The organism is Paenibacillus sp. Y916 (assembly GCF_056786435.1).
Genome location: NZ_JBXCJA010000001.1, coordinates 1 through 57671 on the forward strand (window position 1 = coordinate 1; position 57671 = coordinate 57671).

Consider the following 57671-nt stretch of genomic DNA (forward strand, 5'->3'; position numbering starts at 1 on the left):
TTCCCAATTAGTAAGACCCCTTGAAGACTACGAGGTAGATAGGTTGGAGGTGGAAGCGCAGCAATGTGCGGAGCTGACCAATACTAATCGGTCGAGGGCTTATCCTAATAATTCTAACACAAATTCGTTCGTATCTAGTTTTCAGGTGATCAAACATCTGGATAAGCTGCATGTCTTTTTTGAAGACTGATATTTTCTCGCAGCGATTAGTAACGTTATGAAATTCATTCACACTAACGTGATGAACCGAATTTCTCACGGCAGCATTTGTTACACAAATGCATGTTTGGTGGCGATAGCGGAGGGGTTCCACACGTACCCATCCCGAACACGACCGTTAAGCCCTCCAGCGCCGATGGTACTTGGACCGCAGGGTCCTGGGAGAGTAGGACGTCGCCAAGCAGCCATTTTGTAAGACATGATTACATACATAAGTGATGTAAAGAATGTATTATGAAATACTATATTCCCTGATAGCTCAGTTGGTAGAGCACTCGACTGTTAATCGAGTTGTCACAGGTTCGAGTCCTGTTCGGGGAGCCATAACGGCCCGTTGGTCAAGTGGTTAAGACACCTCCCTTTCACGGAGGTAACAGGGGTTCGAGTCCCCTACGGGTCACCAATTTTAATTTGTACACGTTTAGACATGGAGGCTTAGCTCAGCTGGGAGAGCATCTGCCTTACAAGCAGAGGGTCGGGGGTTCGATCCCCTCAGCCTCCACCATAGTAATTTTTTAGATGACGCGGGGTGGAGCAGCCCGGTAGCTCGTCGGGCTCATAACCCGAAGGCCGCAGGTTCAAATCCTGCCCCCGCAACCAATTATATTTATGTGGAACCGTGGTGTAGTTGGTCTAACATGCCTGCCTGTCACGCAGGAGATCGCGGGTTCGAATCCCGTCGGTTCCGCCATTATAATTATTAAAGATTCACAGTTTATGAGCCATTAGCTCAGTTGGTAGAGCACCTGACTTTTAATCAGGGTGTCGAAGGTTCGAATCCTTCATGGCTCACCATTTCTTATCAAAGTGTGCGCGTGTGGCGGAATTGGCAGACGCACTAGACTTAGGATCTAGCGTTTCACGACGTGGGGGTTCAAGTCCCTCTACGCGCACCATCTTTATGCGGACGTGGCTCAGCGGTAGAGCATCGCCTTGCCAAGGCGAGGGTCGCGGGTTCGATTCCCGTCGTCCGCTCCATTTTATTTGCGCCCTTAGCTCAGCTGGATAGAGCGTTTGACTACGAATCAAAAGGCCAGGAGTTCGAATCTCTTAGGGCGCACCATCTTTATTAGTTAGAGTAAGCCGATGTGGTGGAATTGGCAGACACGCCGCACTCAAAATGCGGTGCCGCAGGGCTTGCCGGTTCGAGTCCGGCCATCGGTATTGTTTCGGGACGTAGCTCAGCTTGGTAGAGCACCTGGTTTGGGTCCAGGGGGTCGCATGTTCGAATCGTGTCGTCCCGATAAAGTTGAGAACCATCGAATTATTTCGATGGTTCTTTTCGTATTTTCAACTATTTATAAACTAAGACTCCCTTTAACTGCTTGTTTGTATAAATATTGTGACTGAGGTGCACAATATAGAAAAGTAAGCAGATAGAAGGGGATCAGCGTGAATGCTTCGAAACTCAAAAAAAAGTTGATGAGAAATTGGAAAAGGTGGAAGCGTCGAATTGGAGCAACAGCCTTGAGTGTCATTATCGCTATGCTCGCTTGGTGGGGAATTCATCTCTCGGGACAAATCGAATCTTTATTATACTCTGAACCACAAATTGCTATGGAGACTTTGCAGTATTTGCAAAATACAGCTTCTACTGAGTTATCTGTAGAAAGGCAACAATTTTTGAAAAGCTTGAAAGATTCGAATAAAGCCCATAGGGTTGTAATTCAGAAAAACTATATATGTGGTCAAGAAGAAAGAGCTATGGGACAGATGAGTTCTGACAAAATTATAGAATTGCTTCATGAAAATCCAACATGGAATGGACAATTTAGTGAGCATGAGGAAGTATGGCTGGTGGAATGGGTCGAAGACCTATCTCCTGTGTGCAAACAAAGTGCATATATGAGTATGGATGCGGATGGTAATCTTACGTTATTTGAAGGTCCACCGAAACAGGAAAAGGTATTGAAGACTTTTTTTCAACTTGATATTAATTCTATGGAATCAGCATTGCCTGAGGGTGTGTTGGAACAACTATATACTGGTATTCGAATTCAGGATTTAGATGAATACAATAGTGTGATATCCACATTTAGTGACTTCGCACAAGAGTATACTGAGAACGTTATGAAGAGGACGGAGTAAGTAGGAATTGATCAAAGAACAGGGGTGTCCTTAGTCATTAATAATGACTAGGGACACCCCTGTTTAGCTGTATTAGGTCTATACTTGTACAGTCCATTGTAGAGTGTCTGGAATCAAACCCGTTTGGATACCAGTAATGGTGTCATAAAGTTGTTGTGACAGCTTACCGATTTGTCCCTCATTGATGATCACTTGTTTCTCATTCCAGAATAATTCACCAACGGGAGAGATAACAGCTGCTGTACCGGTTCCGAAGACTTCTTCCAAAGTGTGATTATGATAAGCTTCGTAGACTTCCTCCATCGAAATCCGGCGTTCCTCTACCGATATACCCCAGTTCTGTAATAGCTCGATAATAGAATCACGGGTTACCCCTGCTAAAATACTACCGTTCAACTCCGGAGTGATGACTTTTCCATCAATTTTAAAGAAAATATTCATACTCCCAACTTCCTCAATATATTTCCTTTCCAGCGCGTCTAACCATAGAACTTGAGAATATCCGGCTTCTTTAGCTTCGGTTTGAGCTTTAATGCTAGCTGCATAATTACCTGCTGCCTTGGCAGTCCCTAGTCCACCTCGAACGGCGCGCGCGTAGGAAGACTCCACATTGATCTTAACGGGTTCTAATCCTTCACTGTAGTATGCGCCAACCGGAGATAAGATGACGAGAAGCTGATAAGTATGGGAGGCCCGTACACCAAGACAAGGCTCAGTCGCTATAATGAATGGACGAATATATAGAGAGGTTCCTTTACCTGAAGGAATCCATTCTTTATCTATATTAACTAAGGTTTGAATAGCATGTAGAATAAAGTCTTCATCGATTTCTGGAATTTCAAGACGATTATTGGATTGGTTGAAGCGCTCCATATTTTTATTCGGTCTGAACAAAAGGATTTGGTCATCTTGTGCTAAGAATGCCTTCATTCCCTCGAAAACAGCTTGACCATAATGCAATACCATGGCAGCAGGATCTAACACTATGGGACCATAAGGAACGATACGAGCATCATGCCAACCTTGTTCTAAATTGTAATCTAATAAAAACATATGATCTGTAAAAATCTGTCCAAATTCTAGATGGTCTTGAAGTGGTTTCTGTTTAAGGTCGTTTCTTTTGAAAATTTGAATGTCCTTCATACTTTAACTCCTCCTGAGTCTCAATGAAATATACTTACTCCATTATAATGAATAAAAAAACAATTGGTCAATCCAATAATATCTATTAGAATGATAGTTATGGCCTATATATGAAATGAGGTAATAAATTTGGAATTTAGAGTTCTAGAATATTTCCTTGCCGTCTGTGAAGAATTACATTTTACTAAAGCAGCAGAACGACTAGGAATCAGTCAACCTACGTTGAGTCAGCAGATCCGCGTGCTTGAGAATAGATTGGGAACTCCCTTGTTCAGGAGAATTGGCAAAAAGAACTATTTAACAGAAGCTGGTCATATTTTGCGGAATCATGCGATTAGAGTATTCTATGAGCTAGAACAAGCACAAATAAAAATAACGGAAATCAAGGGATTACAACGCGGGAAGCTAAGGATTGGATGCTCGGGTAACCATCTACTGACAACGACCATCGTTTCTTTTCATGAGAAGTACCCTAATATTTCGTTATCTGTGATTGAGTTAGCAACGGAAGAAACAAGGCATGGCTTGTTGAATAATGAATTGGATATGGGTGTTGTCTTTCTACCTTTGGAAGATGCGAACTTGATTAGTCATCCACTTTATACAGAAGAGCTTAGTTTAGCTGTTTCATCAGCACATCCCTTGGCTAGAGAAAATAGCGTTCCATTCAATTATTTGCAAAACTTATCACTAATATTGTTTCCTGAGAAGTTCTTGGTTAGACAAATGGTTGATATGTACGGAAAAGAAGAAGGAATTGTCTTGACGCCAATAGTGGAACTGTCGACGATGGAATCTATGATGCAGATGGTTCGGCTGAATATTGGTGCAACTATTTTACCTAAATCCTATCTACATGTAAATTATACTGAAGATAAGCAGATTCGTATTATTCCCATCGTTGAGCCCATACCACAAAAAACAGTTGGAATCGTTTATCGCAATGAATCGATGATAAGCTTATCTATGAAGGCATTTATTCATGAGTTAAAAGGTAACTTTCAATCCTAAAAAGGAGTAGTTTCCTTAGAGTAATAGACTTAATAGAGAGTTTTTCATATAATGAGATAACGAATACATATGTTCGCTTTATGACAGAGGAGAGATTGATTTTGCGAATTTTAGGAATTGACCCGGGTATTGCTATTGTCGGCTTTGGTTTCGTAGACAAGGTAGGAAGTAAGGTTATTCCAGTGCAATATGGATGCATTCAGACCGAAGCTCATACGCCAGAGGAAGATCGGTTGCTACATGTGTATGAAGGTATGGTACAGTTGATAGATAAATATAAACCAGATACTGTCGCTTTTGAGAAGCTATTCTTTAATCGGAATGTGACGACAGCTATGACTGTCAGTCAAGCGCGTGGTGTGATGATTCTAGCTGCGGTGCAAAAGGGACTACCCGTTGCAGAATATACACCATTACAAGTGAAACAAGCTATTGTAGGTTATGGTAAGGCTGAGAAAAGGCAGGTTCAGGAGATGGTAAAAATTTATCTTAACCTCAAGGAAATTCCTAAGCCTGATGATGTTGCGGATGCTCTAGCTGTTGCTATATGTCACGCTCACTCATCAACATTAAATACGATGATCAAAGAGGTGCTGAAGAAATGATTGATTACCTAACAGGTTCGGTTGTCCATTTGGAGAATGACTATGTTGTCGTTGATGTCCGTGGTATAGGATATCGCGTATTTTGTCCGAATCCCTATGCCTTTGCTAAGGTGGAAGGTGAAGTGACGATCTATACACACTATAACGTGCGCGAGGATGCGATATTAATATTTGGATTCCCGACACGAGATGAACAGAAGTTGTTTCGTAAGCTAATTGAAGTATCGGGCATTGGTCCAAGGGTAGCCCTAGGCATATTAAGTGGGGGAGATCCAGAACTTGTTGTGTCTGCGATTCATCAAGAGAATATCCCTTTCTTAATTAAACTTCCGGGTATCGGAAAGAAAACTGCGCAACGGATGATTCTCGATTTGAAGGACAAGCTGGATGGTTTCGCTACGACTGTTATTTCAGGTGGATTATTCACTGTCCCTGAACCTCAAGAAGGAGATGGATCCTCTTGGTCTGAGGCTAGGGAAGGATTGAAGGCCCTTGGGTATACGGAGACAGAACTTGACAGTGTATGGTTAAAAATTAAAGATGAGATCACATATGAGGACACGATAGACGTCTTAATGAAGAAGGCGCTCAAACTGCTCTATGCGGGCTGAGGAAGAGGAGCGATAGTTAATGGATGACCGTATTATATCAGCGAACTTGATGATGGAAGATCAGGCAGTGGAGTTAAGTCTTCGCCCTCGCTATTTGGCAGAATATATCGGACAGAATCAAGTGAAGGAAAACTTAAAAATTTATATTGAAGCAGCCAAAATGCGTAATGAGGCGCTAGATCATGTACTTCTATATGGCCCTCCAGGGCTCGGGAAAACGACACTGGCTAATATTATAGCTAATGAATTAGGAGTTAATCTGCGGACAACATCAGGTCCTGCTATAGAACGCCCAGGTGATTTGGCTGCGTTACTAACCAATCTGCAAGAAGGCGATGTACTGTTTATTGACGAAATTCACCGTCTGCATCGGACAGTAGAGGAAGTCATGTATCCTGCAATGGAAGATTTTGCTCTAGATATTATGATTGGTAAAGGGCCAAGTGCTCGTTCTGTAAGGTTGGATTTACCTCCGTTTACATTAATAGGTGCTACTACCCGTGCAGGTTTGTTATCGGCGCCGCTTCGAGATCGTTTCGGTGTAGTTAGTCGGTTAGAATTTTATAGTGTGGATGAATTAAGTTTTATCGTATCGAGGGGAGCGGACATTTTTGGGATTGAGATTGTAGGAGATGCAGCCGATGAGATTGCGCTTAGAGCGAGGGGGACCCCTCGTATCGCTAACCGTCTGTTAAAACGAGTACGCGACTATGCTCAAGTACGTGGAGACGGAATAATTACGAGAGAAATTGCGGATCAAGCCCTCCAAATGTTGCAAGTAGACCCAAGAGGATTAGATGTGATCGATTATAAAATACTTCATACGATGATTACGAGTTTTCGTGGAGGACCAGTGGGACTAGATACGATTGCCGCAACGATTGGAGAAGAGAGTCAGACGATTGAGGATGTATACGAACCTTACCTCATGCAGATTGGTTTTTTACAACGGACTCCACGGGGGAGAATGGTTTCGTCTGCAGCGTATCAACACTTAGGATTACCACAACCACCTCAGCAGAAATAAATATTCGATCCTAGAGAGGAGATATTCAATGATTCTTAATTTGAAAAAAGGGTTTCTGAAGAAGATTACTACATGTATGCTAGTTGCTGTTATTGGCTTATCTTGTCTGAATACTTCACAAAAGGTTATGGCGGCAGGACTCGTTCAAGATACGATAAGGGTCGCAATGTTTGTTGACTTGGGAAGTGCCTACAGATCCATCACTCCAGCAGTAACACTTGAGTCTGGATCTTCTTGGAGTGCAGGGATGAATGGCTCAGCTGGATACCGTGAGATGGCTTCTTTCATGGGGAGTACACAAGTACGATTCAGTGTGGATTCATTTCGGGTAAAAGTATTGGAGACGTCAGATTGGAATAAGATTGCAGCAGCATTCCAGAATTTGTCCACAACAGCGAATGATAAGCCCATTCTATTCAGTTCTTCATTGGGAGGACAGACGGTGTATCAACTGTATACCGGAATGTATGCTACTGAACAAGCTGGTAGAGAAGCTGTGATCCGTGTTAGCCAGACGGCAGCAGCTCAATTGAACGGTCAAACACCTTCGCTAAAGGGGAGCAAACACGGGTCTGCAGGTGTTCATGCTACGTTAGATCAAGCGATGACACAACAAAGCATGATTCAAGCTTCAGGTTTTGATGCTATGACTGTTATCCAATATATGCCGACAGGTGAAATTCAATATGCGGTATGGGTAGGAGAAGCGACAAATGATAGTGAACTGAGTATTATTCAACAAGAGATGAGTCAGATTATGCCTGCGATTACTTTAGCGGCTATAGATTCTACTCTTCCAGCACTTATACTACGTCAGGATGTTGGACTTCATTTATCTCCTAATCAAACGGTAGCACATTATCAAATAAGCGGTGAATCTGCGAAAGTATGGATTCCGGATCCGTTCAATGGAATGAAAGTAACAGAGAGAGCAGCGCGGAGTTATCGTGGAAATTGGGAAATTAGTTCATATAATGGTCAGTTAGCGTTGGTGAATGAACTGCCTCTAGAACAATACCTATATTCTGTTGTTGGGGGAGAAGTACCTTCCTCATGGTCGTCAGAGGCACTGAAGACTCAAGCGGTAGCTGCAAGAAGCTATGCTATATTTCAAAGAAATAAATATCAAGTGGCAGATGTGGTCGATACGACGCTAAGTCAAGTTTATAATGGCTTAGGCTCAGAAGCTGCAAGTATTACACAAGCTGTTGACGATACGAAGGGTGAAGTTCTCGTAAAGGATGGTAAGGTAGTTGAAGCTATCTTCTCATCTAATAGTGGTGGGGTAACAGCTGATTCTAGTGAAGTATGGAATAGTGGTAACAATACCTTTATCAATGTAACAAGTGAAGGTGATATATCTGCTCAAAATAACTTGAAGATGTGGTATTATGTTTTATTGAATAATGGACTGACAGGTTATATACGTGAAGATAATGTGAAGGAATTGAGTAATACAACCGTAGCAGGGCTTGCTCAATTAACGGTAACATCATTAGATACGAATGTCCGTCCAACACCACAAATTCAATCGACTGTAACACCTGTAGCTAAGCTTAATCCGGGAGAGACTGCCGTTATTCTTGAAAAGGTCTCAGAATCCAACTCCTATTCTTGGGTTAGAGGTCCTTATACTTCTGCTGAGCTACTCAAGGCTATGCAAGGAAAGGCATCACTGCAGTTACCATCGACGATTAGTTCGCTTGAAGTAACGAAACGTGGGCCTTCGAGTCGTGTTACTGAACTGAAGGTAAATGGTCAAATACTGGATGTGAAGTATCCAGACTTGTTTAGATCAGCATTGAATGGCTTACCGAGTACTTTATTTGATATTGTATCCACCGGAAGTTATACTGTATTAGGTTCCGACGGTGCAACGGTACAAGCATCTACGTCATCAACGACTTCTGTCATTTCAGCAGCGGGGGTTAGTAACCTTAATGGGACTACGACAGTCATCATGAATGGTGACTCAAAGGCGACAGCAGTGGATGCGAGTGAGAAGTTTAAATTTATCGGTCAAGGAAACGGTCATGGACTAGGACTTTCTCAATGGGGAGCCAAAGGGATGGCTGATGCAGGGTATGATTATCAGGATATTTTGAAACACTATTATCAAAATGTCACTATTGTTAAGGAATGACGACAACATGGATGTAGAATTATATAATTTTGATCTGCCAGAGGAATTGATTGCCCAGACACCACTTTTGGAACGAAGCTCATCGCGTTTGCTTACGTTGAGCAGAGAAGATGGTTCGATGGAACATCATACCTTTAAAGATATAACGGATTATCTTCAACCGGGTGATACACTTGTATTAAATGATACTCGAGTTATTCCTGCGAGATTGTTCGGAGTGAAAGAGGATACTGGTGCGAAAGCAGAGGTTCTGTTACTTAAAAATTTGGGTCAGGACCGGTGGGAAGCATTAGTAAAGCCAGGTAAGAAGCTGAGACAAGGCAATGTCATTATATTCAGTGATGAACTTCAAGCAGTAATTGAATCTGAAGGTGATATGGGTGCCCGGGTACTCGTATTCACTTATCAGGGTGTATTTCAGGAAATTCTCGATCGTCTGGGACAAATGCCTCTTCCACCTTATATTAAGGATAAGTTAGATGATCGTGAACGTTACCAAACGGTGTATGCCCGTCATGAGGGTTCGGCAGCGGCACCTACAGCAGGACTTCATTTCACAGAGGAATTACTTCATGATATTCGTGCAAAGGGAGTATCAGTGGCATTCATAACGTTGCATGTAGGGTTAGGAACATTTAGACCCATGTCAGTTGAGCGAGTGGAAGATCATGTCATGCATGAGGAGTATTACTCCTTGTCTCAGGAAACCGCAGACTTGTTGAATAGAACGCATCTGAACGGTGGGAGAATTATTGCCGTTGGAACAACGTCTGCTCGGACACTAGAAACGGTCGGTCAGCAATGTGAAGGCGGTCCATTGAAAGAGTGTAGTGGTTGGACTAGCATTTTTATGTTTCCAGGATACCAATTCACCGTCGTAGATGCCTTGATTACCAACTTTCATTTACCAAAGTCTACGTTGGTCATGCTTGTAAGTGCTTTGGCAGGACGAGAACATATTCTCGAAGCATATCAAGAAGCTGTGAAGGAGCAATATCGATTCTTCAGTTTCGGTGATGCGATGTTTATTTATTAAACTATATAAGTGCGTGTTCAAAAAGTCAGCTTTTCAGCACCGAGAAGATTGGATGAAGATAGGGAGTGAGGAGCGGAGCGTAGGCAGTACCTACGTGAGCACCGGAAGGACCGGCTGAATTCAATATTCGATGTCGAGTAAGATTCATGATATACTTCGTGATCAAAAGATGAAACTTTGAACAACCTCTATAAGGAAGGGATACAAAAACATTATGGTAGCAGCAGTAACTTATGAACATATCAAAACATGTAAACAATCAGGAGCCCGTCTAGGACGAGTTCATACGCCCCATGGCATTATTGAGACACCTACATTTATGCCTGTAGGGACACTGGCTACAGTTAAAACAATGAGCCCAGAAGAACTTAAGCAAATGGATGCACAGATTATTCTTAGTAATACGTATCATTTATACCTTCGCCCAGGCCACGATATTATCCGCGAAGCAGGTGGGCTTCATAAATTTATGAATTGGGATCGTCCAATTCTGACCGACAGCGGTGGATTTCAAGTCTTTAGTCTAAGTGAAATGCGTAAAATTACAGAAGAGGGTGTTCATTTCCGCTCTCATCTAAATGGAGATAAATTATTTCTCTCTCCAGAGGTTGTAATGGAAGTTCAGAATGCACTTGGCTCGGACATTATGATGGCTTTCGATGAATGTCCACCATACCCAGCTGAACATGAGTATGCTAGAAAATCTCTTGAACGGACAACTCGTTGGGCTGAGCGTTGCCTAGAAAGTCATGCACGGAGTAAAGATCAAGCTTTATTCGGTATCGTTCAAGGTGGGATGTATGAGGATTTACGTAAGCAAAGTGCACGGGATTTGACTTCCATGGATTTCCCGGGTTATGCTATTGGTGGACTCAGTGTGGGAGAGCCAAAACAGCTAATGTATGATGTGCTGGATTATACAGTTCCACTCCTTCCTAACAATAAACCTCGTTATTTAATGGGCGTGGGATCTCCTGATGCTCTGATCGAAGGATCTATTCGTGGAATAGATATGTTTGACTGCGTTCTACCAACACGGATCGCTCGTAATGGGACAACGATGACAAGCGAAGGAAGAGTTGTAATTCGTAACGCGAAGTATGCTCGTGACTACGGTCCTTTAGATCCAGCATGCGATTGTTATACATGTAGGAATTACTCGAGAGCTTATTTGCGGCATTTGATCAAAGCTGATGAGACCTTTGGACTGAGACTGACTACATACCATAATCTGTACTTCTTGCAAGAATTAATGCGCAAGGTTCGTCAGAGTATTATGGAAGACAGACTGCTTGATTTTCGCGATGAGTTTTTTGATCAGTATGGTCTTCATGAGAATCTTAAAGGATTCTAGCATGATGACATTAATTAAAGGGGGAAAAGAAATGTTTGAACTTGCAGCAGAAGCTTCCGGAACTGGGGGGGCAGGCTCCATATTTCAACTGATATGGCCATTTGTTTTAATGTTTGCTATTTTTTACTTTTTGTTAATTCGTCCACAACAGAAGAAACAAAAGGCCCGTACTAGCATGCTAAGCACTCTCCAAAAGGGTGATAAAGTAGTAACGATTGGTGGTCTTCATGGAAAAATCGTAGAGATTACAGATGATATTATTGTTCTTCTCGTAAACGATGCGACTAGGTTGACTTTTGATCGTAGTTCAATAAGTCAAGGTACCCGTACAGATGTGAAATAGTAAAAGATTGCACATTAATCTTATATTCTAAATGAAATAGAGGTTGTCCATTAGTTATTCTGACTAATGGACAACCTCTATTTATATATGTGATCCGTGTTCAAAAGGTCGAATTTCAGTAATTAAAGATGACTTTTTGAACTCCTTTTACATGGAAGTGTTGTGTAACTTAGAACGCACTCTGATTGAACCGTGTTCCTTAGCAACCGCTAACTTAGCCCAATAGATACCCAAAGTAGAAGCAGTAATACCTAGTATTGATCCTGCAAGCATATCGATGAGCCAGTGAATACCAAGATAGAATATACTGAACACGATAATGGTTGAACTAATAGCGGTTATGATTCTCCAACGTATATTTCCTGAACGAGCTGCTAGCAGCATGATCGTTACGGAGATGGACGTATGAAGGCTTGGGAAGCAGTTATTTATACCGGACAGCGATCTGTAGTCCTGCTCGAATGATGGGAAGACATCCAACATGTGAAAGACTACTCCTGAAGGTGCGTAGGACCAAGTCTCATTTACAGGAACAAGAATGTAGAAGGGGATAGCTACTGCATAGTTAATCATAATAGCAAAGAAGGTTGCATATACGAACACCTTGTTACGATCCAACATGTAGACTCCAATGGAAGCGATCAATAAAGATTGAAATATAATGACATAGAAAAACACTAATACTTGAGTGAGCATTGGATTGTAAAAGAATTGCTGCAAAGTTTGCACGAAATGGCCTTCTATGCCAAAAATAAATGGTGTGAAATCAGCTTGATAGTTCAAACTCTCTTCGAATTGCAACTCGTATTTGTTAATTAATAAAATACACGCAACGCCTAGGAATAATACTAGAAATGTACGTGAAGATAGAAGTGATTGGGTGAACTCTTTGACGATTAAGAAAGGGTTTCGAAGAGACCCTATCCAAATAAGTAATACAACGGTTACTGCTGAAGTTAGAGCAATAGTTCCCATGGAATCATAAATCACAAAAACAATCCTTTCTTTTTAGCATGACTGGAATTAGTGTACCACATATAAAAGAAAGAGGATATATTTGGGAACTACATATTACTTTTTAAATTAATTCCAAACGCTCCTCCAATAGCAGCGATTATAAAGCTAGCTCCGACCCAAGAGATATCCTTTAGTGTAAAAGAACCATCTAATGCAAGAAACCCAATCAGAAGTATAACTAGTCCATAAAACACTCCTGTCAGTCCTCCGTGAACCCATCCTTTGTGCTTTGAACGCTTACCTGTGACTATACCACCAGCAAGGGCAGAGAATGCATGAATAATGTATGTGTACATTGTAAGGTCATGTTCCTGAAGTCCACTTAACCACAAGAAAAGTGAGAGAATGAATGCGCCTAGCATCATCCATGCGAATGAATAGCATAGTCCGGCTAGAATCGGATTACTAATTCTAAATGAGAATAATTGACGGATAGATTGCATGTTGTTACCCCCTTTATAGTCCATATATTACTGTCATTCTATGATAAGGCTTGCCCCAGTATTACAACAATTAGGATAGAGAATTCACTTGCCGAAGGAAATCCCATTAATTGAATGCGTTATTGAATGCATGGGTTGTACACTAAAAGGCGACAATAACTATACAATATGTCAATTGTAACAAGATTAAGGAGCGGATTTAAGTGAATATGGACTTTACGGCATATATATTTAGAACTCTGCTGATGTATTTTTTTATATATGCTACGATTCGTATTATGGGGAAAAGGGAAATTGGGAAACTATCCATATTTGATTTAGTTATTTCTATTATGATTGCGGAAATTGCCGTATTTGTGCTTGAAGATATCAAGAGACCTTTGTGGGAAGGTATCATCCCGATGGTTACGCTTGTAGTGTTACAAATCGTCATCGCGCAGATTAGCTTAAAAAGTCGAAAACTACGTTTGCTATTTGATGGTAAACCGGTTGTTCTTATATCCAAAGGTAAGTTACACCGAGATGCGATGAAGAAGCAGAGATATAATCTAGATGATCTCATGTTTCAGATCCGTCAAAAAGATATCGATAATATAGCTGATGTGGAATTTGCGATTTTGGAGACTACGGGCCAGCTCACGGTATTCCCAAAAGATTCGAATACGCAGTCTAGTTCTTCCAGCGATTTAACGGTGGCAAAGAAATGGAAAAGCAGAAGGAAGGTGCTTATGCCTGTTGGAAGGATAACCCATCAGGGATTACCTATTCCGTTGATTATGGATGGTCGAGTCATGGATGAAAATTTATTATTGATGAATAAGACACGATTCTGGTTAAAGAACATGATTCAGTCGAATGGTGCTAACGAGTTCAAGGATGTTTTTCTGTGTAGTATTGATCATAAGAATCAAATCTATATTGACTTAAAAGACACTAACTAGATGGAAACCATTGTCCGATGATGGGTAATTTCTCTAAATCACGGATAGATACAAGTTTAATTCTAAATATGATGATCATATAAATAACGATCCCGATAATACATGAGATGATGAACTGCAGCCAGATATGTTGTTGGAAGGGTAGTTGGGTATAAGCTAAATGTGTTCCTGCGGCCATTAGAATCATGGCTACACACACTTTTATAATATTGAGAACATTGAATCTAAATGAGAGTAATCTAGTTACACTGAATCCATGCATTAAAGTGACGATGATACTGTTAACAATAATTGCGATCACGGCACCATATATACCATATTGAGGTTGAGATGATAAGTACCAAATAAGAAATAGCTTAATTGCCGCCCCAATAAATGTGTTTCGGAGAGCCTTGCCAGGACGATCTAATACTTGAAGTGCTACTTGTAAGGGCCCTTGTATGTATACAAATAAGGCAAAAGGTGCCATAAGTTGTAACATACCCGAAATATTCTGATTGTTGTATAGTAATAAGCATAGTGGGACGGATAGGACGAACATAATGACTGAAAAAGGTGCACCCGTTACAAGGGCTAGGTTTATCGTCTGATTGAGTCTTTTGTGAATAGTAGCTTGCTCGTTACGTGCTGCAGCTTCCGATAAAGAGGGTACAAGAGAAACAGCTAATGATGTTGTTAATGCTCCTGGTAACAGTAATAGGGGAATAACCATACCCTGTAGCGCACCATACTGGGCCGTAGCAACAGAAGTGGCTAAACCCGCTATGGCAAGGCTCTGTGCTGTAATGATAGATTCAAACAAATAGGAGAAGGATCCTACAAGTTTGCCTGCAGTAACAGGAATTGTAATCTTAAGTAAGCGACGTAGTACACCGACTTTAAGATGGACAGGTAACTCTTCAGTAACGTTGTTAGAATGAGTAACATCTTTATCTTCGGCATGATAATGGAAGAGCAGTATAAGCAGACCAATAAATTCACCAGCCATGACTCCGAGCATTGCGCCAGCAGCACCAAATTCAATTCCTTTTGGTAGTAGCAAGAAAGAGAAGCTTAGAACACATACCATTCGAACCAGCGTCTCTACTATGGAGGAAACAGCTGATGGGATCATGTTTTGTTTGCCTTGGAAGTATCCACGGAATACGGAAGAGACAGCAACGATAACGAGCATGGGACTCATACTTACAAATGTATGATAAACTCTGGGATCAGTCAGAATATTCTGCGTTACCCAAGGTGCGAACCATATGGACAGCAGCATAAAGATAATGCCTAGCGTGAAGGTTAAGCCAAGACTAATACGTAGTATACGTTTTGAAGCCAGCGGATTATTTGCTATTTCGGCCTCAGAGACAAGTTTGGATACAGCAAGTGGGATACCACCAGTAATCAGAGTCATAATGACAAGGAAAAAAGGATATCCTAATTGGTAAATACCTACACCTTCCGCTCCAATAATACGGGGTAAAGCAATTCGTGGGATAAAGCCCAAGATGCGATTGATGATCCCTGCTGTCAATAGAATCATGGTTCCTTGTATAAAAGTTTGTTTATGACGTGTATTCAATATTCACTCCCTCTTTCCAAGTCAAGGCTAGCCGGATGTCCAGCATGACGATTACTATATGGATATGCTCAACCTGTCCATTCTCATGCTAGATAATATATCGTGAAACTTATACTTTCTTATATTTCGAAAAAAAGGAATTAGAGATTTAAAGTCGAATTACTCGATGAAGTGGTACAGACACCATAGAGAGGATGGGTTACGCGTGGAAATTGAAGGGATAAGCACTGTCCAGCTCGATGAGAATATTAAAATGATGTGCCAGAGTAAAGCTGAGGAATTTAGACTTATCGGATATGAGCATGTGACGGAGAAAGATATTTGGGATTGTGTCAGTTCGAAATATGAGAAAGATGGAACACCTTCACTCCATAAGTTAGTTAATGATATTCTATCTTTAAAGGTAACTGGGTTTATGAATTTTATGACAATGGCGGCGTACAAAGGATCTACTTTTGAATAAGGGGGGATTCTTTTTGTCGTTAAATGCCAAAAAGACACGAATTGTACAAAATCATAAATTGACTGCATTTTAAGGCATAGCTATAATAGGAATATTGAGGACGAAAGGGGAAATAAGAACGGAATGAAGAGAATTGTCAGTTTTTTTGTTACAATAATTGTGTTATCTGGCGTAATGGCAGTATCAACTCCAGGGTTACTTGATAAGATCCGTTTGGGTCTTGACCTTAAGGGTGGGTTTGAAATTCTGTATGAGGCTCAACCTCTAGAAGAAGGGCAAAAGGTCACCAAAGAATCGTTGACCCATACAGCTCAAAGTTTAGAGAAACGTGCGAATTCTCAAGGGACAAGCGAACCTGAGGTAACTACAGAAGGAACTAACCGAATTCGTCTGAAAATAGCCGGAGTTACCGACGAGGCTGAGGTTAGAAAGAAAATGAAAGAGCCTGCGAATCTAACGTTTCGTAGTTCGCCTGATGGAGGAATAGAAGAGGCTGATTTCACTAAAATTGAACTCTTAGGAAATGACTTTAAAGAGAATGGTGCAGAAGTCGAATATAACAATCTAAATAAACCTTTAATAAGTATCCAAGTAAAAGATAAGGCGAAGTTTGCTGAAATTACAAAACGTCTTATTAACAAAGAATTAGCTATTTTCTTGGATGAAACGATGCTTTCTGCTCCGACTGTTCAAGCTGAATTAACGGATGGTAAAGCTCAAATCACTGGTAACTACACTAATGAGGAAGCTAAGAGCTTACGCGATACGATTAATCTAGGCGCGTTACCATTGAAGCTTACAGAGAAATACTCCCAAAGTGTAGGGGCAACGCTCGGTAAGCAGTCACTTGATGAGACTGTTGTAGCAGGGCTAATTGCATCTGCTGCTATTCTATTATTCATGATCGGAATGTATCGTACACCTGGATTAATAGCTAGCTTTGGATTGATTCTGCATACTTGGTTGCTTATACTAGTGTTCGTAATGGCTGATTTCACCTTAACACTGCCGGGTATAGCAGCAGTTATATTAGGGATCGGGATGGCTGTAGATGCTAATATTATTACCAACGAGCGGATCAGGGAAGAAATGCGTAACGGTAGAAGTGTGATGTCCTCTGTTAAAGCAGGGAATAAGTCTTCTTTCCGTACGATACTAGATTCTAATCTGACGACGATCATTGTTGCTGGTGTTATGTATGCTTACGGAACAGGTGCTGTAAAAGGTTTCGCATTAGTATTAATGGTAGAGATTGTATTAAGTATTGCCACGAACGTATATTTCACTCACTGGCTAATTACCTTGTTGGTTAAGTCAGGCTTACTTAAAAAACCGAAGCAATTTGGTGTAAAGGAGAGTGAAATTCGTGAACTTTAAGAAACAATTTGATTTTGTTCATGTTAGTAAGTATTTCTATACCCTTTCCATTATTCTTACGATCCTAGGTCTTATTAGCCTCGCGGTTTTTGGATTGAATTACGGTGTTGATTTCAAAGCGGGTTCGAATGTGGATGTATCACTTTCAAAGACGTTAACAAAAAATGAAATTGAACCTGTTCTGAAAAATATCGGAATTGATGAGGGAACGGATATTACAGAGGGAGAGCAACGGATTAACATCCGATTTAACGAAGTACTGACAGAGGAAAACCATAATAAACTTATATTAGAGTTTCAAAAGTTAGATAGCAGTGCTTCATTTGAGATCAATACAGTTGATACAGAAATGGCTAAAGAGCTTGGACGAAATGCTATCTACGCTGTGCTTCTATCTTGTATTGGTATTATTATTTATGTGAGTGTCCGCTTTGAATGGCGATTTGGAGTTGCAGCGATCGTAGCGCTCATCCATGATGCATTCCTGGTCATCACCGTATTTTCCCTATTCCAGTTGGAAGTGGATTTGATATTCATTACAGCGGTATTAACTATTGTTGGTTATTCAATCAATGATACCATTGTTATATTCGACAGAATACGTGAGAACTTGCGTTTTGCTAAGCTGAAAACCAATGAAGATCTTGTTGTCTTGGTGAATAAGAGTGTCAACCAAATGATTAAGCGTTCACTATATACCGCACTCACGGTATTTATTGCCGCGTTATTTCTATTCCTATTTGGTGGTGAATCGATAAGAATGTTCTCTTTGGCGATGGTCATTGGACTAATATTCGGTGCCTATTCCTCGATCTTTATTGCAAGCCCACTCTGGCTTCTACTTAAGAGTAAACAAAAGAATAAACCAGTCGGCAAAGCATCATAAGCATATAATAATTAGGAATAACATTTTGAAAGCCGCGGTCAATGATGACGCGGCTTTCAAATGTTATGGGCATTGAAGTTGCTAGAGGGGGGCTTATGTGGCTATACAACATTCAATACCAAATAAAACCGCAACTTGGACAAGAATTATCGGTGAATTGACACTAGCTATATTTAAAGGATTTGTTGGTTATTTCTCAGACAGTAAGGCTTTACTTGGTGATGCATTGTATTCAGCAACGGATGCCTTTTCTTGTCTTGCTGATAAAGTTCCTTGGAAGAAGGCTAAAGTTAATGGAAGTCGTAGATCCGAGAAAACTCAGCTAGTTATAACGATTCTCTTCTCTGTATTGGTTATAATGGGAGGAGTACAAATTGCCACTGACGCTATTCATAATCTCTCAAAGGGTAATTTAAAGGCGCCTGGACAGTTTTCAGTTGTTGCTATTTTTGTTTCTTTTGCTGTAAGAGAAGGCATATTTCAATTTCAATATCGCGTATCTAAGAAAAGAAATAATGGTGAACATACGGTGTATACTTCGAACCACCGACTAGCATTATATACCTCGTTCATAGTACTCCTCGGGGTATCTCTGTCTGTCTTGGGAGATGTGTATGGTTGGCCTGGATTGTTATACATGGATTCCATTTCTGCCATCATTGTGTCGGGTCTAATTCTTAGGGGTGGATATCTACTTATGGTGGATTCGATTTATGGTAGGCATCCTCATGAGGAACTGGTGGAAGAAAATAGATCCGAATTTATGGATACGATTCAGCGCGTTCATGGCATTATCACAGTGGATGAATTGAAATCGCAAGAGGTAGGACATTATATTGTTGTTCATGTAAAAGTGAGTGTTAATCCAAGTATTACCGTGCTTGAAGGTCATGCTATATCTGGACATGTAAAAAAGTTACTAATGAATCGATTTCTTCATGTTAGTGATGTCAGTATTCAAGTCATTCCTTATGATCCAGGTTATCCTTATAAATCGAATCATGGATCATTGGATCAGGATATACCAACATTACTCCAATAAACTTTAAGGGGTTGTTCAAAAAGTCATCTTTTGATCACGAAGTATAGCAGGGGGGCGTATTCGACATCGAATATTGAATTCAGCCGGTCCTTCCGGTGCTCACGTAGGTACTGCCTACGCTCCGCTCCTCACTCCCTATCTTCATCCAATCTTCTCGGTGCTGAAAAACTGACTTTTTGAACACGCATTTTATGAATTTGAATATGAACAAGGTAAGAGAAAGAAAGGTGAATTGACGTGCTCCATTCGAAATATAAGTGGCAGTCACAACTATTCAATGCTAATACGGCAGAGGAGTTTGCCAAGGCATTGTCTATATCTCCGTTGATAGCCTCTCTTTTAATAACTAGAGGGGTATGTACTGTCGAAGATGCTAACATGTTTATACAAGGAAGCATGGATGATTTACATGATCCTTTTTTATTACGAGGAATGACGGAAGCGGTACCGAGAATTGTTCATGCTGTTGAAAGTGAAGAACATATTTTAGTGTATGGTGATTACGATGCAGATGGCGTATCAAGCACATCTTTGATGATTTATCTTATGCGTCATATGAATGCATCGTTTGATATTTATATTCCCCATCGTTCTAACGAAGGATATGGACTTCATAATCATGCTATCGACTGGGCTCATCAACAAGGTGTCTCTCTAATCATCACTGTAGATACAGGAATAAGTGCTGTGGATCAGATATCCTATGCGAATTCTCTTGGGATCGATGTTATTGTTACGGATCACCATGAACCACCGGATATATTGCCAGATGCCTATGCCCTAATTAATCCGAAGCTGTCCAACTGCCTATATCCTTATAAAGGATTAGCGGGCGTTGGAGTTGCCTACAAGCTATGTCAGGCTTTATTAGGCAACCCACCTATTGAGTGGACTGAACTCGTTGCGATAGGTACTGTAGCCGATTTAATGCCGCTGACAGGTGAGAATCGCATTCTTGTTCGAACAGGGATCACCTCAATGCGAAGATCTTCTTTTCCAGGACTTCAAGCCTTGCTTGAAGTAAGTGGAATAGACAAAGAGACATTGACCTCGACGAATATTGCGTTTGGAATGGCTCCGAGAATTAATGCGAGTGGTAGACTTGATCATGCTGGAAGAGCGGTTTCTTTATTGACAACGGAGGATTCCACTGTAGCTATAGGCTTAGCTCATGAATTAGACGGCTTAAATAAACAAAGACAAACCGTTGTTGAAGATATCCTTCAAGAAGCTTTAGCTCAACTTGAAGGGAAAATAGAGTCTCGCGGACTACCATCTGTGATTGTATTAGCAGGTAATGGTTGGAATGTTGGTGTGGTTGGCATTGTAGCCTCCAAAATATTAGAACGTTACTATCGCCCCGTCATCATTCTCGGAATTGATGCAGATAGTGGAACTTGTAAAGGTTCAGCCCGATCTATTCCAGCTATCGACATTCATGCGGCTCTAACCTCTTGTAAACATTTAATGGATCATTATGGGGGGCATCCTGCAGCTGCTGGAATGAGCTTGCATGTAGATCAGTTAGAACAATTTGAATATGCTCTTAATGAATATGCCAAGGTGATCTTAATGCCAGAAGATCTAATTCCTGTTACTGTTGCCGATGGAGAATGGAAACTGGCGGATTTACCGATTTCAGTGATCGAAGAACTGGAGTTGTTACAACCTTTTGGAATGGCTAATCCGGTACCACGCTTCATTATAAGAGACGTGACACTGCAGGAAACTCGTAAAATGGGTCGTGATCAGAAGCATCTTAGACTAACTATGCAGCAAGGAAATAGCAGGTTGGAAGCTGTTTCCTTCGGGCAAGGTGATCTGGCTGACCTATTGACAATAGGTGCTTCAATCGATGTCATCGGAGAGTTGTCTATTAATGAGTGGAATGGTTCCCGTAAACTTCAACTTATGCTTCACGATATCATGATATCTGAGCCACAAGTTTTTGATTTACGTGGATTGAAAGGATCACAAGGGGTAATAAATACTTATTTGCAACTCTTGAATTCGCGTCTAAGGGGTCAAACTACTCAAATAGCAGCTATATTTGCAGAAGAGACGACCAAGGATGTAACAAATGATTTGAATGAACTATCCCTTTGGGTATATGATGAGGTCGATGGAATTGTCGCGACTAATTTAGTTGCATCTCAAGAGGGGAAGGATGATATAACAACTTTATTTGTTTTGGATGCACCCCGATCTCCGCGGCAGCTTCATATGATATTGGCCGATTTCAAGTCATTGCATAATGTCTTTTTTGGATATGATGTTAAGAGCGATGTCAAAGAGAAGCTCCAAGTTCCAGATAGGGAATTATTTAAAAAGTTATATATCATGTTGTCTCGAATAGGGTCTGAACCCTTACCGGAGAAGGATGTATTAGGTCAAATTAGTCGTCAATCTTCGACGTCGGTAAGGATGCTCTCCTTGATGATGGACGTATTCGAAGAGTTATCATTTATCGAGCGGAACGATGGAATGATTAATCTTGTCTCTACCCCTTCGAAGAAGGGCCTTGATCAATCTGCACATTTTCGTGAATTAGTTATTCTTGCAGAGATGGAGCAGAATCTTTTCGATACGAATACCGCACAATTGACGCAATGGATGCTATCCCTCTTAAGAGAGGGTTCATAATATCAAGTAGTAACGCTCAAAAACTGTGATTATGCTTCCGAAGTGAGTTTTCTCGAAGTATATCAAGTAGTAACGCTCAAAAACTTTTAGGAGGATACCAATTTGAATTTGAATTTGAAGGATTATATTCGCGTCATTCCAGATTTTCCAGAACAAGGGATTAGCTTTAAAGATATTACGACACTACTTCAGAATGGACCGATGTACAAGAAGGCAATCGATGAACTGAAGGAGCTTGTTGCCCATCTTCAGATCGACGTTATTGCTGGTCCAGAGGCACGCGGGTTCGTCGTTGGAGCACCACTTGCTTACGCATTGGGTGTTGGTTTTATACCCATTCGTAAAAGTGGTAAACTACCGTACGAGACCATTGAGGCTGGCTATAATTTGGAGTACGGTAAAGATTCTCTAGCGATGCATACAGATGCTATTCAAAAGGGACAGAAGGTACTGATTGCTGATGACTTATTGGCTACTGGAGGAACCATCTCTGCTTCTGTGAACTTAGTTCGTCAACTGGGTGGAGATGTCGTGGGTGCTGCTTTCTTAATTGAGTTGGAGCATTTACATGGACGAGACAAGTTAACGGATGTTGAAGTACTCTCACTTCTATCCTATGAATCATAAGTAACAAGTTTCCCGGGAAATAGTGTGAAATGAATACGATAAAAAGCCCTCTTCCAGTATATAAGGAAGAGGGCTTTTATTCATGCTTAGGATGTTATGGATATTTGTTAAGCACTATCTTCTTTTTCATTCGATAAGCCAAGCACATCAATTAATTTGATGAACAGACTAAGAACAATACCTACAATCGTTGCAAGAGCCATACCTTTGAGCTCTATACCACTGAAGCTGAGTGTTGCACCGCTCAAACCAATAACGAGTACTAGAGTAGCTAATATCATATTGGATGCTTTAGAGAAGTCAACCTTTCGTTCTACAAATATTCGAAGTCCTGAAGCTGCAATGACACCGAATAAGAGTAGAGATACGCCACCCATAACTGCAGGCGGAATATTAGAAATAACAGAAGAGAAAGATCCAGAAAAGGATAGCACAATAGCGATAATAGCAGCTCCACCAATAACGAAGACGGAGTATACTTTCGTAAGAGCCATGACGCCTATATTCTCTCCATAAGTTGTATTAGGAGTTGAACCTACAAATCCAGAGAAAATCGTTGAAATCCCATTGCCCAATAATGAACGGTGTAGACCAGGGTCATTATTTAGATCTTTACCAACAATACTGCTAGTTACAAGTAAATGACCAATATGTTCAACAATGACAACAAGGGATACTGGAATAATCGTTAGAATGACGGTTAAGTTCCAGCTCGGTGTTGTAATGTGTGGAGCAGAGAAGAAGCTAGCTCCAGCAATCGCTGCTGTGTCAACTTCACCCATGAAGTATGCCAGTGTATAACCCGTTACAATTCCGACTAGAATATGTATAATCTTCGGAAATCCACGGAACATAAGCGCACCGATAACCGTCACCCCTAATGTTGTCATGGATATAATGATGGTAGCGGGATCTGGACTCCAGGTAGCAGCTGCTTCCTCAGGAGCGATAAGTCCAGCCATTCGTGCTGCAACGGGAACGAGTTCAAGTCCGATGGTTGCAACGATCGCTCCCATAACCGCTGGAGGGAATACAACATCAATCCAGCTTGTACCCGCAATCTTTACGATCAGTGCAACGAGACAGAAAATAACTCCTGTAACAATGAATGCACCTAGCGCTAGAGAATATCCGTTATCGGGATTTGCTAATATCACGGAAGAAACAGGTGCTATAAATGCGAAGCTTGAGCCAAGATAAGCAGGGATCTTGCCCTTGCAGATCAAAATATAGAATAGCGTGCCAATCCCATTCATAAGTAGAATCATCCCAGGATCGACACCGAATAGATTGGGGACTAATACGGTACTACCGAACATCGCGAACAAGTGTTGTAGGCTAAGTAGAAAGCCTGGGCCGAAAGGTAATTTCTCATTGACTTGAATTTCTCTTTGCAAAGAATCTCACTCCTATTTTATTTATTAATGTGACGGTGTACAAATGGATCTTACTAAGAGTAAATAGATTTGCTGAATATTACAATAACATTTTCGTAAAAAACACTGAATAGACTACTTTTATGTCGATAATGCCCTTTCATTGTCAGGGTTTACCAGTGATTGGATGAAGTGTTGACGTATTGCGTCGTAAGCGTCATAATTAATAAAAAATCACACGGAGGGAACCTGCCAAGTATATATAAGATGCGGGTTCCATTTTATATAGAAGGGAAACGGAATTGACTAGAATGGGCATAGATAGATTACTTGAAAAGGCTGAAGCCTATATAAAAGAAAATGATCTGATTCGCATTCGTGAAGCATACGATTTCGCGGACCAGGCTCACTACGGTCAGGTACGTAAATCGGGCGAGCCTTATATTCTGCATCCGTTAGCGGTTGCAGAAATTGTCGTGAGTATGCAGATGGATACACTATCCATTATTGCGGCACTACTACATGATGTCGTTGAGGATACAACGGTATCCTTGGCGGAGATTCGCAACCAATTTGGCGATACCTGTGCAATGCTTGTAGATGGTCTTACTAAGCTTGAACGAATTAAGTTCGGTTCTAAGGAAGAGCAGCAGAATGAGAATTATCGCAAAATGTTTATTGCCATGGCACAGGATATACGTGTCATCGTTATTAAATTAGCTGACCGTCTTCATAATATGAGAACGTTGAAGTTTCAATCGGAAGAGAGTCAACGTCGAATTGCCTATGAAACATTAGAGATCTTTTGTCCAATCGCTGATCGGCTTGGTATTTCTGCCATTAAAGGAGAGATGGAGGATCTTTCTCTAAGATACTTAAATCCACAGCAGTATTATCGTATTGCGAATCTAATTCACAAGAAGCGTGCCGAACGGGAAGAGTTTATTGAGAATGTTATTTTAAAGATTAAAGAGAAATTAGAAGAAATGGGTATTGATGGTGATCTTTCGGGTCGGCCTAAGCATATTTATAGTGTTTATAATAAAATGACTACAAGAAACAAACAATTTAATGAGATCTATGATTTGTTAGCTATTCGTATTATTGTGGACAATATTAAAGATTGCTATGCTACATTAGGCATCATTCACACCTTATGGAAGCCTATGCCTGGACGATTTAAAGATTATATCGCTATGCCTAAGGCTAATATGTATCAATCGTTGCATACAACCGTAGTCGGTCCTAATGGTGAGCCTACGGAAGTGCAAATTCGGACTTTAGAAATGCATCGGACTGCTGAATTTGGTATTGCGGCTCACTGGGCGTATAAGGAAGGTGTAGCTGCGGCAGGTAATTTCGATAACAAGATAACATTCTTCCGTGAAATTCTTGAACTTCAGCACGAGGCTAAAGATGCCTCCGAGTTCGTTGAATCACTTAAGATGGATTTCTTCTCGGATCTAGTGTTTGTATTTACGCCTAAAGGAGAAGTTGTAGAGCTACCTTCAGGATCAGTTCCGTTAGATTACGCGTATCGAATTCATACAGAAGTTGGAAATCGGACGATTGGTTCTAAGGTGAACGGTAGAATAGTGCCTCTAGATCATAAACTGAAGACCGGAGATATTGTTGAGATCATGACTTCTAAACATTCTTACGGTCCTAGTCAGGATTGGCTTAAGATTGCGCAATCTTCTCATGCTCGGAGTAAGATTAAGCAGTGGTTCAAAAAGGAGAGACGAGAAGAGAATGTTATAAAGGGACGCGAATCTGTTGAGCGTGAATTGAAGCGTCTTGCTTTGGAGCCTTCAGAATGGATGACTGAAGATAAATTAATGGAAGTGGCTAAGAAGTTCGCCTTCAATGACTTGGAGGATATGCTCTCAGCTATAGGATATAGTGGTATAACTGCATCTCAAATATGTTCGCGGTTGACGGAGAAGTTACGCAAGGAACAGGAAGAAGCAAATCTGATCGAATTGACGTTGGAAATCAAGGAGATTAAAGCCCCTACGGTAGAAAAAAGAAATCGCCCTACGAATGGAGTTCGTGTAAAAGGGATTGATAACTTATTGGTGCGGTTCGCACGATGCTGTAACCCTGTTCCAGGTGATGATATTAGCGGTTATGTGACACGCGGAAGAGGAGTATCTATTCATCGCATCGATTGCCCGAATATTCCCACAGACATGGATGGGGAGGAAGCAGCAAGGGTTATCGAAGTTGAGTGGGAAGAACAGGCCGAAGCTAATTATAGCGTCGACATCGAGATCACTGGTCATGATCGCAACGGTCTATTGAATGAGGTGCTACAAGCAGTATCTGAGACAAAGACTAATATTTCAGCTGTTACTGGTCGTTCTGATAAGAATAAAATGGCTCAGATGCACATGACTATTCTGATCCGTAACACGGATCATCTTCATTCGGTAGTTGAACGAATTAAACGGGTGAAGGATGTATATACAGTTAACCGAATTATCCAATAATCGCGAGATGGTTGATAAGGGAGCGAGTAAGAGCTTATGAAAGTAGTTATCCAGCGCTGCAAAGACGCGTCTGTTGCAGTTGATGGCCATATCGTAGGACAGATTAGTCACGGGCTGATGGTTCTCGTAGGTGTAACTCATGGAGACACAGAGAAGGATGCTAAATATTTGGCAGAAAAGGTATCCGGTTTACGTATATTTGAAGATGAGCAAGGGAAAATGAATTTTAGTGTTAAAGATACGGGTGGTGCGATATTATCAGTATCTCAGTTTACACTTTATGGGGATAGTCGTAATGGGAAGCGACCGAACTTTATGGCTGCAGCAAAGCCAGATGTAGCTGAAGAAATTTATGAATTGTTTAATCGAGAATTGAGTGCTAAGGGACTTCAAGTTGAAACAGGTAAATTTGGCGAAATGATGGATGTTTCTTTAACGAATTGGGGACCTGTAACTTTAATTATTGAAAGCAGGTCAGACGCATAGAATAGGACTTCCCAGGGGAAGATGAGAGTAGAAGTTGAGGATCACTCTTATTTACCAAAGGAGTACTATACAGCATGCGTCACTCACCGAAACAATCATCTTGCCAAGCACTATCGTTGCTCCCAATGGGTCATATTGCTGAAATCATTCACAATGATCGTGCTGCGAATACGACGTCATTTCCATTAGGTCTCGTAAGCCCTAAAGGGCAGTGGAGAAATCAGATTCCTAGACATTAGATAATTCTGAAATGGACAACTTTGAAGAGTTGTCTTTTTTACATTTTGGCGAATAGCGAAAAGTTATTGATTGTTTCTTGCTGATGTTATGAAAGTATGACTTTTGGGTAATAACAGACTAGACACTAGAATGTAATGTAAGATTGTGATCTGAAAAAAGGAGGACTTCCCATGACGAAACAAATTCAAGCCTATTTTCAAACGGAAGATCAAGCGGAAGGTGCAAGAACATCTCTTCTAGCCTATAAAACTGAGAACCTGGAAGTTAGCAAGCTTGAGAATACCATTGGCCGAAGTACTAATCTTCTAACACCTTTAGTGGCTATTAGTCCTTCAGATAATACGACTTCAGTGGGAGCTCTCGGCATGTCTGGAGCAGGCGGTGTAGCGGGAAATAATATTGTTCCTATTGTAATGGAGAATGATCCCCAATCAGATATGTCAACAGAGTCAGATGTCAACCCAAGAGAGGGATTGACGAATCTTACCGATGTGGATAATTATGAAGGCTTAAATTATGTTCTTGTTACGAAGGTTGAAGATGAACACTATGATGAAATTGTTCAAAAACTCCGTCGAAATAACGCACATATTAAAGCGCTTCCAAAAATGTAATATAACCGTAATGTAGTATTCATGTTCTCTTAACATAGCTTGACTATAATAGACCTATGACCCCCTTTTTTAATATAATTTTGGACCTACGATATCGATTGTAGGTCTTTTTTCTGTCGTAAAATGACGTCAGCTATTGACTTTAGCGCGCTAGTTCATTACAATCTACAAATAGTTGAAAATTGATTCAATGACAGGATTAAGTAATCTGAGCTTCACAAGATCAGAGAAGAGTCCCTTGGCTGTAAGGATTCTCTTGTTGACCAGATGAATGACTTCCTCGAGAACAGTTGGCGAAATAAGCGGAATACTCGATCTGGAGGATTCGTATATTTATAGTAGCTACACTGCGCTGAACGGGCGTTAATCGTATGAGCGGATAGCGATGGAATGATCTTTTGGATCATGACATGGCGATGTTATCCGATAATGTGGGTGGTACCACGGGTGATTATGTTAATGATAATCTCTCGTCCCTAGTTCTTTTTGAACAGGGCGGGAGATTTTTTTGTATTTTAAAATGGTTAATTATGTAATAGGGGGTAGTTGTAATGGCCTTTCAAAAACCAACAGGAACACAAGATTTATTACCAGGTGTTGTAGAGAAGTGGCAATATGTCGAACAGAAGGCGAGAGATCTATGTCGACGGTTTAATTACCGCGAGATTCGCACACCGCTTTTTGAACAGACTGATTTGTTTGTACGTGGTGTTGGAGATACAACAGACATTGTTGAGAAGGAAATGTATACGTTCAATGATAAGGGCGACCGTAGCATGACTTTGCGTCCAGAAGGGACAGCAGGCGTAGTGAGAGCCTATGTGGAGAATAAGTTATATGGTGAACCTGATGTATGCAAGTTATATTATATCGGGCCTATGTTCCGGTATGAACGTCCTCAAGCAGGACGGTATCGTCAGTTTCATCAATTTGGTGTAGAAGCTTTTGGGGCCACTGATCCGGCTATTGATGCAGAAGTTATCTCGCTTGGTTATCAATTTTGCAAAGAATTAGGGCTTCAAGGTGTGAAGGTGGAGATCAACTCTGTAGGAACAGCAGAGACGCGTACCGCTTACCGAGAGCTATTGCTTGCCTATCTCAACCCGATGAAGGACAGTTTATGCAAAGACTGCCAATCACGGATAGATCGTAATCCAATGCGTGTATTGGATTGTAAGGTTGATCAAGATAAATTTCAGGATGCACCCTCCATACTAGAAAGTCTAGATGAAGAATGCAGTACACATTTTGAGAAAGTAAAGCAACATTTGGATGTTATGGACGTAGACTATGTGATTAACCCTCGACTCGTTCGTGGCTTGGATTATTATACGCATACTGCCTTTGAATTCAAAGCAGAGGGCATTGGCGCTATCGATACGATTGGTGGCGGAGGGCGCTATAACGGACTTGTCAGTGGAATAGGCGGTCCAGATCAACCAGGGATTGGTATTGGGATAGGTCTAGAACGCATCATACTGATTCTTGAGAAGCAACAGGTTGAACTTCAGGTTCAGAAATCGTTGGATGTATACTTCGTTGCTTTAGGTGAAGAAGCTGATAAAGAGATTACGAAACAAGTATTCAAGCTTCGTCAACACGGATTTTCAGTAGAACGTGACTATTTGGGACGTAAAATGAAAGCACAAATGAAATCCTCCGATCGGTTTAAGGCTCGTTATACGGCTATACTTGGAGATGATGAGCTGGGTCGTGGTGAAATAGCGTTGAAGTCTATGGTGACAGGTGAACAGCAGACTGTGAAATTGGACGAGCTCCATCTGAAATTAGTGTAAACCGCCAACAAGGCTAATTATATAAAAGGGGAATGATGAATCATGAGTAGAACACATCAATGTGGAAAAATAACGACAGCACAGATCGGAGAAACGGTTACCCTAAATGGTTGGGTGCAGACTCGTCGTGATCTTGGCGGCGTTATGTTTATTGATTTCCGTGATCGTAGCGGTATTGTACAGATTGTATTTAGTCCAGCTTTCTCCGGTGACGCATTAGCGATTGCTGATAAGGTACGTAGTGAATATGTCCTATCCGTCACAGGTACAGTTGTGATGCGGGATGCGGAGACAGTTAATGCTAATCTCCCTACAGGACAAATTGAAGTTCAAATTACAGAAATTGATGTGTTGAATGCAGCGAAGACACCTCCATTCTTCATTGAAGATGGTGTTGAAGTAGATGAATCACTTCGTCTGAAGTATCGCTATTTGGATCTGCGTAGACCAGAGATGCAACAGACACTTATGCTACGTTCAAAGGCAACCAAAGTATTCCGTGACTTCTTGGATGAAGAAGGATTTATGGATGTAGAAACTCCGATCTTGACCAAGAGTTCACCAGAAGGTGCACGTGACTATCTGGTACCGAGTCGGGTACATGCTGGAGAATTCTTTGCACTTCCTCAATCTCCACAAATCTACAAACAATTATTGATGGTAGGTGGAATAGAACGTTATTATCAAATCGCTCGCTGCTTCCGCGATGAAGATCTTCGTTCAGACCGTCAACCAGAATTCACTCAAGTCGACATTGAGACATCTTTCCTAGATCGAGATACGCTTTTGGAAATGATGGAGAAATTGATGGTTCGTCTCTTTAAAGAAACGGTTGGTGTACAATTACCGACACCATTCCAACGTATTAGTCATGCCGAAGCTATGAGTAAGTATGGTTCCGATAAACCAGACTTGCGCTTTGGTTTGGAACTCGTTGAGTTGAACGATATTGTCGCAACCAGCGGGGTGAAGGTATTCGCTTCTGTCATAGAGAAAGGCGGAGAAGTGAAATGTCTTAACGCTAAAGGATGCGGTACTTGGAGTCGAAAAGATATCGATGAACTAGGAGTATACGCTAGTCGTTATGGAGCGAAGGGCTTAGCTTGGGTTCAAGTCAAAGAAGGCGAATTTAAAGGGCCTATCGTGAAATTCTTTACGGAACAAGAAATTGAAGCGATTAAAGAACGTACTGGGGCTGAAGAGGGAGACCTATTGTTATTCTCAGCGGATAATAGCAAGGTCGTTGCAGATGTTCTAGGTGCATTGCGTCTAAAAATTGGTCGTCAACTGGGATTAATTAATGACAAAGAATTCAAATTTGTCTGGGTATTGGACTTCCCATTGCTTAGCTATGATGATGATCAAAAACGCTATATAGCAGAACACCATCCGTTCACTCGTCCAAAGGATGAAGATGTGGAGTTGTTCGATACAGATCCTCTGAAGATGCGTGCGGAAGCTTACGATATTGTACTGAATGGCTATGAAGTTGGTGGCGGTTCGATGCGGATATTCAAACGTGAAATTCAGGAGAAAATGTTCAACGCACTCGGTCTATCTCCTGAAGAATCTTATGATAAATTTGGTTATCTTCTTGATGCATTTGAGTACGGAACACCTCCGCATGGTGGGATTGCTTTTGGTCTAGATAGACTTGTCATGCTATTAGCTGGACGTACTAACCTTCGTGAGACGATTGCATTTCCAAAAACAGCTAGTGCAACAGATTTGTTAATGGATGCTCCTTCTCCAGTTGAAAATGTACAGCTTGAACAGCTTCATATTAAATTGGCGAAAAAGCCTGGCGAAGACAAGAAATAGTAGAGGGGGATTCTACACCATGCTGAATCAATTCTCACGTACGGAACTTGCGATTGGTACTGAAGGTCTTGAAGTTATGAAGAATAGTACAGTAGCGGTTCTCGGCATTGGTGGGGTAGGGGCGATTGCAGTGGAGGCCCTTGCCCGTACGGGTGTTGGAAGAATCATATTGATTGATAAAGATGTCGTGGACATTACGAATGTAAACCGCCAAATCCATGCGCTAATAACGACTGTTGGTCGGGAAAAAACGGAATTGATGGTTGAACGTGTTAAATTGATTAACCCTGATTGTGAGACTATCGCACTCAATATGTTTTATACGGATGAAACGTATGAGGAATTGTTCAAGTACGAAATGGATTATGTACTGGATGCATCAGACACCATCTCATATAAAATCCACATTATTAAAGAATGCCTGAAGAGGAAAATTCCGATCATTTCTAGTATGGGTGCAGCGAATAAGATGGATCCAACAAGGTTCCAAGTAGCTGATATATCCAAAACAACAGTAGATCCACTCGCCCGAGTGATCAGGACTAAACTTCGTAAGGATGGCATTAAGAAGGGTGTGACGGTCGTATTCTCGACAGAGAACCCGATTAAGCCCCGAGAAGATATTACGCAGAAAATAGTGTCGGATAATGCTCCTAATATTCGGAAGGCTAAACAGCCACCGGCAAGTAATGCCTTCGTACCTCCCGTCGTAGGATTGATTATGTCCAGCGTTGCGGTTCGTGATCTTCTTGCGAATAATGGGATTACGACATAAGCGAGAGTAACTAATTTCATAAGAGCTCTGGCGTGGATACCGAGTTTCGGTGTTCACGCCTTTTTTTACATAGTAGAAAGTATAAGCTTTTTGGAGAAATGTCCGCCCTACCCTTTATGATTTTTAAAAGACTATCCATTTTTGCAGAGAGTGGAGATGTTAGAGTGATGAACAATGCTTCGTGATGAAGGTAGTGAAGGTGAGACTAGAATAGATGCATAAACTGCATTTAATTAGCGGAAAAAGAAGAGAAAGGGAGAAATAGTTGTCGAAACTACAGTTAAAAATGGCGATAACGCTGAAAAGTGAGGATTCCAGTATTCTAGATGTACTCCATGCAACTAAAGTTAGCTTCAGAGGGATTGGGTTGAATTTAGATGTATTTAATGTACCTAATAGTCAATGGTGAAGGCGTTGATCGGCGTTTTTCTTAAGGAAGGATAAGAAATGGGATTGAGGGAATCAACTGTGGTTTCTGAACTATCGGTATGCTATAATTAGCTTCTTTTGTTGCGAAGTAACTCAGGAAGCAAAGCTCCATAAAACTAAGTAAATGCTTCCGAAGCGAGTTTTGTTGCGAAGTAACACAGGAAGCAAAGCTCCACAAAACTAAGTAAATGCTTTCGAAGCGAGTTTTATTGCGAAGTAACACAGGAAGCAAAGCTCCATAAAACTTTTAGGAGGTAACTGAAATGGAAGAAGATTTTCAAAGTGCCTATCAAGAGGAAGAGAAAAGGCTAAATGATTCAATCTCGGAAATTGATCGGCAGCTGAAGCGATTACAAGGTATTGATGTCTATACTGGACATGATTTCACTGAACAAGTCCTTGAGGCTGCACGGGAAGAGAAACGCATTGCACTAGGCAAAAGCGTTAATGAACCCTATTTTGGACGATTGGATTTCCAAGCTACGCAGGATGAAGAAAGAAAACCACTGTATATTGGTAAGATAGGTGTGGATAGAGAAATTATTACTGAACAGCCACTTGTGATCGATTGGCGAGCGCCTGTTGCGAGTCTTTTTTACTCATTCACGGGTGGTGAGGACTCTACGTCATATGAAGCACCTGAGGGTTGGATTGAGGGGCTTGTCTATCTAAAACGAAACGTTGTTATCCGAAAGCAGGTATTGGAGAGAGTTGCGGATACATATAATCGGGAGAATGAGCAACCAGCTGTCTCTGATGAGTTTCTAGTCTATCGTCTTGGCGAGAACAAAGATAATCGTCTGCGCGATATCGTATCAACTATTCAGGCGGAACAGGATCAAATCATTCGTGCAGCTAAGAACACAGCGCTTATCATTCAAGGGGTAGCGGGTAGCGGTAAGACGACTGTGGCTTTACACAGGTTGGCATTTTTGCTGTATCAGTATAAGGAGCAGGTTACGGCAGAAAAAATGATTATTTTTGCCCCGAACCATATGTTCTTGGATTATATATCTGATGTGTTACCAGAATTAGGTGTGGGAGATATACAACAGAGTACATTTGCTGATTGGGCCATGAATGTCCTTGAATTGAATTTACCTCTTGCAGATGCTGCGGAGACGCTCCACTATTGGTTCGAATATTCGGGTGAAACTCGTGAATTAAATGATGAGGTATCTGGTCGATTTAAAGGCTCATTGACACTTATGAAGATGATCTCAAGCTTGATAGAGTCTTTGGAGACTTCGTCCGTCCCTGAAGGGGACTTCTCCCCATGGGAAGGTGCCGTGTGTTCACGCGACAAGATTCTGTATTGGTATAATGAAGAATATAAGCCTTATCCCCTTGCCAAACGCAAAGAACGCGTCATGGCGAGAATTCATCGTTGGGTGGAGATGGAACTCAAGAAATCACCATCTGAAAAGGTGCTTAAAGAACGTAAGAAAAAGGCAACACTACGTGAGAAAAGTTATGCAGCCAAATGGCCTAAGTATGAGCCTTTGATTTTATATAAACAACTATTCCGTACCTTGAAGACACCATCCAGTTGGTCAGAGGAATTTTTACAAGGTATTCCTGCCAGTGTACTGAAATCAACGCAACAAGATCTTAAGAAAGATATTATTCGTGAAGAGGATCTATCACCACTTCTGTACATTCACTATTTACTTCACAGCAATACGAGTGAGCAGCGATTTGACCATATCGTTATTGACGAGGCGCAAGATTTCTCCCCATTTCAAGTAGCTGTATTAGATTTGTTTGTGCGGGGTCATTCCTTTACGATTCTAGGTGATCTATCACAAGGTATTCATGCTTACCGGGGTATTCATCATTGGGAAGAGATGAGTTCGTTGTTCCAACCAGATGAGACAGCCTACTTCGCCTTAACTCGAAGCTATCGCTCAACGATGGAGATTATCGAATTCGCAAATGGTATTCTTGAGAAGGGTGTTCAAAGTGATCTGATGGCTGTTCCAGTATTCCGTAGTGGAGATCCTGTTCGGTTGATTCCTTATGGCAACGGTGACGAAGCAAGGTTGAGTAGTTTGCAAGAAGCATTACAACGGCTCTCATCCAAAGAATACCGAACGGTAGCCATTCTGACGAGAACCCTTCGTGAGGCTAGAGAATTACATGAACAATTAGCTGGCAATGGATCGGATATCCATCTGATCGATGGAAGTAAGCAAGCTTACCAAGGAGGGCTTTCTGTACTTCCAGTATATCTCTCCAAGGGTTTGGAATTTGATGCTGTTATTGTTGCCGATGCGGATGTAGACCATTATGGTCCACAGGCATGGGATGCTAAGCTGATGTATGTAGGATGTACGCGTGCGCTGCATGAGCTATGGATTCTGCATGGTGAAGCTATTCCTGATTATTTAGAGAGTTTGGAAGAGGATATTGCGGTTCATGGTTGGCCTGAATAAAGAATAGTTATACTTATTCTTTCACTTGTTGTGCCCCCTGATTATATGAGTTAATAAGGGTGTCGGACCGACCATTACGCCGTGAAAGGAGGCTGATTGAAATGATCAAAGCATACGAGGTGGTTTCCGCGTAAGCGGAAACCCGTAGTAGGGGGAGGCCGCTGCAAGCGGTCTCCCTTATTACTTTTAATGCCATAATAGTGTTCTATGGAGTATAATAGAGGAAGTTCAAAATACATAAACGAAAAGGAGGCGAAATCAATGAATTTTTGTAAAACAGACTTAAATGGAGCAAGACAAAAGCAATCGTTTAAGGAGGCAATTGATTATCGCGAATTACAAAAATGGCAGGGATGTACTTCCACCTGATTTGTTGAAAGAACTTCAAAAGTATATTCAGGGGGAAATAATATATGTCCCGAAGAAGAACAATCAGCGTGTAGGCTGGGGAGAACTTAGTGGAACACGGAAGCTGATTACTAGTCGGAATGAAGAAATATATCAATTATATTCAGAAGGTCGCTCTGTGGAGGATCTTCAGCAAGCTTATTATTTATCTGAAGATAGTATACGTAAAGTGATTGTCAAAATGAGGGTTGAGCTTAGTAAATCTACTGTGAAGAGTTAGTTCAAGCCATCTCGAATTTACGTATAATGGAACTATATAACTCATTCTTACTACCACTATAAACTGTGTTGGCTTCGTTATTATTCGCAGTTTTCATTAAGGAAACGGTTTAATGTCTTAACCCGCTGTTTGCAAGGCCTACACGGTGCGCAAAGCAATATACGTGTATTGTTTGAAAGATAATCAGCATGAAAAGATAAACCACCCTAGCTGAACTGCACCCCGATTGTTAGTTGTGTCTAACAATCGGGGTGCAGTTCAGCTCAGAGGTGGTTTATCTTTTCTATTATTCATTTTTTCACCAAGGACGTTGTTATGAACTTGGCAGTTGGGTGGAAGTTTGAAATATATGAGTTAAAGTGAAGAGGAAAAGGCTAAGACCTACTACAATATAGGAATTAGCTTTTTCAGTATGTGTTGACGCATTTCCTTTTTATATACTCTTCTTATGAATTTCACCCCACTCGCTCATGCTTTCCAGTATAGGTATAAAACTTTTCCCTGTAGATGTTAATGAGTACTCTACTTTAGGAGGGACTTCTTTATATACTTCTCTATGAACCATTTGATCTTCTTCCAATTCTCTCAAATGACGTGTTAGTATTCCCTTTGAAACCCCAGGTAATGACCTTTGAAGATCACTAAATCTTCTTGTCTGTTTACTTAACTGCCATAGAATAGGGAGTTTCCATTTACCCGAAATTATGAGTTGAGTATGTGTAACTGGACAAATTTTCATTTTTTCTATGGGAGATTCACCTTGAAACTTACTTTGTGTCATACAAAGCCCTCTCTTCCTTGATGGTACTATTTTTGTGACTACGTATTTAAAAAGTTACTACTTATAATTATGAACATAGTACTATACTATAGGATTATGATTAATAATCAAGCTTTATTTAATCATCAAAATTAATTAGAAGGAGCTAACATATTATGAAACATCACTTCTGACATTGGAATATGGAATTTTACTGGAATTGAACCTGTGAACCATTTACTATTCGGAAATATTGGATACCTGGATGAAGAAGCATATAAAGGTATGTTGAAGCAAGTTGAAGATGCAATTAATAAACATTTCGGAAAATAAAAAAGAAAGCATGGGGTGTATTAGAAATGAAAAAAGGATTAGTAATATTAGGCGTAACAGTAGCTATTATGGCAGGTTGTTCAAGTACAAATGAAGGGGCAGCAACTGAGACAAACACAAATACAAAAGCTGCAGAAACTAATAAAGAAAAAGTAGAAATGGTGATTCCAGATATTGCAGATAAAACGCATGCTTCTAATGAAGTAGTCGCTACATTAAATTCATTCTTTAATATTAAGTCCACACAAGATGTTGAAGGTGCTATGTCATTCTTCGATAAAAGTGTGGAATACTACGATGTGACATTGGGTTGGCCATTCACATATGACGTATTAAAATCAACGTTTGAAGGGTATATGCCAAACTGGGGTGAAGGAAAATCTTACGCAACAAAAATTATAGGTGACGAAAATAGCGCCATGGTGTTATTTACAGATACACCTGAATTATTCGGCGAAGAAATTCGTTTGATAGGATCCGTTACATTCAACGATGAAGGTAAAATTACACGTTGGGCTGACTATTGGGATGGTAACACTTGGTCACAAGATTACTTGAGACAGACTCAAACACCTGCAGAACAATACCAAGCTGATTTAGGTGAAGATATCAAACAAAATGCATCTGAAAAAATCCGAAATCTCTCAAAACAATTAAATGACGCATTATCAGCAAATGACTATGAAGCAGCAGCTGCATTATTCGCATATGATGGCGTATTTGAAGATATGACGTTACGCACAGAAATCGAAGGACCAGCAGCGATTGCACGTTTCTTTAAAAAAGCAACACAGAATTTACCATATGGTGCTGATACAACCATTCGCTATGTAGTAGGAGGCGACCAAGGTGGCGGTTATGAATGGGCAAATGCTAATTCATCATTACCTCGTGGTACCACAGCTTTAGAATTAAATGATGAAGGTAAAATTACAGGCATGACTGTTGTTTGGGATGGTTCATTAATGGACGATGCTGAACTTACTGAGCTTGTTACGAAGACAATCGATAATTATTAAGCATTTGATAGTAATCTTTAGAAATAAATTATTCGAGCCTCTAGTTTATCTATTCCTTGTAAAGATTATGGGGATAGATGAACGGGCCGGATGTATAATAAACAAGTAATGAATAACAATTGAAAAGTGATACGATACGTATCGTTTTGTTAAAAGCGCATGAGGATGTAATTTATTGTGACAGAAAAAAAGAATGGACCAAGAAGTAAAAGTAACATTCTAGACACATTTTTAATAGCCACCGATCTAAAATTTGAGTTAGCATCGAATATATTGCCTTTTTTGCTAATTAATCTTTTTACCGCAATCGTACTCTTTAGTCCCTTCAATAATCCCATGGCTATAGAGCGGGCATTTACCCAATACTTCTTTCTGTACTTCTATTTGTTGGACTTCATTAAATGATCACTTTTTGTCCACTATTTATACTAGCACCAAACTGGATTTAGTTGTATTGTATACACTTGCTGTGGAGGAGAAATGTATCCCGAGTATTATGAATGAGTACATAGATACACCTATCGGATCGAAGAGCGGTTAGCAACAAATCTAGAAGTAGTAATGCTCTCGAAAGTGGAATAAAAGAAGGAGATGGATATGGAGCGAAAAGTTTACGGTCCGCCTTTAAAGTCGTGTTTCATCCCTTGAGAACAATTCAAGGAACCTTAGTGGAACACGGAAGCTGATTACTACTCGGAATGAAGTGTCCGGCAAATGATGTCGGACAGTCCTTCTTATGTTAATTGAAAGTATAAGTTTTTTGAATAGTGTTCTGAAATAGTTGTATCTAAATATCTCGAATTTACTTATAATGGAACTATATAACTCATTCTTACTACTTCTATAAATTGTGTTGATTTCGAGTCTTTTATAATTAATAGTTGGTGTTATTTTATCTTGTAAATAATAATAGATTTTGGGAGGTATAAGACGAATGTAAAAACTACCCTGTACTAATCAGAATTAAATTTTGATTGCAAAGGGGTAGTAAGAATGAAGAGTGAATCTTTCCGTTTTCTTTGGATTGGTCAATCAATGGCCAATTTGGGTGATATTTTTTATATCGTGGGGCTTATTTCGATCTTGTATGCTTTGACAGAGTCGCCATTTATATTAGCATTGGTACCTTTTCTCAGTATGTTTGGTCGTTTTATTAGCGGGATGATTTCTCCGCTATTGTTAAATCGATATAGACTAAAGACCCTGCTTGTTTGTTCGCAAGTGTGTAAAACACTATTATTATGTTTTCTATCGCTTATCTTAGTATTTCACATATGGTCAAGCATACTCGTTATAATAAGTTTCGTATTTGTAATTGCATTTTTAGACGGGTGGGCAGCGCCAGCAAGCCAAGCCATGTTACCACGTTTGGTTCCGAAAAGTGAACTTGTGAAAGCCAATAGCTTCTTTTCCATTATTTACGAAACAGTTAATTTAGCTGGATGGGCACTTGGTGGTTTACTTGTTGCAGTTTTAAGCGGCCAAAATGTTATTTTAATCACGTTGGCATTGTATCTGATAGCTACCTTACTAATGATTAAGATTGTTGATCCAACCGAATTTCATAAAAAAAATTCCGAAGATCGTCAGAGTGGTGAGTTAAAAGAAGGTTGGCAAATCGTATGGAGAAATCCTCTGTATAAGAGTCTCCATGTAATCATCGTATTTGAATCCGTTGCAGATGTTGTATGGATTGCTTCTATACTCTATGTCTTCGTGACGGAAACTCTTGGCGAGACTGAAGCTTGGTGGGGGTATATAAATACATCGTTTTTTATCGGAATGGTCGTTGGCGGGATTATATGCTCACGTTTTTCCTCAGTATTCGAGAAAAAATTAAAGTATGTTTTGATTATTTTTTCTTTTGGAATCAGTATCTTGACACTCATTTTCGGTTTAACGACGATTGCTTGGCTGTCCCTAGTATTTGTAGGATTCATTGGGATTTTTCAACAACTAAAAGGAATTGCTGTGAACACATTTCTTCAAAAATCAGCCAGCACTGAAGAACTTCCTAAAATTTATGCTGTACAAAGCGCGTTGATTTCGTTATTATTCGCAGTTTCATCTTTAGCTTTTGGTGCTCTTGCTGAAATATGGAATGTACGAATCATATTTATAATTTCAGCAGTGTTGTTAGCTATAGCAGCAATCTATACTGCAATTCGCCATCGTCGTTTTTCTATAAAGGAAACGATTTAATGTCTTAACCTCCTGTTTGAAAAGCCTACACGGTGCACGAACTAATATACGTGTATTGCTTGAAAGATAATCAGCATGAAAGGTAAACCACTCTAGCCGCGTAGGCCCAGAGCTGGTTTGCCTTTTCTATTATTTCTTTTAACTAAGGACGTCAAATGGCACTTTTCTTATGTTTATGCTTGATGTGATATGATGGATGAATAATCTAATAACCTACTAATCTATGAATGTGAACAAGGACGTGAAAATATAATGGATTTATTCTCGTTTCAGCAGGAATCGGATATGGATTCGCGGCTACTCGCCGATCGGATGCGACCGGTGAATCTGAGTGAATATATTGGACAAGAACATATTGTTGGACCTGGAAAGTTATTGCGACGCGCGATTGAAGCAGATCAAGTGTCATCGATTCTTTTATATGGTCCTCCTGGATCAGGTAAAACAACGTTAGCTCATATTATATCTCATCATACGAAGGCTACATTCGTACGTCTCAATGCGGTGGAAGCTACGGTTAAAGATGTACGTGAAGTTATAGAACAAGCCCATACTAGCAAGACTTTATATGGAACTAAGACGATTCTATTCTTAGATGAAGTGCATCGGTTTAATAGCTCTCGTCAAGATGCCTTGTTACCTGCGGTGGAGAAGGGAACCATTGTATTTATTGGGGCTACAACGGAGAATCCATTTCATTACGTCAATGGAGCACTGATGAGCAGGTCGACTCTCTTTCAATTGAATTCGTTAACCAAGGAACATTCTCTAATCGCTATGAAAAGAGCACTGGTTGATTCAGATAAAGGGATTGGCTTCATGAAGCTTGATGTAGATCAGGAAGCGTTAGAACATATAGCAACAATGGCAAACGGAGATATTCGTCGAGCGATTAATGCACTGGAACTTGCAGTTCTGACTACAACGCCAGAAGATGATGGTACGATACATGTTACGATCGAAGTAGCAGAAGAATCGATCCGGCGCCCTATTGTGAAGGCGGATGAGTCGACACAATATGATATCATATCAGCCTTTCATAAGAGTGTTCGTGGTTCCAGTGATGCAGCAATATTCTGGTTTCTATATGGTGTTGAGAAGCTTGGGATGGATCCGATGGTATTCATACGAAGGTTGATAGCAGCATGCAGTGAAGATATAGGGCTTGCCAATCCGCAAGCGATGGTACAGGCAATAAGTGCGCTAGATGCCTACCGGAATAATGGTTGGGCGGAAGGAAAACTGAACATATCACAAGCGATATTATTCGCGGTGGAAAGTCCTAAATCGGATGCTGTAACCTTAGCAATTTCACGTGCAATGAGCGCTATGGAAGATATAAGATCAGCAGAAGTACCATTGCATTTGAGAGACACTCACTATAAAGGTGCTGTGAAGCTAGGACACGCAGGCTATAAATACCCACATGATTTCCCTAATCATTATGTTAAGCAAGATTATTTACCTAAAGAGATCTCGCGACGGGTGTTCTATCAAGCGACTGAGCAGGGGAATGAATCTAAGATTAAGCTGAATCAAGAGCGCAGGCGTGAATAACACTTGCTAGTGATTGTGGAAAAGGTTATATTATCATCAAAATACCCCTCTCGTTTTATAACGAGAAGGGTATTTTAAATTGTTATACTTGTGGGTTTATTTTACTTTCAAAGAAGGAATAATATAAGGGACTTTGTCGACTTTGTCGATAGTACCACCGCCGAGGCATTCTTCACCTTGGTAGAACACGACGGCTTGTCCTGGAGTAATAGCTTTTTGTTGCTTATCAAAGCTAACATGAACCGTTCCATCTGGGAGCCAGTTCAGCGTCACAGCTTGGTCGGGCTGACGGTAGCGGAATTTAGCTATACAAGTATAGGGTTCAGTGGGCAATGAGTCGTCTCCGGCGATCCAATTGACTCCCGTTGCGATAAGACCAGTGGAGTATAGGCTAGGGTGATTATCTCCTTGCACCACGTAGAGGATGTTATGATCTAGATCCTTATCAGCTACAAACCAGGGTTCTCCTGTGCCTGATCCACCAATACCAAGACCTTGGCGTTGACCTAAGGTGTAGTACATAAGCCCGTCATGTTGTCCTTTAACTTCGCCCGTAGCGATATCAACCATTTGTCCAGATTGAGCTGGCAGGTATTGGCTGAGAAATTCCTTGAAATTACGTTCACCGATGAAGCAAACACCGGTACTGTCTTTTTTCTTAGCAGTGGACAAACCTGCTTCTTCAGCAATGCGTCGTACTTCAGGTTTAGGTAGATGGCCTATCGGAAACATTGCTTTGGAGAATTGAGCCTGATTCAAGGCGTTAAGGAAGTATGTCTGATCTTTATTGTTATCTATACCGCGTAATAATTTATATGAGCCATCCTCTTCCACTACTCTGGCATAATGTCCTGTGGCGACATAGTCTGCTCCAAGATTGAGTGCTTTATTCAGAAATTCCCCGAATTTGATCTCACGATTACACATGACATCAGGATTCGGTGTTCTTCCGGCCTTATATTCATCTAGGAAATAGGAAAATACTTTCTCGAAGTACTCCTTCTCAAAATTGACTGTATAGTAGGGAATATCGATCTGTTCACAAACACGGCGCACGTCTTCAGCGTCATCTTCTGCCGTACAATTGCCTAGTTCATCTGTGTCATCCCAGTTCTTCATAAAAATACCGATCACATCATAGCCCTGCTGCTTTAGAAGTAAGGCTGTAACGGATGAATCGACACCGCCAGACATGCCGACAACGACGCGGGTGTTATTATTTTCTTTTGACATATATATCACCATCTTTTTACTGAAATTATTTACTTACTGTAGTTTAACATATTAATGGTTGTGTCACACAATCATTAATATGTCCACGCAGCGCGGGCAATTCAAACATTTGTAATAGTTTGTTTTCCATATAGGAACTCAATATGTTAGTATATGCATAGGGTAATGATCGGAATAGATAGGAATGCATCGAAATAAACAATAAATAATCATACAATAATTTAAGAATAATAGAAAGAGGTGCCATACATGAAAATTTCAACAAAAGGACGTTATGGTTTAACCATTATGATGGAGCTTGCATTAAAGTTTGGAGAAGGGCCTACTTCACTGAAGAGTATTGCTGAGAAGAATCAATTATCGGAGCATTATTTGGAACAATTGATTGCACCGCTTCGTAATGCTGGATTAGTTAAAAGTATTCGCGGGGCGTACGGAGGATATATTTTATTCGGCGAACCAGCAACAATAACTGCAGGTGATGTTATTCGTGTACTTGAAGGTCCAATCTCACCCGTTGATTTCACAGAAGAGGATGATCCAGCGAAGAGAGATTTATGGCTTCGAATTCGAGATGGTATTGCTCAAGCGTTAGATTCTACAACGTTGGCAGATCTTATTTCCTTTGAAGAGAAGAGTACTGCTGACAATTATATGTTCTATATTTAATTAGGGTGGCCACATTATGAAATCAATTTACTTAGATCATGCGGCATCTACACCTATTCATCCAGATGTAGCACAGGTCATGATGAATATGATGACCGGACATTATGGTAATGCATCAAGTGTTCATTCATTCGGTAGAGATGCGAAGCGGACGTTGAACGGAGCAAGAGATCAGGTGAGCCGTCTGTTGGGATGCTCACCTGATGAACTCGTATTTACAAGTGGCGGTACAGAGAGTGATAATTTAGCCTTGTTTGGGGTATCTTCATTATTAAGCCATAAAGGCAGACATATCATTACTTCTTCCATCGAGCACCATGCGATTTTGCATTCATGCACTGAATTGGAGCGTCAGGGATTCAAGATTACATATCTTCCAGTTGATTCAACCGGACGGATTCAGATTCAGGATGTAGTGGACGCGATAACTGACGAGACGATACTCATTAGTATAATGTATGGGAACAATGAAGTAGGCACAATCCAGCCTATTGAAGAGATAGGCAAGCTTGCGCAAAGTCGGGGTATCCTCTTTCACGTAGATGCTGTGCAGGCGTTGGGGGTCCTTCCCATCTCATGTGCAGATTTACCTGTTGATCTTATGAGTTTTTCTGCGCACAAGATCAATGGGCCACAGGGTGTGGGGGCTCTTTATATTCGGCGAGGCATCCAGTTGAATGCTCAGCTACATGGGGGTCTCCAAGAGAAGAAACGACGTGCAGGTACAGAGAATATTGCGGGTGTTGTGGGATTCGCGAAAGCTATCGAGCTTGTGTCAGGTCACTTTGAAGAAGGAAAAGATGACTATTTACTTCTTAGAAGAACATTGCTCTTAGCGTTAGAACGGGTGGTAGGTAGTGATTCATTTATTGTGAATGGTCATTCTACGGAATCTCTGCCTCACATACTCAATATTAGTTTTCCTGAACTGGATTCAGAGACGTTACTTCTGGGTATGGATATGGAAGGAATTGCAGTAGCCAGTGGCTCGGCATGTACTTCAGGTTCAATAGAATTATCACATGTTCTCGAAGCCATGAATCTTTCTGAGCCTATTATGCGTTCAGCGATTCGTTTTAGCTTTGGTTTGGGTAACACTACTGAAGAGATGGAACAAACCGCTCAAATTATTGGAACCATTCTACGTCGTGTACGTAACAGAACATAGGCGATTTTCTGACGACGGACATGAAGGTATGATGGCCGGTGAGGAGGTTCTTGCCTTGAAGCTTCAAGAGATGATAGGACTTCCTGTGTTTGATATTCAGGAAGGTAAGAAGATAGGGAAGATTCATGACTTCATGATCGGTCATAATTGGACCATTCTTGGATTAGAACTTGAACGTAAAGCATTGTTCTCTAACATGTTAAAGACGATTGTTTGGGACGATATCATTGCATATGGTGAGGATGCCGTGATGATTCGTAATCAACAGGCGATTCGTAAGATGAAAGTTGACAATATACAGTTCACCTATTCTCTGGGCAAGAAAAGACTATACGATTTACCTGTCCTAACAGTAGATGGTTTCATGCTTGGACATATCTCGGATGTTTACTTTGATCAGAAAATGGGCAATACAATAATAGGTCTGGAAATAAGTGATGGTTTTGTCACGGATATCATTGAAGGCCGAAAGTGGCTACCTTGTACTTCCGATATGGTCATTGGGGAAAACTCTGTGCTAGTACCTCCAATGAATGAGGAGTGTTTGGATAACGCTATTCATTCTGTAAACGGATAGGTGATTAAATAAATGAAATGTCCAAATTGCAATTCGAAAGATATTGGAAAGATTGGATCTCACCAGTTCTATTGCTGGGGCTGTTTCATCGAATTGACGGTTAACGGAGAGAAGATGTCCGTTTATCAAGTAGAGGAAGATGGAACATTGAGTTCATTAGACGATTTGTTCTTCGGTGAGGAAATCGCTCAGGACTTTCCACATGTTCATGCTTCTTCTTAAAGTGAGAGTTCAAAAGGTGACTTATTGAACAACCTCTTAAGATTGAATGAAGGACGAGCTATCAACACCCCTGATTCATTGCCTATACATAGGCAATGAATCAGAGGTGTTTTTTTTGAAATATAAGCAAGTTGTTACTTTGAGGTAGATTATTCTTCTAGTTCTCGACATATACTATGATTAAAGCTAGTCCAGCCCGAAAGGAGGAGAATTACTTGGAATCGATGTCTCACAATAAGTGGTTTCGATTGTTGATTTGGGTGTTACTCGGTTTGATTATCGTGTATTTCATGTGGCTACTACGCCCGCTATTTATCTATGCATATCAATTTATCAAAGTAATTCTTGCTCCATTCGTGGTAGCGATGATCATCTCGTATGTTCTCAATCCGGTCGTATGTATGCTTCAGAATCGTAAAGTACCCCGATTAATCGCAGTTCTGTTAATCTATGCGGTATTCATATCTTGCCTAGTGGTCATTCTGATGAATATGATTCCGATGTTTATGGAGCAATTGGATGAATTGAATGAGCATTTACCAGAGATGACGATGCATGCCCAAAGCTTTGTGACCAATTTAGATTCTAATCTTCTACCTTCTGGTGTTAGAGCGGGTGTCATGGATTGGTTCTTTCAGTTGGAAGATCGATTGGCACATGGGATTTCCGATTTTATGAACAATATTGGAAGTACGATTAATGTGGTACTTAACATATTCATAATACCTTTTCTTATATTTTACATATTAAAGGATTTCGATGTGTTTGAAAGAATGGTCGTATCCTACTTACCACGATCAGGTAGAAAGACAATTGTCGTTGTGTTAAAAGAAATAGATACCGCCCTAGGTAGTTATGTCCGCGGGCAATTCATGGTCTGTCTTATTATTGGGGTCCTTGCTTACATCGGTTATATGATTATCGGTATGCCTTATGCCCTACTGCTTGCAAGTGTGGTCGCGGTATTCAATGTAGTTCCTTATCTTGGACCTTTTCTAGGAGCGGCACCGGCGGTTGTAATGGCATCTACGGTATCTATGAAAATGGTGTTATTAGTAATTGTCGTCAATACGTTGTGTCAAATGATGGAGAGTAATGTGATCTCCCCGCAGATTGTCGGAAGGAAGCTACATTTACATCCTGTACTTATTATATTTGCACTATTGGTAGGAGGGGAAATGGCTGGAATCTTCGGACTCATTATTGCAGTCCCTCTTTTAGCTGTTCTTAAAGTGATCATCCAGCATCTCTTCACGTATTATATTAAGCGAAGGACTGTGTGAATCCAGATTGACAGAACCTTGGGACCTCTATATACTTGACTGATAATATGCAATGAAATGGACAAATCGGTGATGAAATGAAGTACGCTGATGTACCTTGCCCAGAGAACAGACTCCTTTATGATGGATTATCATGAAGGCTGAGAGAGTCTGAATGTGTACCTGGCGGAAAGCTAATTTCGGAGTGTGAGACAAATTCACCGGGTGGACCCCGTTAGCAGCCGTAGCAAAGGAGATCGCTAGTATCGACAAGCAGTTAGTTATGAAACTGGATTGTACGAAGGCGATAACCAGGGTGGTACCGCGAGTTAATCGTCCCTGAATATTCAGGGGCGTTTTTGTGTTCAAAAGCTTGGATATAATAGACCTATATAATGGAGGCGTTTGATATGAAAGCAAGTGAGATTCGTTCCAAATGGCTAGAGTTTTTTGCGGAAAAGGGACATAAGATTGAGCCTAGCGCTCCACTAGTTCCTCATAATGATCCATCCCTTTTGTGGATTAATGCAGGAATGGCACCATTGAAGTCATACTTCGATGGACGTGAGAAGCCGGATAATCCGCGAATTGCTAATTCTCAAAAATGTATTCGGACGAATGACATCGAGAATGTCGGTAAGACACGTAGACACCATACCTTTTTTGAGATGCTGGGTAACTTCTCCATTGGGGACTACTTTAAAGAAGAAGTTATTACATGGGCATGGGAATTTCTAACGGATAAGAAATGGATCGGATTTGATCCAGAACGCTTGTCAGTAACTGTGTATCCTGAGGATGAGGAAGCTTATAAGCTATGGCATGAGAAGATTGGTCTTACAGAGAAACGGATTGTAAAGTTAGAGGAGAACTTCTGGGATATCGGCGAGGGGCCTTGTGGTCCTTGTACAGAAATCTTCTATGACCGAGGAGAAGCCTATGGAAACGATATGTCAGATCCTGAGATGTACCCGGGTGGAGAGAACGAACGTTATTTGGAAGTATGGAATCTAGTCTTCTCACAATTCAATCACAATAAAGATGGTAGCTATACGCCACTTCCGAATAAGAATATTGATACTGGTGCGGGGTTAGAGCGTTTTGCATCCATTCTTCAAGATGTAGATTCTAACTTTGACACGGATCTATTTCAGCCGATCATTCAACAGACTGCAGCTTTAGCAAAAGTGAAATACAACGACAGTGTGGAGCAGGATATCGCTCTTAAAGTTATCGCTGACCATGTTCGTACCGTTTCATTCGCTGTTGCTGACGGTGTGCTACCTTCGAATGAAGGTAGAGGTTATGTCATTCGTCGTCTGCTACGCCGTGCAGTTCGTTATGGAAAAGTGTTAGGTCTGGATACGCCATTTCTGTACACGTTAACGGAAACCATCGGGGATGTCATGGGCGTTTATTACCCTGAAGTGGTTGAGAAGCAGGAATTTATTGCTAAGGTTATCTTTACAGAAGAAGAGCGTTTCCATGAGACTTTATCTGATGGGCTATCTATTCTAGAGGGACTTAGTAATCAAGCGCTGAAAGAAGGGCGTACTGTTATTAGTGGTGCGGATGCATTCAAACTTTATGATACTTATGGATTTCCGTTCGATCTGACGGAAGATTATGCTTTAGAGCATGGATTAAGTGTGGATCGAGAGGGATTTGATGCTTCGATGCAAGAACAACGTACACGTGCACGTGCCGCTAGACATGATAGTGGCAGTATGCAAATTCAAGGTGGTATTCTTGGAGATCTAACGATTAAAAGTAACTTTGTTGGATATAATGACATCCAAACAGAGTCTGAAATAATGGCAATCATCGTTAATGGCGCCTTGGTAGAACGTGTATCAGCTGGGGAAGCATGTCAGGTGATACTTGATAGTACACCATTCTATGCGGAAAGTGGCGGTCAGATCAGTGATCAGGGAATTTTACGAGGAGCAAAGTGTACTGCCAAAGTTGAAGGAATGTTTAAAGCGCCATTAGGTCAACATGTTCATCGTGTGCTAGTTGAAGATGGAGAATTAAGAGTGGGTGAAACAATTAAGGCAGAGGTTAATCGTGAGCAACGTTCAGACATTGTGAAGAACCATACGGCAACCCATTTACTGCATAAAGCACTAAAAGAAGTGTTAGGATCTCATGTGAATCAAGCGGGTTCCTTAGTGGATACACAACGACTACGTTTTGACTTCTCTCATTTCGGTAGCATATCTCAAGAAGAGCTTATTGATATTGAGCGTCGTGTAAATGAACAGATCTGGAATGCCCTTGATGTGGATATTGAGTTCAAATCCATTGATGAGGCGAAGGCTTCAGGTGCTATGGCTCTTTTCGGTGAGAAATATGGTGATATTGTTAGAGTTGTGCAAGTTGGAGAATACAGTCTTGAACTGTGTGGAGGCTGCCATGTGAATAATACGTCACAAATCGGTATTTTCAAATTAGTAAGTGAAAGTGGGATTGGATCAGGCATAAGACGAATTGAAGCTGTTACAGGACGATTGGCGTATCAGTATATGGATGGACAACTTGACATTCTGAAGCAATCAGCCGAGTTGCTCAAAACTAATCTACATGATGTTCCTAAACGTATTGATGCTATGCACGCTCAACTTAAGGAATTAGGTCGTGAGAATGAATCTCTACAAAGTAAGCTGAACATGATAGAAGCAGGAGAACTTAGTGACCAAGTGGTATCTGTGAATGGGGTAGACCTTCTGGCTGTTCGTGTCAACGCAGGGAGCATGGATGTTCTAAGATCACTTGCTGACGAATTGAAGGGGAAACTTCCGAATGCCGTCTTAGTTCTTGGGGCAACGATGGATGAGAAAGTGAACTTTGTCGTATCAGTACCTCAAGATTTAGTGAAGTTAGGTCTTCATGCGGGTAAGTTGGTAAAAGAGGTTGCAGCTGTTTGCGGTGGCGGCGGTGGTGGTCGTCCTGATATGGCTCAAGCAGGGGGTAAGGATGCAGGGAAATTGGATGATGCTTTAAAATTAGCAAATGAGCTAGTGGGTCAAAGTGTTAAAAACTAAAGTTGGTGAAGCGAAAACTTTGACATTAAAAAAAATCACCTATTTTTCATCTATGGATTTCCTTACACTGTATTGAATATGTTATGATAGAGAAAGATACAAATATTCAAAAGGTTGTTCGCTAAAATATGCCTAGACATGTTTTTAAGAAGCGAGGTGTGTGAATGGATTCGATGGATATGACGGTCAAATTCAATGTGAATGGCGATGAGTTAGAGGCTTCCTCGAAGGAGATTCTTCTAACGGTATATGATGCGTTGGTAGAGAAAGAATATCATCCAATCAATCAGATTGTAGGATATCTTTTATCCGGAGACCCCGCGTATATACCACGCCATAACAATGCAAGGAGCCTGGTTAGAAAGAAAGAGCGTGATGAATTGATTGAAGAGTTGGTTCGGTTTTATTTAGCCAATCACCGTTAGGAGAACTTGATGAGAATTTTGGGATTGGATTATGGGGATCGCAGAATTGGAGTGGCAGTTAGCGATATGTTTGGTTGGACTGGTCAGGGGCTTGAGGTTATAGAACGTCGTCGTGAAGGTGCTGAATTTGAGCGAATCGTTGTTCTGGTCCGTGAGTATGAGATTGCTGAGATTGTTGTTGGTTTACCCAAGAATATGGATGGGACAGTAGGTTTCCGGGGTGATATCTGTATAGCTTTTGCAGATCAATTAAGGGAAATCACTAAATTGCCGGTTCATTTATGGGATGAGAGGTTAACTACAGTGTCGGCAGAACGGACGTTAGTTGAAGCCAATGTTAGTCGGAAGAAGCGTAAACAGGTCGTTGATAAGATGGCAGCCAGTTTGATTTTGCAAAACTATTTGGATTCTAAGAGTATAAGGTGAGGGTGATATAAATGGCTAATGACAATATTAATATCGTAGATGAACCGGAAATTATCTATATTCCTGACGATGAGGGAAATGAAGAAGAGTTCGAGGTCATCATGAAATTCGAAGTGGATGGTTCTGATGCAAAGTATATGATGGTTGTACCCATGGATTCCGAGGATGAAGATACGGATGAAGTTTATGCATTCCGCTATGAAGAAGACGAGGATGGGGACGATATCAAGTTATATATGATCGATAATGACGAGGAATGGGCAATCGTTGAAGAAACCTTTAATACGCTTGTTGCTGAACTCGACGGAGGAGAGTAATAAGATGAGTGAAATCTCTAATCATCAGGCTAATTGGAGTAATCGATTGAAGGAAACTTTCGGCCAAACGATTGAGTTGGAAGATGAAGACGGTACTACTTCCGTATTTGATCTAACAGCTGAATTTGTTGTTGGTGATCAAAGCTATGCTGTTCTGCTTAACGTTGATGAGGAACGCGATGAATATGACATTCTTAAAATTGTCACTTCTGCAGAAGGGGTATTAGAACTTGTTACCATTGATGACGATGAGGAATGGGAGAATATCGCTGAGTTGTACGATGAGATGACTTTCCCACAGGATATCGATATTTAAAACTTATTCCAATATGAAGTGCCGAGAGGGCGGATTAGTCCGCTCTTTTTGGCTGTGAAGGGACTGGGGTTTTTTGGGAGCTAGAACTAAAGTCATTGGAATTATTTTTATGCTACTAGTTTTAGCCGTAGGTGGAGCGGCGATATATGTTTGGAATGGCATGCAACCTGTTAAGAAATCTGATGAACTTGTAGAATTTACAATTGAGCGCGGGATGGGTACGATCCAAATTGCTGAATTGTTACAAGAGAAAGCATTGATTAAGAACGATTTAATATTTATGGCATATTTGAAATGGAAAGAGCAGGGAAGTCGATTTCAAGCAGGAAATTACGTGATCACCCCAGGAACCTCAAATGATGATTTAATAGCGATGTTCAACAATGGTGATGTGGTGAAAGAAGAGATGGTTCGATTCACAATTCCTGAAGGATATACCGTCGAACAGTTGGCGGATAAGCTTGATAAAGAGGGAATTATAGATGGAGAAGCATTGTTACAACTTGCTAACCAGTCATCAAGTGCTGACACAGCAATTATAGATATGATATCGACAAATTCAGAAATGAAGCATGCATTAGAAGGATATCTATTCCCAGAAACCTATGAATTGAAAAAAGGAATTACAGAAGCGGATATTATTAAGACAATGACAACTCAACTGCTGAAAAAGCTGAATACTATAAATAATTGGGAGCAAGATCTTAAGGAAAGAGGCTTGACGCTACATGAATTGCTAACCATTGCATCTCTAGTGGAACGTGAAGTTGTTGCGGATCATGAGCGCTCACTCGTTGCGGGTGTTATCTACAATCGATTGAATAAAGGACAGAAGTTGGAGATTGATGCGACTGTTCAATATGCGCTAGATGAACCTAAAGAACGTCTTTATTATAAAGATTTAGAGGTTAAAAGTCCCTATAATACGTATTTAATTGAAGGACTTCCACCAGGACCTATTTGCAGTCCAAGTCTTGCTTCTATTGAAGCCGCACTTTATCCGGAATCTTCTGAGTATTTCTTCTATGTGACCAAGAAAGATGGATCACAAGAACATTTATTTGCTACAACATATAAAGAACATTTAAGTAATATTGAAAAAAGTAAAAGTATGTCACAATAAAAGAGGTGCAAAATATGGTTAAAAAACCAGAACTTCTGGTAACTGCAGGATCGTTGGAAGATATCATTCCTTTGATCAATGCAGGAGCCGATGCTTTATTGATAGGAAATGATACTTTTGGGATGAGACTTGCAGGTAGTTTCTCAATAGAAGAAATTCAAGCGGCTGTAAAGCAGGCACATGCTTATCAAGTCAGAGTATATGTAAGTCTCCATAATCTAATAACAAATGATATCATAGCTTCCTTAACTGATTATGTTAAGGCATTAGGAGAAGCGGGTGTGGATGCCGTTGAATTTAATGATCCTGCTGTGTTGTTCGCTATTCAAGAGAACGCACCCCAGTTAAAACTTCATTGGAATGCAGAGATGACAACAACAAATTATGCGACAGCGAACTATTGGGGACGTAGAGGTGCAACTCGAGCAGTATTTGCTAGAGAGCTCAACATGGAAGAAATCACAGGAATGAAGGGTCATCTGGACATGGAATCGCAGGTTCAGGTGCACGGAATGACAAATATTTACCATTCTAAGCGGAGCTTAGTTGGAAGCTATATGTTGCATCAAGGTAGACCAACGGATGGCGGTAGCTTGGGTAAAGAACGTGGACTGTTTCTTTTAGAAGCAGATCGTCCGGGTGAGAAGTATCCTATTTATGAAGATGTGAATGGAACTCATATTATGAGTTCGGATGACATTTGTATACTGGAGGATTTACATTTGCTTATCGAAGCGGGTGTGAATACCTTTAAAATTGAAGGATTGCTAAAGCCCTTGGCTTATAACGAGGCGGTTGTGAGAACATTCAGACAAGTGATCGATGAGTATGTAGCCAATCCAGAAGGTTATCGATTCCAAGATCAATTTATGGACAATATTCGTAAGGTTCAAGATCCAGAGCGAGAGTTGACGTTTGGATTCTTTTATAAAGAACAAGTATATTGATTAAAGTTATATGTGAGGTGGTACACAAATGGAAGTAAAGAATCAACCGATGTACAAAGGTAAGCGAAATCGTCTAGCTAAACCAGAGCTTCTGGCACCAGCAGGTAATTTGGAGAAGTTGAAGTTTGCCATTCACTATGGAGCGGATGCAGTCTATATTGGTGGACAAAGCTATGGGTTACGATCGAATGCGGATAACTTTAGTTTTGAAGAAATGCGTGAAGGTGTGGAGTTTGCTCAGAAATATGGAGCTAAGGTGTTTGTTGCGACTAATATTTATGCACATAACGAAGATTTAGAAGGTATTGAACAGTATTTGCGTAAGCTCCATGAAGCGGGTATTGCAGCAATTATTACAGCTGATCCTGCTATTATTGAAATTGCACAGAGGATTGTACCTGAAATAGAAGTACATTTAAGTACACAGCAGTCAACACTGAATTGGCAAGCGGTGAAGTTTTGGAAGGAAGAGGGGCTGCCTCGGGTTGTATTAGGTCGTGAAGTCAGCCTGAAGGAGATCGCTGAAATTAAAGAGCATGTCGATATTGAAATTGAAGCTTTTATCCATGGTGCTATGTGTTCTTCTTATTCTGGACGTTGCGTGCTCTCAAATCATTTCACTGACCGAGACTCGAATCGTGGGGGCTGTTGTCAGTCATGTCGTTGGAGTTATGATTTATTCGAAGATGGACCCATGAATGAAGGGTGGGTATCCGAAGAGAATATCGAGGATCAAGCAAACTTAGAATCAAAGAAACCTAATGTAGCACAGCTTCCGCTGTTCCAACCGGAAGATAATTCCTTCACCATGGGATCTAAAGATCTATGTATGCTAGAGAGCATACCTGAACTTATCGAAGTGGGTATTGACAGCTTCAAAATTGAAGGACGCATGAAATCATTGCATTATGTAGCTACTGTAGTGAATGCTTATCGCATAGCTATCGATTCTTACATGGCAGATCCAGAAAATTATGTATTGAAGCCTGAATGGGTGGAGGAGATTAATAAAGCCGCAAACCGTCCATTGAATACTGGATTTTTCTATGATACTCCTGATCACGAAGATCACATCTACGAGCCGGAAGAAAAGGCTACTCCGTATGACTTTGCAGGCTTAGTGCTAGAATATAATGCCGAGAATGGAATGGCCATTATTCAACAGCGCAATCATTTCAAGCCTGGACAAGAGATAGAGTTCTTTGGACCTGGTGGAAGATTTTTTAAACAAGTGGTAGGTAAAATTTGGGATGAGAATGGTAACGAGTTAGATGCAGCGCGTCATCCATTACAACGTATTACATTAAAGGTTGATCAGCCAATTACTTATTATGATATGATGCGAATTAAAAGATAATAAATATTAAATGAACTGACGATGAAGCAATCGTCAGTTTTTTTAAATTCCTTTTTTAGAAGAGGATAATTGAACATATTGTCGAATTACTAGTATAATAGCAATCATAGCGCTTTCATTATATGGGATACGTTATGCATAATTTACTGGTAGGTGAAGAAACATGGGTAAGGATGAGAAGAAGAAACTATTTCGGAAATCGACAGGAAAAGCAGCAAAGATGGGGGAGGAGATAGAAGGAACTCGAAATAAGGATAATAATTCAAGTGAACTGAAGAGCAATAATAAAGTATGGAAACTATTAAGAAAATTCAATCCTTCAAGATCAGTCGGTGTTAAGTTATTTCTTATATTTTTCACAGCAATAGTTACGTTTGTTTTACTTGTAGGAATTATGTCTTACATAAAGGCCAAGAATACGATTGAGAATACCGCGGCGAATGCTAACAAACAGACGATTATTCAAACATCTGAGAAACTAGATATTATTCTAAAACAATATGAAGATATTTCAATGCAATTGTTTTTTGATACTGAAATGCAGCAATATATTGGAGGGCTAACGGAACCTGGAATTTCAGATTATGAGTTATTTGATACTGTTAGCAAGATTAACGGGAAATTGGGTAGTCAAGTTAATACAAACAATGCGATCAATGGCGTCTTTATTGTTCCGCACGATGAGGAAATCAAACCGATTACAAACGGAGCTATTTCCACGGATTTAGATACGGTACGTTCACAGGATTGGTTCAACTTAATAAAAGATCAGAACGGGACTATGTGGATACCAACAGAAGCAGGTGAAAAAGGAGAACCTAGCTTTAAATTTGTACGCTCGCTTAAAAGTTTGACAGGTAGGTCCCAAATATTTGTACTTGTGATGGAATTTAAACAGGATGTACTAGAAGAACAATTGAGAGGCGTTAATCTGGGTACTGGTAGTAAGTTAGAGATCGTTACTACCGATGGTCAGGTTGTTGCTTCAAGTGTGGCCGGAGAGGCAGGCAACAAGACTGAGTTTACGTTTATGGTCGATCAAGAAGAACCATCCGGTGACCTGAATGCTACAGATAAGAGTGGCAACAAAGTTCTTGCTGTGTACAATACACTTAAGACAGTGGACTGGAAAGTAATAGGGGCTATACCCACTTCAGAGCTAGTAAAAGATGCTAGAGGTATCCTTACCTTTACAATCTGGGCTGCAGTTGGGGTTGCTATCATCGCTATTCTGATAGGATTATTGTTGGTTCGCATGATTGCTCGTCCGCTTGTCAATCTGAGAAACCTATTGATGGAAGGGTCTAAGGGCAATCTTCAAGTTCGTTCCAAATATGTATCCAATGATGAAATTGGGGGACTTGCAGGAAGTTTTAATATTATGATGGAGCAAATCACTAACCTAGTGAATCAGACGAATACTACGGCGCAGGATGTTCTGGATACAGCTAGTGAACTATCAGATGCATCTAATAAGACGGCTTTATCCGCGCGTGAGATCGCTGTTGCAACGGAGGAAATTGCTAATGGTGCCAGTAGTCTTGCAACAGAAGCAGAGCGAGGTAATGAGCTAACAGAGCATATCTCGCAACAGATGCAAACGGTAATTGATGCAAACAATGAAATGGGGAAAGCTGCCCGTGATGTTGAAAATTCCAGTGAGTTAGGTACGAATCAACTAAATGACCTATTGGATCAGACACATCAGACGGAGAATATGGTTGGTTCCTTAATGAAGAAGGTAGATGGTCTTAAGGAAACTACATTATCTGTTAATAAGGTGCTTGAGGTGCTACAAAACGTAACGAAACAGACCAATATCCTATCATTGAACGCGACGATTGAGGCTGCTCGTGCTGGCGCAGCTGGAAAAGGATTTATGGTGGTTGCGGATGAGATACGACAATTGGCAGATCAATCAAGGAAGTCTATTGATATGGTAGGTCAGATTACGGATCGAATAATGGGTGAAATGAATGAAACAGTAGATGCGCTATCAGAAGCATATCCGCTATTTCAACACCAGATGACGGCTGTAAAGGAAACCAATGATATCTTTGTATCCGTACAAGGGCAAATGGGTGATTTCATTCAGCGATTAGATTCGGTAACACAGTCGATTGAAGGATTGAGCAAGACACAATCAGTCTTGTCAGATGCGATGTCGAATGTAAGTGCTGTTGCTGAAGAATCTTCTGCAACTTCTGAGGAAGTCGCTTCGCTCAGTAACGAACAACAAAGTATCGGTAATCAATTGGTACAGTTATCCGGTAAATTGGAGAATGTCTCAAGCGAACTGAAAGAGACTTTGTCACGATTTACAGTTTAACTTTAGGTTACTCAGAAAATATAGAAGGTCCCTCCATTTGGAGGGACTCTTTTTAAAATATAAGAAAGTATTCCTGTGGAGAAACAAATTTAAGGTTCGAAGAAAAATGAGTCTCTCTGTAAACTAGGTTTCGGTCGACCAAAACACGATACATAATAACGAAGGGACTCAATAATGGATCTGGAAAGAAAAATTAATGGATTGAGAGAATTACAGAGAAAACACTGGTAATCGGAACGGACATTGCAAAAGTTAATCATGTTGCACGTACCTTTAATTATCGAGGAATGGAGCTAGGTAAATACTGTCTGTTCACTACTGGTTTCCGTTATATCATTATTACAATGAACGAGGGATTCAGGTTGTTCAAAGTACTCAATGATATCAAACTCATCAAGAAGTCCTTGCATGGTATACTTTTTTTATAAATCATGATCCTACATACTCCTTTTCAGATAAGAAAGGAAAAGAAGTGTAATAAATTCTACAAATAGTTTGCCATCCAGACTTGCATCAGATGAAACGGATAAGCGACGTAGGTTCAAGCGCTCTTGAATGCATTCTCAACAAGATCCTTGTTACGATAAATTTCAAGTGCTTCAATTGGATCTTTGATTTCATTGATATACTTAGTCTGTATCTGCTTATTCCTTTGTTGTTTGGTAGGACTTACAACCTTACAGGATTAGCAGATGTTTTTCTAT

The 57671-nt window shown here is 40.6% G+C and carries 50 protein-coding genes, 11 tRNA genes, 2 rRNA genes and 2 pseudogenes; 57 read left to right on the forward strand and 8 right to left on the reverse strand.

What is annotated here, in order from left to right; translation table 11 throughout:
• The 14 genes from AC1TO9_RS00005 to AC1TO9_RS00070 form a co-directional block, all read left to right on the forward strand.
• A 23S ribosomal RNA gene (locus tag AC1TO9_RS00005) occupies window positions 1-107 on the forward strand; the annotation flags it as partial.
• A 178-nt stretch (window positions 108-285) separates the two neighbouring features.
• Window positions 286-402: ribosomal RNA gene (gene rrf / locus AC1TO9_RS00010) — 5S ribosomal RNA — on the forward strand.
• Between the two features lie 65 nt (window positions 403-467).
• Window positions 468-543, forward strand: a tRNA-Asn gene (locus AC1TO9_RS00015).
• 4 nt (window positions 544-547) lie between these two features.
• Window positions 548-622 (forward strand) — tRNA-Glu (locus AC1TO9_RS00020).
• Window positions 623-648: 26 nt separating this feature from the next.
• A tRNA-Val gene (locus AC1TO9_RS00025) sits at window positions 649-724 on the forward strand.
• Between the two features lie 18 nt (window positions 725-742).
• A tRNA-Met gene (locus AC1TO9_RS00030) sits at window positions 743-819 on the forward strand.
• A gap of 13 nt (window positions 820-832) precedes the next feature.
• Window positions 833-910, forward strand: a tRNA-Asp gene (locus tag AC1TO9_RS00035).
• 28 nt (window positions 911-938) lie between these two features.
• Window positions 939-1014, forward strand: a tRNA-Lys gene (locus AC1TO9_RS00040).
• Window positions 1015-1030: 16 nt separating this feature from the next.
• A tRNA-Leu gene (locus AC1TO9_RS00045) sits at window positions 1031-1115 on the forward strand.
• Window positions 1116-1122: 7 nt separating this feature from the next.
• Window positions 1123-1197 (forward strand) — tRNA-Gly (locus tag AC1TO9_RS00050).
• 8 nt (window positions 1198-1205) lie between these two features.
• Window positions 1206-1282, forward strand: a tRNA-Arg gene (locus AC1TO9_RS00055).
• A 19-nt stretch (window positions 1283-1301) separates the two neighbouring features.
• Window positions 1302-1383, forward strand: a tRNA-Leu gene (locus AC1TO9_RS00060).
• Window positions 1384-1389: 6 nt separating this feature from the next.
• Window positions 1390-1463 (forward strand) — tRNA-Pro (locus AC1TO9_RS00065).
• Window positions 1464-1641: 178 nt separating this feature from the next.
• Window positions 1642-2307 carry a BofC C-terminal domain-containing protein gene (locus tag AC1TO9_RS00070; protein WP_482054514.1) on the forward strand — a complete coding sequence of 222 codons (666 nt, stop codon included), beginning with the start codon at window positions 1642-1644 and terminating at the stop codon, window positions 2305-2307.
• Window positions 2308-2385: 78 nt separating this feature from the next.
• Here the strand turns inward: AC1TO9_RS00070 and AC1TO9_RS00075 are convergent, their stop codons facing one another.
• Window positions 2386-3450, reverse strand: coding sequence for a branched-chain amino acid aminotransferase (locus AC1TO9_RS00075; protein WP_482054515.1), 1065 nt, complete (start codon window positions 3448-3450; stop codon window positions 2386-2388).
• A gap of 129 nt (window positions 3451-3579) precedes the next feature.
• Between AC1TO9_RS00075 and AC1TO9_RS00080 the strand changes: the two genes are divergently transcribed.
• From AC1TO9_RS00080 to yajC, 8 genes are all read left to right on the forward strand, one after another.
• Complete coding sequence (locus AC1TO9_RS00080; protein WP_482058073.1) at window positions 3580-4461, forward strand: LysR family transcriptional regulator; 882 nt, start codon at window positions 3580-3582, stop codon at window positions 4459-4461.
• 101 nt (window positions 4462-4562) lie between these two features.
• On the forward strand, window positions 4563-5066 hold the full coding sequence (ruvC, locus tag AC1TO9_RS00085; protein ID WP_482054517.1) for a crossover junction endodeoxyribonuclease RuvC: 504 nt from the start codon (window positions 4563-4565) through the stop codon (window positions 5064-5066).
• On the forward strand, window positions 5063-5677 hold the full coding sequence (gene ruvA / locus AC1TO9_RS00090; RefSeq protein ID WP_482054518.1) for a Holliday junction branch migration protein RuvA: 615 nt from the start codon (window positions 5063-5065) through the stop codon (window positions 5675-5677). Before ruvC ends, ruvA begins: the two co-directional genes overlap by 4 nt.
• 19 nt (window positions 5678-5696) lie before the next feature.
• Entirely contained in the window at window positions 5697-6704 is a 1008-nt protein-coding gene (gene ruvB, locus AC1TO9_RS00095; protein ID WP_482054519.1) for a Holliday junction branch migration DNA helicase RuvB, read from the forward strand.
• 28 nt (window positions 6705-6732) lie between these two features.
• Window positions 6733-8847, forward strand: a complete 2115-nt coding sequence (locus tag AC1TO9_RS00100) for a SpoIID/LytB domain-containing protein (protein WP_482058074.1) — start codon at window positions 6733-6735, stop codon at window positions 8845-8847.
• Between the two features lie 7 nt (window positions 8848-8854).
• Complete coding sequence (gene queA / locus AC1TO9_RS00105; protein ID WP_482054521.1) at window positions 8855-9883, forward strand: tRNA preQ1(34) S-adenosylmethionine ribosyltransferase-isomerase QueA; 1029 nt, start codon at window positions 8855-8857, stop codon at window positions 9881-9883.
• Window positions 9884-10097: 214 nt separating this feature from the next.
• Window positions 10098-11237, forward strand: coding sequence for a tRNA guanosine(34) transglycosylase Tgt (tgt, locus tag AC1TO9_RS00110; protein WP_482058075.1), 1140 nt, complete (start codon window positions 10098-10100; stop codon window positions 11235-11237).
• A gap of 31 nt (window positions 11238-11268) precedes the next feature.
• Window positions 11269-11580, forward strand: coding sequence for a preprotein translocase subunit YajC (gene yajC / locus AC1TO9_RS00115; RefSeq protein ID WP_482058076.1), 312 nt, complete (start codon window positions 11269-11271; stop codon window positions 11578-11580).
• A gap of 147 nt (window positions 11581-11727) precedes the next feature.
• Here yajC and AC1TO9_RS00120 read toward each other — a convergent pair whose 3' ends face one another.
• Window positions 11728-12555, reverse strand: a complete 828-nt coding sequence (locus AC1TO9_RS00120) for a phosphatase PAP2 family protein (RefSeq protein WP_482054524.1) — start codon at window positions 12553-12555, stop codon at window positions 11728-11730.
• Between the two features lie 89 nt (window positions 12556-12644).
• Entirely contained in the window at window positions 12645-13040 is a 396-nt protein-coding gene (locus tag AC1TO9_RS00125; RefSeq protein WP_482058077.1) for a TIGR04086 family membrane protein, read from the reverse strand.
• Between the two features lie 209 nt (window positions 13041-13249).
• Between AC1TO9_RS00125 and AC1TO9_RS00130 the strand changes: the two genes are divergently transcribed.
• Complete coding sequence (locus AC1TO9_RS00130) at window positions 13250-13981, forward strand: YetF domain-containing protein (protein ID WP_482055212.1); 732 nt, start codon at window positions 13250-13252, stop codon at window positions 13979-13981.
• Here the strand turns inward: AC1TO9_RS00130 and spoVB are convergent.
• Window positions 13974-15512 (reverse strand): stage V sporulation protein B, encoded by a 1539-nt coding sequence (spoVB, locus tag AC1TO9_RS00135; RefSeq protein WP_482058384.1) that lies wholly within the window; start codon window positions 15510-15512, stop codon window positions 13974-13976. The genes AC1TO9_RS00130 and spoVB overlap by 8 nt on opposite strands.
• 292 nt (window positions 15513-15804) lie before the next feature.
• Here spoVB and AC1TO9_RS00140 point away from each other — a divergent pair, with 292 nt between their 5' ends.
• From AC1TO9_RS00140 to AC1TO9_RS00165, 6 genes are all read left to right on the forward strand, one after another.
• Window positions 15805-16014, forward strand: coding sequence for a post-transcriptional regulator (locus AC1TO9_RS00140; protein WP_482055214.1), 210 nt, complete (start codon window positions 15805-15807; stop codon window positions 16012-16014).
• 123 nt (window positions 16015-16137) lie between these two features.
• Window positions 16138-17391 carry a protein translocase subunit SecD gene (gene secD, locus AC1TO9_RS00145; RefSeq protein ID WP_482054526.1) on the forward strand — a complete coding sequence of 418 codons (1254 nt, stop codon included), beginning with the start codon at window positions 16138-16140 and terminating at the stop codon, window positions 17389-17391.
• Entirely contained in the window at window positions 17381-18277 is an 897-nt protein-coding gene (gene secF, locus AC1TO9_RS00150) for a protein translocase subunit SecF (protein WP_482058078.1), read from the forward strand. The genes secD and secF overlap by 11 nt, the downstream gene beginning before the upstream one ends.
• A 97-nt stretch (window positions 18278-18374) precedes the next feature.
• Window positions 18375-19319 carry a cation diffusion facilitator family transporter gene (locus tag AC1TO9_RS00155; protein ID WP_482058079.1) on the forward strand — a complete coding sequence of 315 codons (945 nt, stop codon included), beginning with the start codon at window positions 18375-18377 and terminating at the stop codon, window positions 19317-19319.
• 237 nt (window positions 19320-19556) lie between these two features.
• Entirely contained in the window at window positions 19557-21962 is a 2406-nt protein-coding gene (gene recJ / locus AC1TO9_RS00160; RefSeq protein WP_482058080.1) for a single-stranded-DNA-specific exonuclease RecJ, read from the forward strand.
• A 108-nt stretch (window positions 21963-22070) separates the two neighbouring features.
• Window positions 22071-22589, forward strand: a complete 519-nt coding sequence (locus AC1TO9_RS00165; protein WP_482055215.1) for an adenine phosphoribosyltransferase — start codon at window positions 22071-22073, stop codon at window positions 22587-22589.
• 107 nt (window positions 22590-22696) lie between these two features.
• Here the strand turns inward: AC1TO9_RS00165 and uraA are convergent, their stop codons facing one another.
• The gene (uraA, locus tag AC1TO9_RS00170) at window positions 22697-23986 is read right to left on the reverse strand and encodes a uracil permease (RefSeq protein ID WP_482058081.1); all 1290 of its coding nucleotides are present in this window, start codon (window positions 23984-23986) and stop codon (window positions 22697-22699) included.
• A 290-nt stretch (window positions 23987-24276) separates the two neighbouring features.
• Here uraA and AC1TO9_RS00175 point away from each other — a divergent pair, with 290 nt between their 5' ends.
• From AC1TO9_RS00175 to AC1TO9_RS00220, 10 genes are all read left to right on the forward strand, one after another.
• Entirely contained in the window at window positions 24277-26457 is a 2181-nt protein-coding gene (locus tag AC1TO9_RS00175; RefSeq protein WP_482055216.1) for a RelA/SpoT family protein, read from the forward strand.
• A 36-nt stretch (window positions 26458-26493) separates the two neighbouring features.
• A complete protein-coding gene (dtd, locus tag AC1TO9_RS00180; protein WP_482054531.1) occupies window positions 26494-26943 on the forward strand; it encodes a D-aminoacyl-tRNA deacylase in 450 nt (149 codons plus the stop codon).
• Window positions 26944-27017: 74 nt separating this feature from the next.
• A complete protein-coding gene (locus AC1TO9_RS00185) occupies window positions 27018-27182 on the forward strand; it encodes a hypothetical protein (protein WP_482054532.1) in 165 nt (54 codons plus the stop codon).
• 171 nt (window positions 27183-27353) lie between these two features.
• A complete protein-coding gene (locus AC1TO9_RS00190; RefSeq protein WP_482054533.1) occupies window positions 27354-27797 on the forward strand; it encodes a hypothetical protein in 444 nt (147 codons plus the stop codon).
• 551 nt (window positions 27798-28348) lie between these two features.
• Complete coding sequence (gene hisS / locus AC1TO9_RS00195) at window positions 28349-29593, forward strand: histidine--tRNA ligase (RefSeq protein WP_482058082.1); 1245 nt, start codon at window positions 28349-28351, stop codon at window positions 29591-29593.
• 42 nt (window positions 29594-29635) lie between these two features.
• Entirely contained in the window at window positions 29636-31414 is a 1779-nt protein-coding gene (gene aspS, locus AC1TO9_RS00200) for an aspartate--tRNA ligase (protein WP_482058083.1), read from the forward strand.
• A 19-nt stretch (window positions 31415-31433) separates the two neighbouring features.
• On the forward strand, window positions 31434-32189 hold the full coding sequence (locus tag AC1TO9_RS00205; protein ID WP_482054536.1) for a tRNA threonylcarbamoyladenosine dehydratase: 756 nt from the start codon (window positions 31434-31436) through the stop codon (window positions 32187-32189).
• A gap of 286 nt (window positions 32190-32475) precedes the next feature.
• A complete protein-coding gene (locus tag AC1TO9_RS00210; RefSeq protein ID WP_482058084.1) occupies window positions 32476-32598 on the forward strand; it encodes a hypothetical protein in 123 nt (40 codons plus the stop codon).
• A gap of 283 nt (window positions 32599-32881) precedes the next feature.
• Window positions 32882-35053: a HelD family protein gene (locus AC1TO9_RS00215; protein ID WP_482058085.1), complete on the forward strand. Its 2172-nt coding sequence runs from the start codon at window positions 32882-32884 to the stop codon at window positions 35051-35053.
• Between the two features lie 286 nt (window positions 35054-35339).
• Window positions 35340-35681, forward strand: a complete 342-nt coding sequence (locus AC1TO9_RS00220) for a CD3324 family protein (RefSeq protein WP_482058086.1) — start codon at window positions 35340-35342, stop codon at window positions 35679-35681.
• A gap of 433 nt (window positions 35682-36114) precedes the next feature.
• Here the strand turns inward: AC1TO9_RS00220 and AC1TO9_RS00225 are convergent, their stop codons facing one another.
• The gene (locus AC1TO9_RS00225) at window positions 36115-36462 is read right to left on the reverse strand and encodes a winged helix-turn-helix transcriptional regulator (protein WP_482054539.1); all 348 of its coding nucleotides are present in this window, start codon (window positions 36460-36462) and stop codon (window positions 36115-36117) included.
• Between the two features lie 162 nt (window positions 36463-36624).
• Between AC1TO9_RS00225 and AC1TO9_RS00230 the strand changes: the two are divergent.
• From AC1TO9_RS00230 to AC1TO9_RS00245, 4 genes and pseudogenes are all read left to right on the forward strand, one after another.
• Window positions 36625-36774, forward strand: a pseudogene (locus AC1TO9_RS00230) (NAD(P)H-dependent oxidoreductase); the annotation flags it as partial.
• 26 nt (window positions 36775-36800) lie between these two features.
• Window positions 36801-37793, forward strand: a complete 993-nt coding sequence (locus AC1TO9_RS00235; RefSeq protein WP_482058087.1) for a nuclear transport factor 2 family protein — start codon at window positions 36801-36803, stop codon at window positions 37791-37793.
• Between the two features lie 993 nt (window positions 37794-38786).
• The gene (locus tag AC1TO9_RS00240; protein WP_482058088.1) at window positions 38787-39995 is read left to right on the forward strand and encodes an MFS transporter; all 1209 of its coding nucleotides are present in this window, start codon (window positions 38787-38789) and stop codon (window positions 39993-39995) included.
• 252 nt (window positions 39996-40247) lie between these two features.
• Window positions 40248-41552: a replication-associated recombination protein A gene (locus AC1TO9_RS00245; RefSeq protein ID WP_482058089.1), complete on the forward strand. Its 1305-nt coding sequence runs from the start codon at window positions 40248-40250 to the stop codon at window positions 41550-41552.
• Between the two features lie 96 nt (window positions 41553-41648).
• On the opposite strand, the gene mnmA is transcribed toward AC1TO9_RS00245, so the two are convergent.
• The gene (mnmA, locus tag AC1TO9_RS00250) at window positions 41649-42785 is read right to left on the reverse strand and encodes a tRNA 2-thiouridine(34) synthase MnmA (RefSeq protein WP_482058090.1); all 1137 of its coding nucleotides are present in this window, start codon (window positions 42783-42785) and stop codon (window positions 41649-41651) included.
• A 249-nt stretch (window positions 42786-43034) separates the two neighbouring features.
• On the opposite strand from mnmA, the gene cymR reads away from it, so the two are divergent.
• The 14 genes from cymR to AC1TO9_RS00320 all read left to right on the forward strand — a co-directional run bounded on the left by cymR (window position 43035) and on the right by AC1TO9_RS00320 (window position 56967).
• Window positions 43035-43454, forward strand: coding sequence for a cysteine metabolism transcriptional regulator CymR (gene cymR / locus AC1TO9_RS00255; RefSeq protein WP_482054544.1), 420 nt, complete (start codon window positions 43035-43037; stop codon window positions 43452-43454).
• A gap of 16 nt (window positions 43455-43470) precedes the next feature.
• Window positions 43471-44622: a cysteine desulfurase family protein gene (locus tag AC1TO9_RS00260; RefSeq protein WP_482058091.1), complete on the forward strand. Its 1152-nt coding sequence runs from the start codon at window positions 43471-43473 to the stop codon at window positions 44620-44622.
• A gap of 55 nt (window positions 44623-44677) precedes the next feature.
• Entirely contained in the window at window positions 44678-45199 is a 522-nt protein-coding gene (locus tag AC1TO9_RS00265) for a PRC-barrel domain-containing protein (protein ID WP_482054546.1), read from the forward strand.
• Between the two features lie 12 nt (window positions 45200-45211).
• The gene (locus AC1TO9_RS00270) at window positions 45212-45421 is read left to right on the forward strand and encodes a hypothetical protein (RefSeq protein WP_482054547.1); all 210 of its coding nucleotides are present in this window, start codon (window positions 45212-45214) and stop codon (window positions 45419-45421) included.
• 224 nt (window positions 45422-45645) lie between these two features.
• Window positions 45646-46704, forward strand: coding sequence for an AI-2E family transporter (locus AC1TO9_RS00275; protein ID WP_482055217.1), 1059 nt, complete (start codon window positions 45646-45648; stop codon window positions 46702-46704).
• A gap of 389 nt (window positions 46705-47093) precedes the next feature.
• On the forward strand, window positions 47094-49727 hold the full coding sequence (alaS, locus tag AC1TO9_RS00280; protein WP_482058092.1) for an alanine--tRNA ligase: 2634 nt from the start codon (window positions 47094-47096) through the stop codon (window positions 49725-49727).
• A gap of 164 nt (window positions 49728-49891) precedes the next feature.
• Entirely contained in the window at window positions 49892-50152 is a 261-nt protein-coding gene (locus tag AC1TO9_RS00285; protein WP_438347063.1) for an IreB family regulatory phosphoprotein, read from the forward strand.
• Between the two features lie 9 nt (window positions 50153-50161).
• Window positions 50162-50578 carry a Holliday junction resolvase RuvX gene (gene ruvX, locus AC1TO9_RS00290; protein WP_482054549.1) on the forward strand — a complete coding sequence of 139 codons (417 nt, stop codon included), beginning with the start codon at window positions 50162-50164 and terminating at the stop codon, window positions 50576-50578.
• An 11-nt stretch (window positions 50579-50589) separates the two neighbouring features.
• Window positions 50590-50895, forward strand: a complete 306-nt coding sequence (locus AC1TO9_RS00295) for a DUF1292 domain-containing protein (RefSeq protein WP_438347061.1) — start codon at window positions 50590-50592, stop codon at window positions 50893-50895.
• A 4-nt stretch (window positions 50896-50899) separates the two neighbouring features.
• Window positions 50900-51211 carry a DUF1292 domain-containing protein gene (locus tag AC1TO9_RS00300; protein ID WP_482054550.1) on the forward strand — a complete coding sequence of 104 codons (312 nt, stop codon included), beginning with the start codon at window positions 50900-50902 and terminating at the stop codon, window positions 51209-51211.
• A 73-nt stretch (window positions 51212-51284) separates the two neighbouring features.
• Window positions 51285-52334: an endolytic transglycosylase MltG gene (gene mltG / locus AC1TO9_RS00305; protein ID WP_482054551.1), complete on the forward strand. Its 1050-nt coding sequence runs from the start codon at window positions 51285-51287 to the stop codon at window positions 52332-52334.
• A gap of 14 nt (window positions 52335-52348) precedes the next feature.
• Window positions 52349-53281: a peptidase U32 family protein gene (locus AC1TO9_RS00310; protein ID WP_482054552.1), complete on the forward strand. Its 933-nt coding sequence runs from the start codon at window positions 52349-52351 to the stop codon at window positions 53279-53281.
• Between the two features lie 28 nt (window positions 53282-53309).
• Complete coding sequence (locus tag AC1TO9_RS00315) at window positions 53310-54638, forward strand: peptidase U32 family protein (RefSeq protein ID WP_482058093.1); 1329 nt, start codon at window positions 53310-53312, stop codon at window positions 54636-54638.
• A gap of 163 nt (window positions 54639-54801) precedes the next feature.
• On the forward strand, window positions 54802-56967 hold the full coding sequence (locus AC1TO9_RS00320) for a methyl-accepting chemotaxis protein (RefSeq protein ID WP_482058094.1): 2166 nt from the start codon (window positions 54802-54804) through the stop codon (window positions 56965-56967).
• Between the two features lie 359 nt (window positions 56968-57326).
• Here AC1TO9_RS00320 and AC1TO9_RS00325 read toward each other — a convergent pair.
• Window positions 57327-57589: pseudogene (locus AC1TO9_RS00325) on the reverse strand (IS1634 family transposase); the annotation flags it as partial.
• Window positions 57590-57671: the final 82 nt, after the last annotated feature.

Bases quoted from the DNA above. Each gene is read 5' to 3' on its own strand.
- AC1TO9_RS00100 (WP_482058074.1), top strand. From the start codon at position 6,733: ATGATTCTTAATTTGAAAAAAGGGTTTCTGAAGAAGATTACTACATGT.
- dtd (WP_482054531.1), top strand. From the start codon at position 26,494: ATGAAAGTAGTTATCCAGCGCTGCAAAGACGCGTCTGTTGCAGTTGAT.
- AC1TO9_RS00315 (WP_482058093.1), top strand. From the start codon at position 53,310: ATGGAAGTAAAGAATCAACCGATGTACAAAGGTAAGCGAAATCGTCTA.
- AC1TO9_RS00240 (WP_482058088.1), top strand. From the start codon at position 38,787: ATGAAGAGTGAATCTTTCCGTTTTCTTTGGATTGGTCAATCAATGGCC.
- AC1TO9_RS00285 (WP_438347063.1), top strand. From the start codon at position 49,892: ATGGATTCGATGGATATGACGGTCAAATTCAATGTGAATGGCGATGAG.
- AC1TO9_RS00225 (WP_482054539.1), bottom strand. From the start codon at position 36,462: ATGACACAAAGTAAGTTTCAAGGTGAATCTCCCATAGAAAAAATGAAA.
- yajC (WP_482058076.1), top strand. From the start codon at position 11,269: ATGTTTGAACTTGCAGCAGAAGCTTCCGGAACTGGGGGGGCAGGCTCC.
- AC1TO9_RS00295 (WP_438347061.1), top strand. From the start codon at position 50,590: ATGGCTAATGACAATATTAATATCGTAGATGAACCGGAAATTATCTAT.
- AC1TO9_RS00130 (WP_482055212.1), top strand. From the start codon at position 13,250: ATGGACTTTACGGCATATATATTTAGAACTCTGCTGATGTATTTTTTT.
- tgt (WP_482058075.1), top strand. From the start codon at position 10,098: ATGGTAGCAGCAGTAACTTATGAACATATCAAAACATGTAAACAATCA.
- AC1TO9_RS00220 (WP_482058086.1), top strand. From the start codon at position 35,340: ATGGAGCAAGACAAAAGCAATCGTTTAAGGAGGCAATTGATTATCGCG.
- AC1TO9_RS00075 (WP_482054515.1), bottom strand. From the start codon at position 3,450: ATGAAGGACATTCAAATTTTCAAAAGAAACGACCTTAAACAGAAACCA.
- AC1TO9_RS00120 (WP_482054524.1), bottom strand. From the start codon at position 12,555: ATGGGAACTATTGCTCTAACTTCAGCAGTAACCGTTGTATTACTTATT.
- AC1TO9_RS00125 (WP_482058077.1), bottom strand. From the start codon at position 13,040: ATGCAATCTATCCGTCAATTATTCTCATTTAGAATTAGTAATCCGATT.
- AC1TO9_RS00210 (WP_482058084.1), top strand. From the start codon at position 32,476: ATGGCGATAACGCTGAAAAGTGAGGATTCCAGTATTCTAGATGTACTC.
- AC1TO9_RS00185 (WP_482054532.1), top strand. From the start codon at position 27,018: ATGCGTCACTCACCGAAACAATCATCTTGCCAAGCACTATCGTTGCTC.
- AC1TO9_RS00260 (WP_482058091.1), top strand. From the start codon at position 43,471: ATGAAATCAATTTACTTAGATCATGCGGCATCTACACCTATTCATCCA.
- AC1TO9_RS00320 (WP_482058094.1), top strand. From the start codon at position 54,802: ATGGGTAAGGATGAGAAGAAGAAACTATTTCGGAAATCGACAGGAAAA.
- AC1TO9_RS00235 (WP_482058087.1), top strand. From the start codon at position 36,801: ATGAAAAAAGGATTAGTAATATTAGGCGTAACAGTAGCTATTATGGCA.
- AC1TO9_RS00175 (WP_482055216.1), top strand. From the start codon at position 24,277: ATGGGCATAGATAGATTACTTGAAAAGGCTGAAGCCTATATAAAAGAA.
- ruvX (WP_482054549.1), top strand. From the start codon at position 50,162: ATGAGAATTTTGGGATTGGATTATGGGGATCGCAGAATTGGAGTGGCA.
- AC1TO9_RS00275 (WP_482055217.1), top strand. From the start codon at position 45,646: ATGTCTCACAATAAGTGGTTTCGATTGTTGATTTGGGTGTTACTCGGT.
- hisS (WP_482058082.1), top strand. From the start codon at position 28,349: ATGGCCTTTCAAAAACCAACAGGAACACAAGATTTATTACCAGGTGTT.
- queA (WP_482054521.1), top strand. From the start codon at position 8,855: ATGGATGTAGAATTATATAATTTTGATCTGCCAGAGGAATTGATTGCC.
- secD (WP_482054526.1), top strand. From the start codon at position 16,138: ATGAAGAGAATTGTCAGTTTTTTTGTTACAATAATTGTGTTATCTGGC.
- cymR (WP_482054544.1), top strand. From the start codon at position 43,035: ATGAAAATTTCAACAAAAGGACGTTATGGTTTAACCATTATGATGGAG.
- ruvA (WP_482054518.1), top strand. From the start codon at position 5,063: ATGATTGATTACCTAACAGGTTCGGTTGTCCATTTGGAGAATGACTAT.
- AC1TO9_RS00205 (WP_482054536.1), top strand. From the start codon at position 31,434: ATGCTGAATCAATTCTCACGTACGGAACTTGCGATTGGTACTGAAGGT.
- AC1TO9_RS00140 (WP_482055214.1), top strand. From the start codon at position 15,805: ATGATGTGCCAGAGTAAAGCTGAGGAATTTAGACTTATCGGATATGAG.
- alaS (WP_482058092.1), top strand. From the start codon at position 47,094: ATGAAAGCAAGTGAGATTCGTTCCAAATGGCTAGAGTTTTTTGCGGAA.
- aspS (WP_482058083.1), top strand. From the start codon at position 29,636: ATGAGTAGAACACATCAATGTGGAAAAATAACGACAGCACAGATCGGA.
- mnmA (WP_482058090.1), bottom strand. From the start codon at position 42,785: ATGTCAAAAGAAAATAATAACACCCGCGTCGTTGTCGGCATGTCTGGC.
- spoVB (WP_482058384.1), bottom strand. From the start codon at position 15,512: ATGATTCTATTGACAGCAGGGATCATCAATCGCATCTTGGGCTTTATC.
- AC1TO9_RS00190 (WP_482054533.1), top strand. From the start codon at position 27,354: ATGACGAAACAAATTCAAGCCTATTTTCAAACGGAAGATCAAGCGGAA.
- AC1TO9_RS00300 (WP_482054550.1), top strand. From the start codon at position 50,900: ATGAGTGAAATCTCTAATCATCAGGCTAATTGGAGTAATCGATTGAAG.
- AC1TO9_RS00310 (WP_482054552.1), top strand. From the start codon at position 52,349: ATGGTTAAAAAACCAGAACTTCTGGTAACTGCAGGATCGTTGGAAGAT.
- AC1TO9_RS00270 (WP_482054547.1), top strand. From the start codon at position 45,212: ATGAAATGTCCAAATTGCAATTCGAAAGATATTGGAAAGATTGGATCT.
- AC1TO9_RS00215 (WP_482058085.1), top strand. From the start codon at position 32,882: ATGGAAGAAGATTTTCAAAGTGCCTATCAAGAGGAAGAGAAAAGGCTA.
- AC1TO9_RS00245 (WP_482058089.1), top strand. From the start codon at position 40,248: ATGGATTTATTCTCGTTTCAGCAGGAATCGGATATGGATTCGCGGCTA.
- AC1TO9_RS00070 (WP_482054514.1), top strand. From the start codon at position 1,642: ATGAGAAATTGGAAAAGGTGGAAGCGTCGAATTGGAGCAACAGCCTTG.
- ruvB (WP_482054519.1), top strand. From the start codon at position 5,697: ATGGATGACCGTATTATATCAGCGAACTTGATGATGGAAGATCAGGCA.